Annotated in this window: 55 protein-coding genes, 2 tRNA genes and 1 riboswitch (1 of these 58 running past the window's edge); of the genes, 42 read left to right on the top strand and 15 right to left on the bottom strand. The window is 58.1% G+C overall.

Annotation, left to right across the window (positions count from 1 at the left end; translation table 11 throughout):
* The 6 genes from H9X86_RS03945 to H9X86_RS03920 form a co-directional block, all read left to right on the top strand.
* Positions 1-79, top strand: the 3' portion of a protein-coding gene (locus H9X86_RS03945; RefSeq protein WP_204900277.1) for a ribosomal L7Ae/L30e/S12e/Gadd45 family protein. The gene continues 161 nt to the left of window position 1, outside the view; 79 of the gene's 240 nt are visible here — the last part of the coding sequence; its start codon lies beyond the left edge, outside the window; it ends in the stop codon at positions 77-79.
* A 79-nt stretch (positions 80-158) separates the two neighbouring features.
* Positions 159-593: a 30S ribosomal protein S12 gene (rpsL, locus tag H9X86_RS03940; protein ID WP_087253205.1), complete on the top strand. Its 435-nt coding sequence runs from the start codon at positions 159-161 to the stop codon at positions 591-593.
* A gap of 179 nt (positions 594-772) precedes the next feature.
* Positions 773-1243, top strand: coding sequence for a 30S ribosomal protein S7 (rpsG, locus tag H9X86_RS03935; RefSeq protein ID WP_087253207.1), 471 nt, complete (start codon positions 773-775; stop codon positions 1241-1243).
* A gap of 18 nt (positions 1244-1261) precedes the next feature.
* Complete coding sequence (fusA, locus tag H9X86_RS03930) at positions 1262-3370, top strand: elongation factor G (RefSeq protein WP_204900276.1); 2109 nt, start codon at positions 1262-1264, stop codon at positions 3368-3370.
* Positions 3371-3489: 119 nt separating this feature from the next.
* Positions 3490-4695, top strand: coding sequence for an elongation factor Tu (gene tuf / locus H9X86_RS03925; RefSeq protein ID WP_087253210.1), 1206 nt, complete (start codon positions 3490-3492; stop codon positions 4693-4695).
* 309 nt (positions 4696-5004) lie between these two features.
* On the top strand, positions 5005-5823 hold the full coding sequence (locus H9X86_RS03920) for a mechanosensitive ion channel family protein (RefSeq protein WP_204900275.1): 819 nt from the start codon (positions 5005-5007) through the stop codon (positions 5821-5823).
* A 48-nt stretch (positions 5824-5871) separates the two neighbouring features.
* Here H9X86_RS03920 and H9X86_RS03915 read toward each other — a convergent pair whose 3' ends face one another.
* A complete protein-coding gene (locus H9X86_RS03915) occupies positions 5872-6375 on the bottom strand; it encodes a DUF4830 domain-containing protein (protein ID WP_204900274.1) in 504 nt (167 codons plus the stop codon).
* Positions 6376-6481: 106 nt separating this feature from the next.
* Between H9X86_RS03915 and H9X86_RS03910 the strand changes: the two genes are divergently transcribed.
* From H9X86_RS03910 to H9X86_RS03885, 6 genes are all read left to right on the top strand, one after another.
* Complete coding sequence (locus H9X86_RS03910; protein WP_204900273.1) at positions 6482-7186, top strand: pseudouridine synthase; 705 nt, start codon at positions 6482-6484, stop codon at positions 7184-7186.
* Positions 7187-7322: 136 nt separating this feature from the next.
* Entirely contained in the window at positions 7323-8414 is a 1092-nt protein-coding gene (locus tag H9X86_RS03905; RefSeq protein ID WP_204900272.1) for a PucR family transcriptional regulator, read from the top strand.
* Between the two features lie 156 nt (positions 8415-8570).
* On the top strand, positions 8571-9251 hold the full coding sequence (gene ftsE / locus H9X86_RS03900) for a cell division ATP-binding protein FtsE (protein ID WP_204900271.1): 681 nt from the start codon (positions 8571-8573) through the stop codon (positions 9249-9251).
* Positions 9248-10138, top strand: a complete 891-nt coding sequence (gene ftsX / locus H9X86_RS03895) for a permease-like cell division protein FtsX (RefSeq protein ID WP_204900270.1) — start codon at positions 9248-9250, stop codon at positions 10136-10138. Before ftsE ends, ftsX begins: the two co-directional genes overlap by 4 nt.
* Positions 10139-10179: 41 nt before the next feature.
* Entirely contained in the window at positions 10180-11445 is a 1266-nt protein-coding gene (locus H9X86_RS12710; RefSeq protein ID WP_204900269.1) for a peptidoglycan DD-metalloendopeptidase family protein, read from the top strand.
* A gap of 109 nt (positions 11446-11554) precedes the next feature.
* Complete coding sequence (locus tag H9X86_RS03885) at positions 11555-12697, top strand: S41 family peptidase (protein ID WP_204900268.1); 1143 nt, start codon at positions 11555-11557, stop codon at positions 12695-12697.
* 47 nt (positions 12698-12744) lie between these two features.
* Here the strand turns inward: H9X86_RS03885 and H9X86_RS03880 are convergent, their stop codons facing one another.
* Positions 12745-13587: a DegV family protein gene (locus H9X86_RS03880; RefSeq protein ID WP_204900267.1), complete on the bottom strand. Its 843-nt coding sequence runs from the start codon at positions 13585-13587 to the stop codon at positions 12745-12747.
* 160 nt (positions 13588-13747) lie between these two features.
* Between H9X86_RS03880 and H9X86_RS03875 the strand changes: the two genes are divergently transcribed.
* The 4 genes from H9X86_RS03875 to recD2 all read left to right on the top strand — a co-directional run bounded on the left by H9X86_RS03875 (position 13748) and on the right by recD2 (position 19030).
* Positions 13748-14419, top strand: a complete 672-nt coding sequence (locus tag H9X86_RS03875; RefSeq protein WP_204900266.1) for an immunoglobulin domain-containing protein — start codon at positions 13748-13750, stop codon at positions 14417-14419.
* 257 nt (positions 14420-14676) lie between these two features.
* Positions 14677-15339: a serine O-acetyltransferase gene (cysE, locus tag H9X86_RS03870; RefSeq protein ID WP_204900265.1), complete on the top strand. Its 663-nt coding sequence runs from the start codon at positions 14677-14679 to the stop codon at positions 15337-15339.
* 2 nt (positions 15340-15341) lie between these two features.
* Positions 15342-16790, top strand: coding sequence for a cysteine--tRNA ligase (cysS, locus tag H9X86_RS03865; RefSeq protein WP_204900264.1), 1449 nt, complete (start codon positions 15342-15344; stop codon positions 16788-16790).
* Between the two features lie 20 nt (positions 16791-16810).
* The gene (gene recD2 / locus H9X86_RS03860) at positions 16811-19030 is read left to right on the top strand and encodes an SF1B family DNA helicase RecD2 (RefSeq protein ID WP_204900263.1); all 2220 of its coding nucleotides are present in this window, start codon (positions 16811-16813) and stop codon (positions 19028-19030) included.
* Between the two features lie 38 nt (positions 19031-19068).
* On the opposite strand, the gene H9X86_RS03855 is transcribed toward recD2, so the two are convergent.
* From H9X86_RS03855 to H9X86_RS03845, 3 genes are read right to left on the bottom strand one after another with little or no spacing between them, the layout of a single operon-like run.
* Positions 19069-19914: a DUF4097 family beta strand repeat-containing protein gene (locus tag H9X86_RS03855; protein WP_204900262.1), complete on the bottom strand. Its 846-nt coding sequence runs from the start codon at positions 19912-19914 to the stop codon at positions 19069-19071.
* The gene (locus tag H9X86_RS03850; RefSeq protein ID WP_204900261.1) at positions 19911-20513 is read right to left on the bottom strand and encodes a DUF1700 domain-containing protein; all 603 of its coding nucleotides are present in this window, start codon (positions 20511-20513) and stop codon (positions 19911-19913) included. The genes H9X86_RS03855 and H9X86_RS03850 overlap by 4 nt, the downstream gene beginning before the upstream one ends.
* Positions 20506-20826, bottom strand: a complete 321-nt coding sequence (locus H9X86_RS03845) for a PadR family transcriptional regulator (protein ID WP_204900260.1) — start codon at positions 20824-20826, stop codon at positions 20506-20508. The genes H9X86_RS03850 and H9X86_RS03845 overlap by 8 nt, the downstream gene beginning before the upstream one ends.
* Positions 20827-21162: 336 nt before the next feature.
* On the opposite strand from H9X86_RS03845, the gene H9X86_RS03840 reads away from it, so the two are divergent.
* Complete coding sequence (locus H9X86_RS03840; protein ID WP_243416823.1) at positions 21163-22482, top strand: uracil-xanthine permease family protein; 1320 nt, start codon at positions 21163-21165, stop codon at positions 22480-22482.
* Positions 22483-22626: 144 nt separating this feature from the next.
* Positions 22627-23883, top strand: a complete 1257-nt coding sequence (locus tag H9X86_RS03835) for a diaminopimelate decarboxylase (protein ID WP_204900258.1) — start codon at positions 22627-22629, stop codon at positions 23881-23883.
* Between the two features lie 44 nt (positions 23884-23927).
* Here the strand turns inward: H9X86_RS03835 and H9X86_RS03830 are convergent, their stop codons facing one another.
* The 9 genes from H9X86_RS03830 to H9X86_RS03790 all read right to left on the bottom strand — a co-directional run bounded on the left by H9X86_RS03830 (position 23928) and on the right by H9X86_RS03790 (position 33417).
* Entirely contained in the window at positions 23928-24611 is a 684-nt protein-coding gene (locus tag H9X86_RS03830) for a TVP38/TMEM64 family protein (protein WP_346011432.1), read from the bottom strand.
* 81 nt (positions 24612-24692) lie between these two features.
* A complete protein-coding gene (locus tag H9X86_RS03825; protein WP_204900257.1) occupies positions 24693-27203 on the bottom strand; it encodes a heavy metal translocating P-type ATPase in 2511 nt (836 codons plus the stop codon).
* A 13-nt stretch (positions 27204-27216) separates the two neighbouring features.
* Entirely contained in the window at positions 27217-27477 is a 261-nt protein-coding gene (locus H9X86_RS03820; RefSeq protein ID WP_204900256.1) for a metal-sensing transcriptional repressor, read from the bottom strand.
* 128 nt (positions 27478-27605) lie between these two features.
* Positions 27606-27998 carry a thioesterase family protein gene (locus tag H9X86_RS03815; RefSeq protein WP_204900255.1) on the bottom strand — a complete coding sequence of 131 codons (393 nt, stop codon included), beginning with the start codon at positions 27996-27998 and terminating at the stop codon, positions 27606-27608.
* A gap of 104 nt (positions 27999-28102) precedes the next feature.
* Positions 28103-29224 carry an ABC transporter substrate-binding protein gene (locus H9X86_RS03810; RefSeq protein ID WP_204900254.1) on the bottom strand — a complete coding sequence of 374 codons (1122 nt, stop codon included), beginning with the start codon at positions 29222-29224 and terminating at the stop codon, positions 28103-28105.
* Positions 29225-29282: 58 nt separating this feature from the next.
* The gene (locus H9X86_RS03805) at positions 29283-30170 is read right to left on the bottom strand and encodes an ABC transporter permease (protein ID WP_204900253.1); all 888 of its coding nucleotides are present in this window, start codon (positions 30168-30170) and stop codon (positions 29283-29285) included.
* Positions 30167-31021, bottom strand: a complete 855-nt coding sequence (locus H9X86_RS03800) for an ABC transporter permease (RefSeq protein WP_204900252.1) — start codon at positions 31019-31021, stop codon at positions 30167-30169. The genes H9X86_RS03805 and H9X86_RS03800 overlap by 4 nt, the downstream gene beginning before the upstream one ends.
* Complete coding sequence (locus H9X86_RS03795; RefSeq protein WP_204900251.1) at positions 31011-32201, bottom strand: ABC transporter ATP-binding protein; 1191 nt, start codon at positions 32199-32201, stop codon at positions 31011-31013. Before H9X86_RS03795 ends, H9X86_RS03800 begins: the two co-directional genes overlap by 11 nt.
* A 229-nt stretch (positions 32202-32430) precedes the next feature.
* Positions 32431-33417: an RluA family pseudouridine synthase gene (locus H9X86_RS03790; RefSeq protein ID WP_204900250.1), complete on the bottom strand. Its 987-nt coding sequence runs from the start codon at positions 33415-33417 to the stop codon at positions 32431-32433.
* A gap of 150 nt (positions 33418-33567) precedes the next feature.
* On the opposite strand from H9X86_RS03790, the gene H9X86_RS03785 reads away from it, so the two are divergent.
* The 9 genes from H9X86_RS03785 (at position 33568) to H9X86_RS03745 (ending at position 40973) form a co-directional block, all read left to right on the top strand.
* Positions 33568-34071 (top strand): YceD family protein, encoded by a 504-nt coding sequence (locus H9X86_RS03785; protein ID WP_204900249.1) that lies wholly within the window; start codon positions 33568-33570, stop codon positions 34069-34071.
* 47 nt (positions 34072-34118) lie between these two features.
* Positions 34119-34298: a 50S ribosomal protein L32 gene (rpmF, locus tag H9X86_RS03780; protein WP_087228973.1), complete on the top strand. Its 180-nt coding sequence runs from the start codon at positions 34119-34121 to the stop codon at positions 34296-34298.
* A gap of 163 nt (positions 34299-34461) precedes the next feature.
* A complete protein-coding gene (gene der / locus H9X86_RS03775; protein WP_204900248.1) occupies positions 34462-35790 on the top strand; it encodes a ribosome biogenesis GTPase Der in 1329 nt (442 codons plus the stop codon).
* 3 nt (positions 35791-35793) lie between these two features.
* Positions 35794-36735 carry a glycerol-3-phosphate acyltransferase gene (locus H9X86_RS03770; RefSeq protein ID WP_243416821.1) on the top strand — a complete coding sequence of 314 codons (942 nt, stop codon included), beginning with the start codon at positions 35794-35796 and terminating at the stop codon, positions 36733-36735.
* Positions 36732-37739, top strand: a complete 1008-nt coding sequence (locus tag H9X86_RS03765) for an NAD(P)H-dependent glycerol-3-phosphate dehydrogenase (protein ID WP_204900247.1) — start codon at positions 36732-36734, stop codon at positions 37737-37739. Before H9X86_RS03770 ends, H9X86_RS03765 begins: the two co-directional genes overlap by 4 nt.
* 232 nt (positions 37740-37971) lie before the next feature.
* Complete coding sequence (locus tag H9X86_RS03760) at positions 37972-38817, top strand: hypothetical protein (protein ID WP_204900246.1); 846 nt, start codon at positions 37972-37974, stop codon at positions 38815-38817.
* A complete protein-coding gene (locus H9X86_RS03755) occupies positions 38814-39641 on the top strand; it encodes a hypothetical protein (protein WP_204900245.1) in 828 nt (275 codons plus the stop codon). The genes H9X86_RS03760 and H9X86_RS03755 overlap by 4 nt, the downstream gene beginning before the upstream one ends.
* Before the next feature lies 1 nt (position 39642).
* Positions 39643-40284, top strand: a complete 642-nt coding sequence (locus tag H9X86_RS03750; protein ID WP_204900244.1) for an ABC transporter ATP-binding protein — start codon at positions 39643-39645, stop codon at positions 40282-40284.
* Positions 40281-40973: a hypothetical protein gene (locus tag H9X86_RS03745; protein WP_204900243.1), complete on the top strand. Its 693-nt coding sequence runs from the start codon at positions 40281-40283 to the stop codon at positions 40971-40973. Before H9X86_RS03750 ends, H9X86_RS03745 begins: the two co-directional genes overlap by 4 nt.
* Before the next feature lie 70 nt (positions 40974-41043).
* Here H9X86_RS03745 and rpmB read toward each other — a convergent pair whose 3' ends face one another.
* Entirely contained in the window at positions 41044-41232 is a 189-nt protein-coding gene (gene rpmB, locus H9X86_RS03740; protein ID WP_087228945.1) for a 50S ribosomal protein L28, read from the bottom strand.
* Between the two features lie 166 nt (positions 41233-41398).
* Here rpmB and hprK point away from each other — a divergent pair, with 166 nt between their 5' ends.
* From hprK to H9X86_RS03665, 15 genes are all read left to right on the top strand, one after another.
* Positions 41399-42343 (top strand): HPr(Ser) kinase/phosphatase, encoded by a 945-nt coding sequence (gene hprK / locus H9X86_RS03735; RefSeq protein ID WP_204900242.1) that lies wholly within the window; start codon positions 41399-41401, stop codon positions 42341-42343.
* Between the two features lie 85 nt (positions 42344-42428).
* Positions 42429-42565: riboswitch (THF riboswitch) on the top strand.
* Between the two features lie 75 nt (positions 42566-42640).
* Positions 42641-43939 (top strand): bifunctional folylpolyglutamate synthase/dihydrofolate synthase, encoded by a 1299-nt coding sequence (locus H9X86_RS03730; RefSeq protein ID WP_204900241.1) that lies wholly within the window; start codon positions 42641-42643, stop codon positions 43937-43939.
* Positions 43936-44460 (top strand): folate family ECF transporter S component, encoded by a 525-nt coding sequence (locus tag H9X86_RS03725; RefSeq protein WP_204900240.1) that lies wholly within the window; start codon positions 43936-43938, stop codon positions 44458-44460. Before H9X86_RS03730 ends, H9X86_RS03725 begins: the two co-directional genes overlap by 4 nt.
* Before the next feature lie 60 nt (positions 44461-44520).
* Positions 44521-45900: an alanine/glycine:cation symporter family protein gene (locus H9X86_RS03720; RefSeq protein ID WP_204900239.1), complete on the top strand. Its 1380-nt coding sequence runs from the start codon at positions 44521-44523 to the stop codon at positions 45898-45900.
* Between the two features lie 66 nt (positions 45901-45966).
* Positions 45967-46058 (top strand) — tRNA-Ser (locus H9X86_RS03715).
* Positions 46059-46408: 350 nt separating this feature from the next.
* A complete protein-coding gene (locus tag H9X86_RS03710) occupies positions 46409-47371 on the top strand; it encodes a cell wall hydrolase (RefSeq protein ID WP_204900238.1) in 963 nt (320 codons plus the stop codon).
* Positions 47372-47504: 133 nt separating this feature from the next.
* Positions 47505-47578, top strand: a tRNA-Gln gene (locus H9X86_RS03705).
* A 211-nt stretch (positions 47579-47789) separates the two neighbouring features.
* Positions 47790-48836 carry a D-alanine--D-alanine ligase family protein gene (locus H9X86_RS03700; protein WP_204900237.1) on the top strand — a complete coding sequence of 349 codons (1047 nt, stop codon included), beginning with the start codon at positions 47790-47792 and terminating at the stop codon, positions 48834-48836.
* A 24-nt stretch (positions 48837-48860) separates the two neighbouring features.
* Positions 48861-50255 carry a UDP-N-acetylmuramoyl-tripeptide--D-alanyl-D-alanine ligase gene (locus tag H9X86_RS03695; RefSeq protein WP_204900236.1) on the top strand — a complete coding sequence of 465 codons (1395 nt, stop codon included), beginning with the start codon at positions 48861-48863 and terminating at the stop codon, positions 50253-50255.
* Positions 50256-50291: 36 nt separating this feature from the next.
* Complete coding sequence (gene abc-f, locus H9X86_RS03690; protein ID WP_204900235.1) at positions 50292-52199, top strand: ribosomal protection-like ABC-F family protein; 1908 nt, start codon at positions 50292-50294, stop codon at positions 52197-52199.
* A gap of 4 nt (positions 52200-52203) precedes the next feature.
* A complete protein-coding gene (gene prfA, locus H9X86_RS03685; protein WP_204900234.1) occupies positions 52204-53265 on the top strand; it encodes a peptide chain release factor 1 in 1062 nt (353 codons plus the stop codon).
* A 4-nt stretch (positions 53266-53269) separates the two neighbouring features.
* Positions 53270-54547 carry an L-threonylcarbamoyladenylate synthase gene (locus H9X86_RS03680; protein WP_204900233.1) on the top strand — a complete coding sequence of 426 codons (1278 nt, stop codon included), beginning with the start codon at positions 53270-53272 and terminating at the stop codon, positions 54545-54547.
* Positions 54544-55149 (top strand): dephospho-CoA kinase, encoded by a 606-nt coding sequence (gene coaE / locus H9X86_RS03675; protein ID WP_204900232.1) that lies wholly within the window; start codon positions 54544-54546, stop codon positions 55147-55149. Before H9X86_RS03680 ends, coaE begins: the two co-directional genes overlap by 4 nt.
* A 20-nt stretch (positions 55150-55169) precedes the next feature.
* Positions 55170-56573, top strand: a complete 1404-nt coding sequence (locus tag H9X86_RS03670) for an aminopeptidase (protein ID WP_204900231.1) — start codon at positions 55170-55172, stop codon at positions 56571-56573.
* Positions 56574-56855: 282 nt separating this feature from the next.
* Complete coding sequence (locus H9X86_RS03665; RefSeq protein ID WP_204900324.1) at positions 56856-57515, top strand: ClpP family protease; 660 nt, start codon at positions 56856-56858, stop codon at positions 57513-57515.
* Positions 57516-57671: the final 156 nt, after the last annotated feature.

The raw sequence follows: 57671 nt of genomic DNA, 5'->3' as shown, positions 1-57671 counted from the left end.
CCACTGGACAGACACCATGAAGGCTCTGGGACACGCCTGCGGCATCGCTGTGGGCGCCGCAGTGGCGGCGACCGTATAAGCCGTATAATTTTTTCGGTTTTAGCGAATAATCTTCGGAGAGTTCGTTAAAATATATATTCATTGAAAGGAGGAAAATCATGCCTACTTTTAACCAACTGGTGCGCAAGGGCCGTGAGAAGACTACCTACAAGTCCAACTCTCCCGCCATGCAGCATGGTCTGAACACCCTGAAGAACAAGGAGACTGACCTGCCCTCCCCTCAGAAGCGCGGTGTCTGCACTGCCGTTCGTACTTCTACTCCTAAGAAGCCGAACTCCGCTCTGCGTAAGATCGCCCGTGTGCGTCTGACCAACGGCTACGAGGTCACCGCCTACATTCCCGGTGTTGGCCACAACTTGCAGGAGCACTCCGTGGTGCTGATCCGCGGCGGCCGTGTGAAGGACCTTCCCGGTGTGCGTTACCACATCATCCGTGGCACTCTGGATACCCAGGGCGTCAATGGCCGTATGCAGGGCCGTTCCAAGTACGGTGCCAAGCGTCCCAAGGCCGGCAAGGGCGGCGCTAAGAAGTAATTCTTAACCCACCTGTGCATCCAAATTGCTGACTGCGCTGACAGCGCAAGGCAAACTGCGCCTTGCCGAGCGTTTATTCCATATATATGTGGGTAGACCTCGGACAGGCATGACACAAGCCCCGAAAGCGGGGCCTGAGTACCTATGAATTCTATTTTATTAAGAAGGAGGGAAGCAAAGTGCCCAGAAGAGGAAACGTACCCAAGCGGGAGGTTCTGCCCGATCCGCTGTATAATTCCGTCTTAGTCACTAAGCTCGTTAACAGCATCATGCTGGACGGCAAGAAGGGTGTTGCCCAGAAGGTCGTCTACGGTGCCTTTGACATCATTCAAGAGAAGACCGGCCAGGAGCCCCTGGAGGTTTTCAACGCTGCCATCGAGAACATCATGCCTTCTCTGGAGACCAAGTCCCGTCGTGTGGGCGGTTCTACCTACCAGGTGCCCATGGAAGTGCGTCCCGAGCGTCGTCAGACCCTGGGTCTGCGCTGGCTGACCACTTACTCCCGCAACCGCGGTGAGAAGACCATGAAGGAGCGTCTGGCCGGCGAGATCATGGACGCCGCCAACAACACCGGCTCCGCCGTGAAGAAGCGTGAGGACACGCACAAGATGGCCGAGGCCAACAAGGCCTTCGCTCACTACCGCTGGTAATCCGGGAGGATCAGAGATATGGCTACAAGAAAGACTTCTCTGCAAAACACCCGCAACATCGGCATCATGGCTCACATCGATGCCGGTAAGACCACCACCACCGAGCGTATCCTGTACTACACCGGCGTTAACTACAAGATCGGTGAGACCCATGATGGTACCGCCACCATGGACTGGATGGCTCAGGAGCAGGAGCGTGGTATCACCATCACCTCCGCTGCTACCACCTGTTTCTGGAGCGGTTCTGCTCAGCAGTTCCCCCAGACTCGTATCAACATCATCGACACCCCGGGCCACGTGGACTTCACCGTTGAGGTGGAGCGCTCCCTGCGCGTGCTGGACGGTTCTGTCACCGTCATGTGCGCCAAGGGCGGCGTGGAGCCCCAGTCCGAGACTGTGTGGCGCCAGGCTGACCACTACAAGGTCCCCCGCATGATCTACGTCAACAAGATGGACATCATGGGTGCCGACTTCTACAACGTGCTGCACATGATCCACGATCGTCTCAAATGCAACGCTGTGCCCATTCAGCTGCCCATCGGCGCCGAGGATACCTTCAAGGGCATCATCGACCTGGTGGAGATGAAGGCCGACGTGTACTATGATGATCTGGGCAAGGACATGCGCGTGGAGGACATCCCCGCCGACATGATGGAGCTGGCTCAGGAGTACCGCACCAAGCTGGTGGACGCCTGTGCTGACATCGACGACGAGATCATGATGATGGCTCTGGAGGAGCAGGAGATCCCCGGCGATATGATCCGCAAGGCTCTGCGCCGTGGCACCATCGACAACCTGCTGGTTCCCGTTGTGTGCGGTACCTCTTACCGCAACAAGGGCGTGCAGAAGCTGCTGGACGCCATCGTGGACTTCATGCCCTCTCCCCTGGACATCCCCGCCATCAAGGGCGTGGATCCCGAGACCGAGGAAGAGGACGAGCGTCCCGCTGACGACAACGCTCCCTTCTCCGCTCTGGCCTTTAAGATCATGACCGACCCCTATGTGGGCCGTCTGTCCTTCATCCGTGTGTACTCCGGTAAGCTCTCCACTGGTTCTACCGTGCTCAACTCCACCAAGAAGCAGAAGGAGCGCATTGGCCGCATCCTCCAGATGCACGCCAACCACCGTGAGGACATCGAGGAGGTCTTCTCCGGCGATATCGCCGCCGTGGTGGGCCTGAAGAACACCACCACCGGTGATACCCTGTGTGTGGACGACCACCCCATCATCCTGGAGTCTATGGAGTTCCCCGAGCCCGTGATCCGCGTGGCTATCGAGCCCAAGACCAAGGCTGGTCAGGAGAAGATGGGTCTGGCCCTGGCCAAGCTGGCTGAGGAGGATCCCACCTTTAAGACCTACACCGACGAAGAGACTGGTCAGACCATCATCGCCGGTATGGGTGAGCTCCACCTGGAGATCATTGTTGACCGTCTGCTGCGTGAGTACAAGGTGGAGGCCAACGTGGGCGCTCCCCAGGTTGCTTACAAGGAGACCATCAAGAAGACCACTGAGCAGGACACCAAGTATGCCCGTCAGTCCGGCGGTAAGGGCCAGTACGGCCACGTCCGCATCACTGTGGAGCCCAACGAGCCTGGCAAGGGCTATGAGTTCCTCAATGAGATCACCGGCGGTGTCATTCCCAAGGAGTATATCCCCGCTGTTGACGCCGGTATTCAGGGCGCCATGCAGGCCGGTGTTCTGGCTGGCTACCCCGTGGTTGACGTGAAGGTTCACCTGACCTTCGGTTCCTACCACGAAGTGGACTCCTCTGAAATGGCCTTTAAGATTGCCGGTTCCATGGCCTTTAAGGAGGCCTGCCGCAAGGCTGGCGCCTGCCTGCTGGAGCCCATCATGAAGGTTTCCGTCATCGTGCCCGAGGACTACATGGGCGACGTCATTGGTGACCTGAACAGCCGCCGTGGCCAGATTCTGGGCATGGAAGCTCGTCCCGGTGCCCAGCAGATCGACGCTCTGGTGCCTCTGTCCGAGATGTTTGGCTACGCCACCGACCTGCGTTCCCGCACCCAGGGCCGTGGCCAGTACTCTATGGAGCCCCACAGCTATCTGGAGATCCCCAAGAACATCGCTGAGAAGATCATTGCCCAGCGTGGTCGTAAGGACGACTAAAAATCTTAATAGCTGGGAAAAAATCTGTTGATTTTTTCCCAGCGATAGGATAAAATAGGCCCATCATGGGTCTGGATGAATGAATCCAATATTTATCATCTGTAAGGAGGAAACTCACAATGGCTAAGCAAAAGTTTGAGCGTAATAAGCCCCACGTCAACATCGGCACCATCGGCCACGTTGACCACGGTAAGACCACCCTGACCGCTGCCATCACCAAGTACCTGGCTCTGAAGGGTCAGGCCCAGTACGAGGACTATTCCAGCATCGATAAGGCTCCCGAGGAGCGCGAGCGTGGTATTACCATCAACACCGCTCACGTGGAGTACGAGACCGACGCTCGTCACTATGCCCACGTTGACTGCCCGGGCCACGCCGACTATATCAAGAACATGATCACCGGCGCTGCTCAGATGGACGGCGCTATCCTGGTTATCGCTGCTACCGACGGCCCCATGGCTCAGACTCGTGAGCACATCCTGCTGGCCCGTCAGGTGGGCGTGCCCGCCATGGTCGTGTTCCTGAACAAGTGCGACCAGGTCGACGACGAGGAGCTGCTGGAGCTGGTGGAGATGGAGGTCCGCGAGACCCTGTCCGAGTACGAGTTCCCCGGCGACGACATCCCCGTCATCAAGGGCTCCGCTCTGAACGCTCTGACCTGCGAGTCCGGCGACATCAACGATCCCGACTTCGCCTGCATCAAGGAGCTGATGGACGCTGTTGACAGCTACATCCCCACTCCCGACCGTAAGGCTGACCTGCCCTTCCTGATGCCCGTTGAGGACGTGTTCACCATCACCGGCCGTGGCACCGTTGCTACCGGTCGTGTGGAGCGTGGCCAGGTCAAGATGGGCGACAAGGTGGAGATCGTTGGTCTGTCCGAGGAGAAGAAGGACACCACCATCACCGGCATCGAGATGTTCCGCAAGCTGCTGGACTACGCTGAGGCTGGCGACAACATCGGCGCTCTGCTGCGTGGTATTGACAAGAAGGAGGTCGAGCGTGGCCAGGTTCTGTGTGCTCCCGGCTCCATTCACCCCCACACCAAGTTCGTTGGCCAGGTGTACGTCCTGTCCAAGGAGGAAGGCGGCCGTCACACCCCCTTCTTCAACAACTATCGTCCTCAGTTCTACTTCCGTACCACCGACGTGACCGGCGTCATCACTCTGCCCGAGGGCACTGAGATGTGCATGCCTGGCGATAACGTGGACATGAACGTTGAGCTGATCACCCCCATCGCCATCGAGAAGGGCCTGCGCTTCGCTATCCGTGAGGGCGGCCGTACCGTTGGCTCCGGCGTTGTTATCGACGTCATCAACGACTAATTTTTAGTTGTTCCTACAAGAGCGGCCTTCGGGCCGCTCTTTTTATATCCAAGGGAAAGGCAGGGCCATTCAAAGGGAGAATTGCACCCTGTTGCGTGCAAAGTTTGCCCGCAAAGACGGGCAAATTCACACTTGCAGGGCGAGAAGTATTTTCTCCCACGCACATGTCGCGGGAGAAAATGTATTTCAATTCTTCGTCCCCGAAGGGGACGAACTCTGCGAAGCGGATAGGAAACTTTTGAGCCTTGCCCCTTGTGTTTGGAATGTGGTACAATGACACCATTCCAAACACAGAAATGAGGAATGCGTATGTCGTGGGATAATCCCATGGAGTTACTCAATAAGCTGGGAGCTTTTCTCTTGGAAAAAGTGCTGGTCATTGTACCAGTGGTGCTCATCAGCCTGATTGTCATTAAGATCATCATGAAGCTGGTGGATCGGATGCTGGGACGTCTGCCCATGGAGGAGACGATCAAGGGTCTGATCCGAACTTCCATCAAGGTATTGCTGCTGGCAGTGGCGTGCATCGTGCTCATGAGCTGCTTGCAGATCCCTGTGACCTCCTTTGTGGCCCTGTTGTCTGTGGCAGGCTTGGCCTTGTCCTTGTCCATCCAGAATTTTTTAACCAATGTGTTTGCCGGACTTCAGCTGCTGGCATCCAAACCGTTTAAGGTGGGAGATTTTGTGGATGCGGGCAACTGCTCGGGGACGGTCTATGAGATCGGGCTTTTTTACACCAAACTCACCAGCGTTGACAATAAGCTCATCCAGCTGCCCAACAATACCATTGTAGGCTCCAATGTGGTCAACTACTCCAGCCAGACCCACCGTCGTGTGGAGATCAAGGTCACCGCCTCCTACGACGCACCTACGGAGAAGGTCAAAGGTGTGCTTTCCAAAGTGGTGGAGGATAACGCCATGATTGACCGGGAACAACCCATTATGGTGCGGGTCAATGCCTACCAGGACAGTGCCATTGAGTATATCATCCGGGTGTGGTGTGCCAATGACGACTATTGGACGGTGTACTACGATTTGATGGAGGCTATCAAGCCTGCATTTGATGCCAATGAGATTGAAATGACCTATCCCCACTTGAATGTGCATATGATGCAGGAGAAAAACTGAATGTCAAAGGGAAAATGGGTCTGTGAACATTCACAGGCCCATTTTGTCTCATACTTTGGCGGAGGCGGTAGGGGACGGAGTTGTGCTGGGGAAGTCCAGGGTGGAGACGAAGCTGCCGTCCTCCGCCTGTACGTGACCGCCCACCAGGGTATCGTCACAAACCAACAGCACAGCCTGGACGTCAGTGCGGCCTGAGGGGTGGTTGGTGATCTGGTAGACATAGCGCTGGATGTGCTTGCCGCAGTAATCTTCCAGGGCAAACCCCTGTTGACGCAGCAGGGCGAGATAGGAGTCATAGCTCTCGTCCAGAGTCTCGGGGACGAGCAGCTCCTGGGTGGATGCAGCCTGTTCCGCAACCGTCCAGCCCATCTGCTGGAGGTAGGCCACACGATTGGTGTTTTGTCCCATTTGAGAGAGGTTGGCTGAGGTGGGGACAGTGTCCTGATGGAGACTGAGGGCCAGAGCCACCACCAGAACCAGTGCGCAGCAGACTGCGCTGATACCTCCGGCCATCAGCCGGCGTCTGGGAATACGTGCAGTGACAATGAGCATAGGGATCCCTCCAATGGTAGTGGACTGATACACCCAATGGATATGTAATTCTGGGTTGAAATATGATACAATGATGAGGAGAAAACCTGAGAAAAGGAGCGCTGTCATGGAGCGATTGGATAAGCGGCTGGCTGCCACAGGCCAGTGGAGCCGGAAGGAGGCCAAGGAGCTGATTCGGGCTGGACGGGTGTCGGTGCGAGATCAAGTGTGCCGCAACCCGGAGGAAAAAGTGGAGCAGGACACACCCGTTGCGGTGGACGGAACGGCCATCGGGGCGGATGCGCCGGTGTATCTGATGCTGCACAAGCCTGCGGGCGTGGTGTCTGCCACCGAGGATGGGCGGGATAAAACCGTGCTGGATCTGCTTCCCCAACAATATCAGGGGCTAGGTCTGTTCCCGGTAGGGCGACTGGATAAGGATACGGAGGGACTTTTGCTGGTCTCCAACGACGGCCCCCTGGCCCATCGACTGCTCTCTCCACGCCACCATGTGGACAAGGTGTACTATGTGGAGGTGGACGGAAACTTGGATGGAGAAGATGTGAAGGCGGTCTCCCAAGGCATCGTTTTGAAAGACGGCTATCAGTGCATGCCTGGAAAGCTGGAACTTCTTCCAGAGAAATCTGCCGCTTATATCACCATTAGAGAAGGGAAATATCATCAAATTAAACGAATGATGGCCGCGCGAGGGAAGCCGGTGACCTATCTAAAACGCACAAAGTTTGGCCCCCTGGAATTGGATGAAAAGTTGGATAAAGGTGGATGGAGAGCACTAACCACCCAGGAAATCCAAAGCCTTTTCCGTCAATGAGACGAAAGTTCTGTCAATATCACCAAAAAAGTTGAAAAAAACTATTGAAGTCGGCGGGGCAAATAGATATAATAACAGTTGTGAAAATAAACAAGGCAGTGAGAAGAGATGTGCTGCCAGGAAAGGGGATTGCGCAATGTCCAGCCGCATTTTCCAGAGCATCGTTCTCCAGATGAAGGATTGCTCGGATCGAGCCATTGGCGTGATTGACGAGCAGGGTACCGTACTGGCGTGTAATGAGTTGGCCTATATCGGCGAGAAGTGGGGGAATATCCCGGCGCTGTTGGCCACGGAAGGGGAGAACCTGGTAGTAAGCAACGGCTTTACCTTTAAGGCCATGACCGGTTGGAACGGTCAGTTGGATTACGCCGCATTTGTGCGGGGCGAGGATGAGCAGGCTGCAACCATGTGTGCCATGGCCACCATCGCCCTCAACGGGGCCAAGACCTATTATGAGGAGAAGCACGATAAGGCCACCTTCGTGAAAAATATCCTCTCCGATAACATCCTGCTGGGTGATATCTATGTCCGGGCCAAGGAACTGCACTTTGTCTCTGAGGTACCCCGGGTGGTGGTGCTGGTGCGCCAGTTGGGTGTGCCCGATGTGTCTGCCGTGGATGTGATGACCAATCTGTACCCCGATCGTCAGACCGACTTTGTCATCACCCTCAGTGAGACTGACGTGGCCCTGGTCAAGCAGCTCAGCGAGCACAACGATGCCCGGGACGTGTACAAGATCGCCCAGAACATTCAGGAGACTCTGCTGCGGGAACTGGGCATCAAGACTGTGGTGGGTATGGGTACCATTGTGGGCCACGTGCGGGATCTGGCCCGCTCCTATAAGGAGGCCCAGGTGGCCATCGAGGTGGGCAAGGTGTTTGACACCGAGCGCTCCATCATCAACTACGAGAACCTGGGTATCGGCCGTCTGATCTATCAGCTGCCCACCACCCTGTGTGAGATGTTCCTGCAGGAGGTGTTCAAGAAGAACCCCATTGATGCACTGGATCAAGAGACTCTGTTCACCATCAATAAGTTCTTTGAAAACAACCTCAATGTGTCCGAAACCGCTCGTAAGCTCTTTGTCCACCGCAATACCCTGGTCTACCGCCTGGAGAAGATCAAAAAGCTCACCGGCCTGGATCTGCGGGAGTTTGACGATGCCATTACCTTTAAGGTGGCTCTGATGGTCAAGAAGTACCTGGTCTCCCGGGGCATCGAATCTTAAATTGTATTGATTCAAAAGAGCGCCTGGAAACAGGTGCTCTTTTCCTGTATACGGATGAGGGCATAAATTGTTGACATGGGTCAAAGAGCAGTATATAATGAAGAAAGATATGTGTAACAAATAGTTACAAAAAGTTACTGCGGAGAGGACAATTCCATGATACGATTTGTGGACGTATACAAAGAATACAACAACGGAACAAAGGCCCTTAAGGGTCTGAATCTGCGGATCGAAGACGGAGAATTTGCATTTTTAGTGGGTCCTTCTGGCTCTGGTAAATCCACCATCATCAAACTTTTGACGGGAGAGGAATTTGCCACTCGGGGCCGAGTTATGGTGAATGGTTACAATTTGAACAACATCAAACACCGGCAGATTCCCAAGATGCGCCGCACCCTGGGCGTCATCTTTCAGGACTTCCGGCTCATTGACAAGAAGACGGTGTGGGGCAATCTGGAGTTTGCCATGCGCATCATCGGCGCCACCAATCGGGAGATGAAAAAGCGCATTCCCTACGTGCTGGATCTGGTGGGTCTGAGCGACAAGGCCAATGTGCGCCCCACAGAGATGAGCGGCGGTGAGCAGCAGCGGGTGGCCATTGCCCGGGCACTGGTGAACAATCCCCAGATGATCATTGCCGACGAGCCCACAGGAAACCTGGATCCCCAGCGCTCCCTAGAGATCATGACCCTGCTGGAGCGCATCAATGCCATGGGCACCACCATGCTGGTGGTGACCCACGAGCGTGATCTGGTCAATCATTTTTCTAAGCGTGTGGTGGCCATCCAGAACGGAGAACTCATCAGCGACGAACAGGGAGGCTACTATAAACTATGAAGAGACGGCGCTTGAACATTGGGTATTTTACCAGCGAGGCTTTCCACAGCATTTTCTCCCACGGGCTGATGTCTTTTGCCGCTGTGTGTATGATTGTGGCGTGTTTGATCATCATGGGCTCCTTTGCATTGCTGGCAGCCAATGCTGACAAGATGATGGGGCAGTTGGAGGATGAAAACGTCTTTTACGCCTACATAGATGAGAACTATACCGACGAACAGGTGGCTGCGCTGGAGACGGAAGTCAAGGGCCTGGACAACGTGGCCTCGGTGGAGTTTGTGAGCCGAGAGCAGGCCAAGGAGGAATATCTGTCCGGACAGACGGGCGAGCTGTACATCAACATGCCGGACGAGGTGTTCCGGGACCGTCTGGTCATCCACGTCTATGATTTGGAGCAATTCACCAAAACGGTGGAACAGGTGACAAATCTGGAGGGTGTGGTCAACCACAGTGCCGATGAGAAGCTCACCGATGCTTTCATCACCATCCGGAATGTGGCCACGGCAGTGGCGGGCGTACTGATTGCCATTCTGGCGGCGGTTTCCCTGTTTATCATAGCCAACACCGTGCGACTGGCAGCCTTTGCTCGTCGAGAAGAAATCGCCATCATGAAGATGTGTGGTGCCAGTGACGGATTCATTCGGTGGCCCTTTGTCATTGAGGGAATTATGTTGGGACTGTTTGGAGCGGTACTGGCCTTCTTCCTTCAGTGGGGGATTTACACGGGTATCTATAAAGCTGTGATGTCCAGCAGTGCCTCCACCATTGTCATTCCCGTGACCTTCCAGTCCATTTGGTATTGGGTGCTGGGTATTTTCGCTCTGGCGGGTGCCCTCATCGGTATGTGTGGTTCCGGCTTTGCCATTCGTCGGTTCCTGCGTGTGTAAAAAGGAGAGACATGATGAAAAAAACAGGAGTCAGAATTTGTGTGCTGTTGTTGGCAACCGTCATGTTGCTGTCGGTGCTGATGCCTGCCATGACCAGTTTGGCCGGGGCTGTGACTGCCAACGAGATCCAGGGGATGAAGGACGACCTGGAGGACGTCAAGGATCAGAAGTCTGATCTGGAGGCCAAGCTGGAGGAGCTTCAGGACGACAAGGATGCCACCGAGGAGAAGGTGGCTCTGCTCCAGGATCAGATTTTGCTCACGGAGCAGCAGATCTATGAAAGCCAGAAACTGCTGGACAGCTATGACCAGCAGATTGAGGATAAAAAGACCGAGATCAGCCAGCTGGAAGAGCAGGAAGCCCAGCAGTATGATGAGTTTTATGCTCAGACCCGCTGGATGGAGGAGAACGGCGGCACTTCTGTGATCTCCGTGCTGTTCCAGGCCTCCAGCTTCTCTGAGTTGCTGGACACTCTGATGTTGGTCACCGATATCATGAACTACAATGACCGCATCATCACCCAGCTGGAGGAGACTCAGGCCCAACTGGCCCAGGCTCGGGATGAGCTCCAGTCCGCCCGTGATGGACAGGCTGCCACCCAGGCTCAGCTGGAGAATGCCAAGGCGGATCTGTCCAGCCAGAAGGCGGACGCCGATCGTTATTATCAGGAACTGCTGGCCAGCGAAGACAGCTACAACAGCAAGGTGGCCCAGCTGATCTCCGACGAGGAGAAAATCCAGGCAGACCTGAAAGAGGCTCAGAAGAAGTATGAGGAGCAGTTGGCTGCGGCTGCGGCAGAAGCCCAGAAGCCCAAGCCCACCACACCTCCCAGCACTGGCGGCAGCACTGGTGGTAGTACCAACAACAACCCTGTGGTGGACCCCTCCGGTGGCTGGTACTGGCCCCTGCCCGGTTACTATCGAATCTCCTCCTGGTTTGGCGGGCGGTATCACCCCATCACCGGTAAGTGGCAGCAGCACACCGGCACGGACATTCCCGCCAGTGGCGGCACACCCATCCACTGCGCCAAGGAGGGCGTGGTGACCACTGTGGTGCCCGAGAGTGCAGGCAGCAGCTACGGCAACTACTGCATCGTGTACCACGGAAATGGTTATGCGACCTTGTATGCCCATATGCAGAGCACACCCAGCGTCAGCGTGGGACAGACCGTGTCCGCCGGCCAGGTGCTGGGCTATGTGGGTTCCACCGGAAGGTCCACCGGCAACCACCTGCATTTTGAGCTGCGCATCAACGGAAACCGTGCCGATGCTCTGGATCTCTATCCCAGTCTGAGCTTCACTGCTTGATTCAAATACATGCTTTATGGGGGCGCAGATGTGTTCTGCGTCCCCAGTTTCTTTTTTGGAAATGCAGGGTATCCTTCCTGCATAAGCATAGACCCAAGGAGGTAATCGCATGGAGGAAGAACAGAAAAGACGTCCCCGCCTACCCGGCTGGGCGAAAATACTCATCGCTGTGGCTCTCACTTTACTGGTGACGGTGGGAGGCACTCTGTTGCTGCTGGGGCGCAGCGGCCTCACCCTGATGCAGGGCTATTTGCTGGCCAAGTTTGCCTTTGTGGAGACGGACGCGGATTTGAACAAAGCGGTGGATCAGGCTTTGGCGGGTATGGTGGAAGGGCTGGGAGATCGCTGGTCCTACTACCTGGACCCAGAGAGCTATCAGTCCACGTTGGAGAATCGGGCCAACAACTATGTGGGCGTGGGCGTGACCATCAACTATGAGCGAGAGGAAGGACTTCTGGTTTTGGAGGTGGTGGAGGGCGGCCCCGCCCACAAGGCCGGTGTGGTAGCCGGGGATGTCATCACCCATGTGGATGGGACATCGGTAGCCGGTGAGGCACGGTATCAGGCCTCAGATCTGATTGCCGGGGAAGAGGGCAGCCAGGTGCAGCTGACCCTTCTGGGGGAAGACGGCACCAGCCGCACGGTAACCTGTACCCGACAGACGCTGAAAAGTGAATCAGCCAGCAGCAAGCTGCTGGACGACGGAGTGGGCTACGTGCGCCTGGACAACTTCTATTCCGGTTCCGCTGACTCTCTGCGTGAGCAGGTGGAGCGCATGATGGAGCAGGGGGCTACCAGCCTGGTGCTGGACGTGCGCAGCAATCCCGGCGGCTATATCACCGAGCTCATCGACATTCTGGACTACATGCTCCCCCAAGGGCCTGTGTTTGTGGAACGGCCTCGGTGGGGCAGTGAGACTGTGTATGAGTCTGACGAGGCATGTGTGGACCTGCCCATGGTGGTGCTGGTGGATGCCAACAGCTACTCGGCTGCCGAGCTCTTTGCCGCCCAGCTGCGGGAGAGTGCCCAGGTTCCCATCGTGGGAGAGGTGACCTCCGGTAAGGGGTACGCCCAGCTCACCTTCCCGCTGCTGAACGGCGGCGGCCTGGGGCTGTCTGTGTCGGCCTACTGCACCGGCAGCGGTCATTCCCTCATCGGGGAGGGGATCACCCCGGATGTGGAACTGGCACTGGACACCACAGACGGGACAGACAACCAGCTGCAAGCGGCGTTGGATCTGCTGAAGAAATAAAAAATGGCCATCGGCGTACTTGCCGATGGCCATTTTTTCGTTGATCCTTATGCGTTGCGCAGGAAAATGATACCCAGGGTGTTGGGGCCGCAGTGGCTGGAGATGGTACAGCCTGCGGTGGCCTCGTAGATATCCTGGAAGCCGTAGCCCACCAGGGCGGCCCGGACGGACTCCACCACAGCCTGGTCACAGCGGGTGTGGACCAGGAACACCCGGTCATGGTTGATGTCAGTACGGTCTGCCACCCGCTCCTTGACGTAATCCAGAAGCACCTTATCCCAGTTGCCCCGGTACTTCTTGGCCACCCCCATCTTGCCGTCTGCCACTTGGATGCAGGGTTTGAGCTTAAGCAGGTTGGCGCCCAGGGCCACCACAGCAGAGCAGCGGCCGCCCTTGGCCAGGTAGTCCAGCTTGTCCACCACAAAGGTGGTGTCCACCCGGTGGGTGAGGCTCTCCAGATAGGACACGATATCCCCAGCCTTCTCGCCCCGGGCAGCGGCCAGAGCGGCCTCCAGCACCACAAAGCCGTGGCCGCAGGAGAGGTTGCGGGAGTCCACCACAAACACGTTGTCAAATTCGCCAGCGGCAATGACAGCATTTTGGTGGCAGGAAGAGAAGTCCTGACTGATGTTGATGTGGATGACCGCCTCATGCTGGGCAGACAGGGCAGAGAAGATCTCGGTGTAGTCGGCGATGTTGATGGCGGCGGTGGTGGGGAGATTGCCGCCGGCGGCCACGTGGTCGAAAATCTGCCCGGGAACAATGTCTACCCCGTCCCGGCGCACCTGGCCGTCCAGATTGATGTAGAGGGGGATGACTGTGATCTGATATTTCTCCAACAGGGCCTGGGGCAAATCGCAGGTGCTGTCAGAGGTAATTTTGATTGACATAGAGAGTCCTCCGTCATCATAGATATAGTTCTTGGAATGCTTCAAATATTTTAACATTTTTTCCTGAGAAAATCAATGCTGGTTTTTGGAAGTGAGTGGTGAAATGGGGCCGGTGGGACGATTGATATGGCGAGAAGAGGGGGGGCGGGGGAGCACGGAATTGGCCTATTACGGTGGGCTGCCTGTGCTTACCGCCACGGTGTATGCGCCGCCTAAGATGGGGAGGTGGCGCAAGGCTCGACGGATGCGAAAAACGGTCCAGGCCTTTGCCCGGGCAGGGGTACGGCAGGTGATCTGGGCGGAGAACTGTCCCTGGCAGAGCAGGGAGGTGGGCTTTACCCCTGTGGAGGTTGAGGAGTTGTACCAGGCCCAGGCAGACCGTCTGGCTCTGGCCGGGTTGGAGGAGTTGGGGGTGCCCCCAGGGGAGGGACGGGTGGCTCTGGTGGGGTCACGGCTGAGCATACCCCTTCAGCGGGCAGCCCAGCGGCTGTGCCCTCAGGTGAAGGGGCTGCTTCTCCAGGTGCCGGGGCAGGGAGAGGACTACGCCCGGTGGCTTTACGGACAATACGGCCTTCCTATGGCTCCGGCTGGGGCTGGGGCGGATGTGACGGTGGCCTTTTCACCCGGCGGGCCCCGATGGGGACGAAGCCTGGAGGTGTACGGAAGATGTGAGCTGGACGGCCTGCGTCTGTCTGCCCCGCAGCTGGAGCTGCCCCCGGACATAGAGCAGCCCCTGTTGGCGGTGTTGTGGGAGCGTGGAGCGCTCACCGGGGCGGATCTGACGGTGGCGGCGTGGCAGAGCGGACTTGACACCCCACCCAGGCCGTGGTAATATACTGGGGTAAGTGAATATCGCTGGGAACGCATTTGAGTAGCACAGGTGAAATCCATCAGAGAGGCACTGTCACCGGCTGAAAGCAGGGCTGGGAGGAATCTTGTGTGAAGTGCAAGCGGGAGCGAGGGGGATGCAGATGCCCTCCGGCTGGGCCACGTGACGGCCCTTGAGTGACAAACGAGAGTGGAACCGCGAGTATATCGCCTCTCATACCATGTGGGTATGAGAGGCGTTTTCTGTTATCGGGATGCGCCATGAGAGGAGGAATCGCTGTGACCCGATTGGGAGAGACGTTACGGGCCTACCAGGCCAGAGACCCGGCGGCCAGAAGCAGGCTGGAGATTTTTTTGCTCTATCCCGGTGTGCACGCCGTGCTGTATCACCGCCTGGCCCATTTTCTCTATGTACACCATTTGAAATTCCTGGCTCGGTTTGTGTCTCAGTGGAGCCGGTTCTGGACGGGCATTGAGATCCACCCCGGGGCCAAGCTGGGCCGCCGCCTGGTCATCGACCACGGCATGGGCATTGTCATCGGCGAGACTGCCGAGGTGGGAGACGACTGCTTGATCTATCACGGGGTCACCCTGGGCGGCACCGGCAAGGACTGCGGGAAACGCCACCCCACCATTGGCAACAATGTCATGATCTCCTGCGGGGCCAAAGTCCTCGGCCCCTTCCGGGTGGGAGACGGCTCCCGCATTGCCGCCAACGCCGTGGTGCTCACCGAGATCCCTGACCACGCCACCGCCGTGGGTGTTCCTGCCCAGGTGGTGCGGGTGCGTGGCCAGAAGGTGAATTTTGCCGACGAGGTGGATCAGACCAGCGTCAACAACCCCACCCTGGAAAAGTTGGGGGTCTTGGCAGCCCGTGTGGAGCTGCTGGAAAAACAGGTAAACCAGATGAAAAAGGAGAATTAACTATGTATCTATACAATTCCGCCACCCGCAAGAAGGATGAATTTCAGACCCATACCCCAGGCCGTGTGGAGATGTACACCTGCGGCCCTACCGTGTACCATTTTGCCCACATCGGCAACCTGCGCTCCTATATCATGGAGGACGTGCTGGAGAAGTACCTGCGCTGGGAGGGGTACGATGTCAACCGTGTGATGAACATCACCGACGTGGGGCACCTGGCCTCCGATGCGGACACCGGCGAGGATAAGATGCTCAAGGGTGCCAAGCGGGAGCACAAGACGGTGATGGAGATCGCTCAGTTCTACACCGATGCCTTCTTTGAGGACTGCCGCAAGCTGAACATCAAGACCCCCGACGTGGTGCAGCCTGCCACCGGCCTCATTGACGAGTTCATCCACATGGTGGAGACCCTGATGGAAAAGGGCTATGCCTATTTTGCCGGGGGCAACGTGTATTTTGATACCTCCAAGCTGGAGCACTACCACGTCTTCCACGACCACGACGAGGAGGATCTGGCCGTGGGCGTCCGGGAGGGCGTGGAAGAGGACGTGAACAAGCGCAACAAAAATGACTTTGTGCTGTGGTTTACCAAGTCCAAGTTCGAGGACCAGGCCCTGAAATGGGACTCCCCCTGGGGCGTTGGCTACCCTGGCTGGCACATTGAGTGCTCCGGTATCTCTGCCAAGTACAACGGCGAGTACCTGGACCTGCACTGCGGCGGCGTGGACAACGCCTTCCCCCACCATACCAACGAGATCGCCCAGTCTGAGGCCTACTTCGGCCATCCCTGGTGCAAGCAGTGGTTCCACGTGGCCCACCTGAACACCAACTCCGGCAAGATGTCCAAGAGCAAGGGAGAATTTCTCACCGTCTCCCTGCTGGAGGAAAAGGGGTATGACCCTCTGGCCTACCGCTTCTTCTGCCTGCAAAGCCACTACCGCAAGGGCCTGGTGTTCTCCTGGGACAACCTGGACAACGCCGCCACCGCCTATCAGAAGCTGGTGAAGAAGATTGCCGCCCTGAAGCCCGAGGACGGTGAGGTGGATGCCGCCGTGGTGGAGGAGTATCGCACCAAGTTCAAAAACCAGGTGGGCAACGATTTGAACACCTCCATGGCGGTGACCTGCCTGTATGACGCTTTGAAGGCCAAGACCAACGATGCCACCCGTCTGGCCATTTTGAACGACTTTGACCAGGTGCTCTCCCTGTCCCTGCTGGACAAGGCCAATGAGCTGCGGAAAGCCCAGCAAGCCCAGGCCAAGCAGGCCGCAGCAGGTGAGTTTACCATCCAGGGCGAGGGCGACCCCGCCGTTGACGCCCTGGTCAAAGCCCGGGCGGAGGCCAAGAAAGCCAAGAACTTTGCCGAGGCCGACCGCATCCGGGATGAGCTGAAGGCCCAGGGCATTGAGGTCACCGATATGCCCAACGGGGCCAGCTGGAGACGAATTTGAAGCAAGAGGAGGGGCGGGGCGTGAGTCAGACCCAACAAGAATCTCATAACCACCTGGAGGGCACCGTTTCCGCCATTCTCTTCCGCAACGAGGAAAACGGCTACACCGTGCTGCGCCTGGACAGTCCAGACCGGGGTGAGGTTACCGCAGTGGGGTGTATGCCCGGGGTGGCCCCTGGAGAGACGCTGGAGCTGGAGGGCAGCTGGGGCCGCCATGCCAGCTACGGGGAACAGTTCAAGGCTGAGGCCATCTACCGGCGCATGCCGGTGGGGGAGAAGGCCATCTATGAATACCTGGCCTCAGGGGCGGTGAAGGGCATCCGCATGGGGCTGGCCCGTCAGATCGTGGACAAATTCGGGGCGGATGCCCTGGAGATCATTGAGCACGCTCCGGAGGAGCTGGCCCAGATTCGAGGGGTGAGCCTCAAGCGGGCCCGCACCATCAGTGAGGGGTTCCGGGCCCAGATGGGAATGCGCAACCTGGCGGAATTTCTCACCCAGCACCAGCTGCCTCTGGCCGCTGCCATGCCCCTTTACCAGCGGTTTGGAGATCTGGCGGTGGAGATGGTGAGCAACAACCCCTATCTTCTGGCCGACCGTGGGCTGGACATCCCCTTTTCCAAGGTGGATGCTCTGGCCATTGAATTGGGGGTGGCGGGAGATGACCCCCAGCGGGTGGAGACCGCCCTCCTCTTTGAGTTGGAGCACAACGCCGACAATGGCCATGTCTTTCTCCCCCAGGGCAAGCTGCTGGACGCCACTGCGGCCCTCATTGGGGTGGAGGGAGAGTGCCTGGAAGTTGGGCTGGAATCCCTCATCCAGCGTGGCGAGGTGGTGCGGGAGAGCATTGCCGGAGTCACAGCCTGCTATCTGGCAGGGCTGTACGGAGCGGAGAACTATGTGGCCATGCGCCTGAGCGAGATGTGCACCATGGAGCTTACCCCGCCCCATAACCTGGATCGGCTGCTGGAGGACATCCAGCGCAGACAGGGTATCACCTACGCCCAGCAGCAGCGGGACGCTGTGGAGCTGGCCGCTCGCCGCCAGGTGATGCTCCTCACTGGCGGCCCGGGCACGGGCAAGACCACCTCCCTGCGGGGGGTGCTGGCCCTCTTTGACCACCTGGGGCTGGAGACCGCCCTGGCCGCTCCCACCGGGCGGGCCGCCAAGCGCATGAGTGAGACCTGTGGTCAGGAGGCCTACACCATCCACCGCCTGCTGGAGACCAAGATGGATCCCTACACCGGACAGCTGGCCTTTACCAAGAACCAGGACGACCCCCTGGGGGTGGATGCCGTCATCGTGGACGAGACCTCTATGGTGGATATCTCCCTGATGGCGGCGCTGCTGGCCGCTCTGCGAGGGGACTGCCGCCTGGTGCTGGTGGGAGACCCGGACCAGCTGCCCTCGGTGGGGCCGGGCAACGTATTGGATCACCTGCTGCGCAGCCATGTGGTGCCGGGGGTGTCTCTCACCGAGATTTTCCGTCAGGCCCAGGAGAGCGCCATTGTCATGAACGCCCACGGGGTCAACCAGGGAGTTATGCCCGACCTTTCCAACCATAGCCGGGACTTCTTCTGCATGAAGCGGGGGGATGCCGTGCGCACCGTGGATACCATTGTGGAACTGTGCCAGCGGCGACTGCCCCAGAACATGGGCATTGCCCCCAGCCAGATTCAGGTGCTGTCCCCCACACGCCGCCGGGAGGCGGGCACCGCCGCCCTCAACCGGGCTTTGCAGGAGGCCCTCAACCCCGCCCAGGAGGGGAAGGGGGAGCGGGCTTTCGGCCCCTATATCTTCCGGGAGGGAGATCGGGTGATGCAGGTGAAGAACAACTACGATCTCTTTTGGGAGAACCCGGAGACAGGGGAGAAGGATCTGGGGGTGTTCAACGGGGACATCGGGGAAATTCTTCAAGTAGATGCCGGGGGCGTCACCGTTTCCTTTGATGGCCGCCTGGTGGCCTATCCCCCGGAGCTGCTGGGGGAGCTGGAGCCAGCCTATGCGGTCACAGTACATAAGTCCCAGGGCAGCGAGTATCGGGCGGTGATTTTGGCCCTCCAGGATGTGCCCTCCACGTTGTTGGCCCGAGGCGTATTGTACACCGCCATCACTCGGGCCAAAGAGCTGTTTATTTTGGTGGGCAGCCCGGAGCTTCTGGAGAAGATGGTGGCCAACGACCGCCAGACCCGGCGGTATTCCGCCCTGCGCACCCGTCTTATCCAGGGAACAGAAGCATGATTGAGGCCCCACGGCTATTGCCGTGGGGCCTTGTTTGTTTATTGGATGGTGCAGGTGATGTCACCGCTGACGGTGGTGAGGTTGCAGGAGCCGCCAGAGAAATTAGATGGGACGTCCACATCCCCGCTGACGGTTTGGGTGGAGAAGGTCTTGCCCGTGCACAGGGAGGCGGATATATCCCCGCTGACGGTGTTGATAACCAGTGATTGGGCATCACAGCCGTTCAGACGCACATCTCCGCTGACGTTTTCTACACGGCAGGAGTTAGCAACTACGACTTGGGAAAGACGCACATCTGCGCTGGTGGATTGGATTTGTAGGGTCTGGGGTGTCCATCCTGTGATGTCTACATCCCCACTGATCGTCTCCATGGTGGCTTCCCCAGAAACGGCGGAAGCGCATTGAAGAGTGCCGCTGGTGGTGGAGATGGTTGCATCTACGAAGGAAAAGTCTTGGGGCAGTGATACGTTTCCAGTGACCGTTTTCAACTTCAAAGTTCCATAGGTCTGTTGGGGGAGGTACACCACCAGCTCCTCGGGCTCTAGATCAATGCCCACATGGTGATACCAAGCGGTGTCGTCCTGCTCTGTAATGGTCAAGGTGCCTTGCTCCACAGAGATGGAGTAAGAGAGGTTAGGACTCTCCGGGCAGTCTACCCGGCAGGTGTCGCCGTGGGAGGAGACAAAACGGACATCGCAGTCGGACACATCCACGGAAATGTGGGTGAAGGACTCGGATACGGTGTGGTTGACCACCTGGGTTTCCTGGGTATTGAAACGGGTCAAGTCAAATTTCATGGCAACCAGAGCACCCAGGCAGAGGACAAAGCCCATGGCGATGGCCAGCAGAGATACCCAAATGAGAATGGTGCGGATGGGTTTCATAGGGTGTCCTCCTTTCGCACAAAACGGAACTTTACAGCTAATAGAGCCTGTTTGCTTAGCTGGAGAATCCAGGAAGATATCTTTGTGAAGGCGAAGAACAATAGCACGGACAGACCGGCGCACATCAGCCCCGCACCGATGAGAAAAATCCGGGGCAACACGTCACCGGAAGGAACGTAGAGAAACGAGCCAAAGATACCAGCCACGGCACATAGCACGAGAGAGAGGTCCACGGCGTATAGAGAGATGATGCAGGCCCAGAGCGTAGCATAACAGGCCAAAATCACCAGGACCCCGGCAAACAGAAGAGGCACCCACATCGGAGACCCCAGCACCAACAACACAATTTCCCATGCTTTCAGTGGCCGTTTGGGCTTTACTTTGGCATGGACCAGCTTGGGAAGCGGTGTCTCGGAGAGAATTTGGGTCACGATGTTATGTACAGAGCCCACATCGGCCACGGCCTCAGGCTCTGTCATGCCTTCTTCCATCCGGTCGTCAATGATTTCCGAGTAAAAGTCCAGCCAATGCTGCACGTCTGCCTCAGGCAACCCAGTTAAACCCGCACGAAGGGCAGCGAGAAATTCCTTCTTATTCATGCTCCTCTCCCTCTCTTGCTATAAAGTGATAGATAGATACGATTTCTTCCCACTCAGCCTTGAAATCCTCGATGCGCTGAAGCCCTGTGGGGGTGATGTGGTAATACTTGCGCAGCCTTCCATTGTGCTCCGCCGTGCGTACCGTGAGCAGCTGGGAACTTTCCAGGCGGCGAAGAATGGGGTACAGGGTGGACTCAGAGATCTCCACATAGGGCTTCATATCTTTGATGATCTGATAGCCGTAGGAATCTTCGTTTTTGATGGCCGCCAGTACACATACGTCCAGCAACCCTCGCTTTAACTGAATATCCATGAGATACCTCCCTTCACACAATACTATGCCACACATAGTATTGTGTGTCAAGAGAGAAGTGGAGGAAACCGTGAAAATTGGGAATTATTGAATCTTGCCATTTTTCCTCCAATCTGCTATGATACAAAGTCGAGACAGAAAGGAGGGGAATGGTATGCAGGCACAGATGATGGCGTTTATGTGCTGGGCGTATCATTTTCATCTTCCCATATGAGGCAATTACCCTTTGTTTGGGTGATTGCCTTTTCTTCTGTGAATCACAAGAGAAAAGGAGAGAATCACGTGAACAACAACCAAGCTCCCATCCAAGATGCCCGCACCTTGGGTTGGCCCAAAATGCTCATTTTGGGCCTGCAGCATATGTTCGCCATGTTCGGTGCTACTGTGCTGGTGCCCATGCTGGTGAGCAACTCCTATGGACTGCCCCTGTCCATTCAGACCACCCTGTTTTTCGCCGGTATCGGCACTCTGTTCTTCCACCTGTGTACCAAACTGAAGGTGCCCGCCTTCCTGGGCTCCTCCTTCGCCTTCCTGGGCGGTTTCCAGGCGGTGAGCGAGCTGACTGCCGGCAAGTATGCCGACATGGCCGCCGCTGAGAAGCTCCAGTACGCCCTGGGCGGCGTGGTGGTGGCCGGCCTGCTGTATGTGGTACTGGCCGCCATCATCAAGCTGGTGGGTGTGCAGAAGGTCATGCGCTTCCTGCCCCCTGTGGTTACCGGCCCCATCATCATCCTCATCGGTCTGAACCTGGCCCCCTCTGCGGTGTCCAACGCCTCCACCTGCTGGTGGCTGGCCATTGTGGCCATGGCTATCATCGTGGTGTCCAACATCTGGGGTAAGGGCATGATTAAGATCATCCCCATCCTCCTGGGTGTGGTGGGTTCCTACATCGTGGCTGTGATCGCCAACGCCTTTGGTGCCACCGCTCTGGATGCCGCTGGCAATGTGATCCCCCTCATCGACTACTCCGGTGTGGCCGCCTCCAAGGTGGTGGGCCTCCAGCCCTTTGTCATCGCCAAGTTTGACCTGACCTCTATCTTCGTCATGGCCCCCATCGCCATCGCTGCCATGATGGAGCACATCGGCGACATGTCCGCCATTTCTGCCACCGTGGGCAAGAACTTCATCTCGGATCCCGGTCTGCACCGCACCCTCATCGGTGACGGTATCGCCACCTCTCTCTCCGGCCTGTTCGGCGGCCCCGCCAACACCACCTACGGTGAGAACACCGGCGTGCTGGTGCTCTCCCGGGTCCACGATCCCCGTGTGGTGCGCCTGGCTGCCATCTACGCCGTGGTGCTGTCCTTCAGCCCCGCCTTTGCCGCTGTGGTCAACTCCATCCCCACCGCCATCATCGGCGGCGTGTCCTTCATCCTCTACGGTATGATCTCCGCCATCGGCGTGCGTAACGTGGTGGAGAACCGGGTGGACTTCACCAACTCCCGCAACCTCATCATTGCCGCTGTCATTCTGGTGTGTGGTCTGGGCTTTACCGGCGGTGTGACCTTCGCCATCGGTGAGGTGCACATCACCCTCACCAATCTGGCTCTGGCCGCCATTGCGGGCATTGCCCTCAATGCCATCCTCCCCGGCAAGGATTACACCTTCGGTGCCGACGTCACCGAGGGCCGTGCCGGCGACTTTGGCCGTTACTAAGCCCTGTCAAAATCCCCTGCCACGTTTGAAATGTGGCAGGGGATTTTTCATTGACAAGACTCTATCCTTTTAGTATGATAAAGCGTATGAGATCTGCGGTCTCGTTCAAAGGGGAGCGTGCGCCGCATAAAAGGAGAGAAGACCATGAAAAAGCCGTTCCTCACCCTGGCCCAGGCCAAGGAAATTCGTGAGACCTACCCCACCCCGTTCCACATCTATGACCAGGCGGGGATTGAAGAAAACGCCCAGAAGCTGTACCGGGCCTTTTCCTGGAATCCCGGCTTTAAGGAATACTTTGCCGTGAAGGCAACCCCCACCCCCGGCATTTTGAAGCTGCTCCACGCCCAGGGGTGCGGCGTGGACTGCTCCTCCCTCACCGAGCTGATGATGGCTGAGCGCTGCGGGTTTGCGGGGCATGAGATCATGTTCTCCTCCAACGAGACCCCAGCTGAGGAGTTCCGCTATGCCCACAAGCTGGGTGCCATCATCAATCTGGACGATCTGACCCATGTGGACTTCCTCTACGACACCTTGGGCTGTGTTCCTGAGACCATTTCCTGCCGCTACAATCCCGGCGGTACCTTCACCCTGGGGGAGAGCAAGGAGGGATTCCAGGTCATGGACAAGCCCGGGGATGCCAAGTACGGTATGACGAAGGAACAGATGAAAGAGGCTTTCACCCGCCTCCGTGAGATGGGAGCCAAGAACTTTGGCATCCACGCCTTCCTGGCCTCCAACACCCTGTCCAACGACTACTATCCCGCCCTGGCCCGGGTACTCTTTGAGCTGGCGGTGGAGCTGCAACAGGAGACTGGCTGCCACATCACTTTCCTCAACCTGTCCGGCGGCGTGGGCGTGCCCTACCGCCCCGAGCAGCCCGCCAATGACATTGCCGTCATTGGTGAGGGGGTGCGGCGTGCCTATGAGGAGATCTTGGTGCCTGCGGGCATGGGGGACATCTCCCTGTGCACCGAGCTGGGCCGCTTCATGCTGGCCCCCTACGGCCACCTGGTCACCACGGCAGTGCACGAAAAGCACATCTACAAGGAGTACATTGGGGTGGACGCCTGTGCTGCCAACCTGATGCGCCCAGCCATCTACGGGGCCTATCACCACATCACGGTGCTGGGCAAGGAGGACGCCCCCTGCGACCATGTCTACGACGTGGTAGGCTCCCTGTGCGAAAACAGCGACAAGTTTGCCATTGACCGCAATTTGCCCCAGATCGACAAGGGCGACATCCTGGTCATCCACGACACCGGGGCCCACGGCTTTGCCATGGGGTATCAGTACAACGGCAAGCTGCGCTCGGCGGAATTGCTTCTCAAGCCCGATGGCTCGGTGGAGCTGATGCGCCGGGCGGAGACCCCCGACGACTACTTTGCAACCCTGATTTGGTGAGAAAAACTTCCCGTCCGGCAATTCAACCGCCGGACGGGAAGTTTTTAGTCTTTTTTCATACGCTGGAGAATGGCTGCCTCCACCTTGTCCCCATACCGCATGGCAAGGAGGAACACCGACAACCCCGCAATCCCCATGAGAGCCATGGCCCAGGGGGGGATGGTAAGGGCAGAGCTGCCTACGGCGCAGGCCACCAGCAGGCCCCAGGGCCGGGCTACCAGGCAGAGGATAAGAAAGCGTTTCCAGCTCAAATCGGTGAGTCCTGCCAGAATACACAGCAGATCGTCGGGAAAGAAGGGGAAGAGAAAGGCCAGAAAGAGAAAGGTGTCCCGCTTGCGTTCAATGACTTCCAGGTACTTTCCGGACACCTTTTCCCCCACGAACTGGTGGACGAACTTCTGGCCCAGCACCCGGGCCAGGAGAAACACCATCACCGAACCCAGCACCACAGCACCCCAGGTGAGAAGAAAGGCGGGGAGAAACCCGAACATCACAGAGCCCACCAGGGCGGTAATGTTGCTGGGGATGGGGGCGATGATCACAGACACCAGCTGAATGGCAAAGTACATCAGGTGAGACCAGGGGGAAAAGCTGGCAATGTAGGCCTCCATGGCCTCCTTGGAGTGGAGGGTCTGGAAAAAGCCGGTGGTATACAGGGCGTAGAGACAGCCCCCCAGCAACGCCATGGTGAAAAGCCACAACAGGGCTTGTTTCAAGCGTGGATTCACGTCGCTACCTCCTTGGTGAAGATAGGAACAGTGTATCAGAATGTCGAAGAAATGGAAAGGTGAGAAGGGATTATACTTTTATTAAGAAATGGATAAGACCTGGTATCCGGCCCCTTCCACGGCAGCCTTGAGGGTATCGGGGGATACCTGGCCAGTGACGACGGCGGTGCCGCTTTCCAGATCTACCTGGGCGGATACCCCAGGAATGGCGTTCAAGGCCTGGGTGACGTGGTTGACGCAGTGGGGGCACATCATGCCCTGGATGTGGATGGTTTGAGTCATGGTATTGTCTTCTCCTTTCAATTCACAGCATGTGTGGTTGCATACGATGGGGGCATTGGACTTGGTGGGGCGGAAGCGGCGCAGCCGCAGAGCGTTGCTCACCACACACACCGAGCTTAGGCTCATGGCTGCCGAGGCCAGCATGGGGGAGAGCTGGAGGTGGAACAGGGGATAGAACACTCCGGCGGCCACAGGAATGCAGATGGCGTTGTACAGGAAGGCCCAGAACAGATTTTCTTTGATGTTGCGCAGGGTGGAGCGGGACAGACGCACGGCGGTGACCGCATCCAGCAGATCGCTTTTCATCAGTACCAGGTCGGCGGAATCCAAGGCGATGTCCGAGCCTGCCCCAATGGCAATGCCCACCTCTGCCCGGGCCAGAGCGGGGGCATCGTTGATGCCGTCTCCCACCATGGCCACCTGGTGTCCCTGGGCCTGGAGAGCCGCCACATGTCCCTCCTTTTCGGTGGGCAGCACCTGGGCAATGACGTTTTCTATGCCCAGCTCCGAGGCAATGGCCTGGGCTACCACCGGGTGGTCGCCGGTGAGCATCACCACCTCCAGCCCCAGCTTGCGCAGTTCGGCCACCGCCTGGGCGCTGGTGGGCTTCACGGTGTCTGCCACCCCGATCACCCCTAGCAGAGTAGAGCTCTGGGCGAAGTACAGGGGGGTGTGGCCCTTTTCCGTAAGGGCTTGGGTGCGGGAGGACACAGGGGATAGGTCTACCCCGGCTTCCTCCATCATGGCACTATTGCCAGCCAGGAAGGGGAGACCCTGGAGAGTTCCCGTGACTCCCTTGCCGTGGACAGCTTGGAAGTCCACCACCTCCTGGAGCGTCAGGTTTTGCGCCTGGGCATGGGCCACAATGGCCTGGCCCAGAGGGTGCTGAGAGGGGTGCTCCAGGCTGGCGGCAATGGTCAGCAGCTGCTCCTGGGTAAGCCGCCCCAAGGGGAATACCTCTGTGACCTGGGGCTTGCCCTGGGTGAGGGTGCCGGTTTTGTCCAGCACCACACAGGTCACTTTGCCCAGCTGCTCCAGGGCCTGGGCGGACTTGATGAGAATGCCGTTTTGGGCCCCCACTCCCGTACCCACCATGATGGCCACAGGGGTGGCCAGACCTAAGGCGCAGGGGCAGGAAATCACCAGCACAGCCACGGCGGAGGTGAGGGCTTGTTCCACCGGATGGCCGCTCAAGAGCCAAAGCAGGGCGGTGAGCAGGGCAATGCCCATGACCGCGGGGACGAAGATGCCCGCCACACGGTCCGCCAGCCGGGAGATGGGGGCTTTGGAGGAGGCGGCCTCTTCCACCAGAGCGATCATCTGAGACAGGGTGGTGTCCTGGCCCACCTGGGTGGCCCGGACAGTGAGCATGCCTGCGCCATTGAGACAGCCGGACATCACCCGGTCGCCTTCTCCCTTGTCCACAGGAATGGACTCCCCGGTGAGGGGGGACTCGTCCACGCTGGACACGCCCTGCACCACCACCCCGTCCACGGGAAGGGAAGAGCCGGGACGGATAAGGAGCAGATCCCCCACCTGTACCTCCTGGGTGGGGATGGTCACCTCCTGGCCGTCTCGCAGCACAGTGGCAGTTTTGGGGCTTAAATCCATGAGCCGGGCAATGGCCTGGCCCGTCTTGCCTTTGGAGCGGGCCTCCAGGTACTTACCCAGAGTGATGAGGGTGACGATCATGGCCGCTGACTCAAAGTACAGATCCATGGCGTACCGCTCCACCAGGGCGGTGTTCCCGTGGCCCAGCCCCCAGCCGATGGCGTACAGAGCCACCACGCCGTATAGAACAGCGGCGGAGCTGCCTACGGCAATGAGAGAGTCCATGTTGGGGGAACGGTTCCAAAGGGAGCGGAAGCCGTTGACAAAATAGCTGCGGTTGATGATGAGAGGGGGCAGGGTGAGCAAAAAGAGGGTGAGAGCGTACACCATGGCATTTTTCGTGCCGTGGAAGACGTGGGGGATGGGCCAGCCCATCATATGCCCCATGGACAGATAGAACAGGGGGAGGAGAAAGACCAGGGAGGAGACAAAGCGCACCTTCAGATGCTTTTGCGCATCTCCCTGGGGAGTGGGTGCAGGGGCAGCTTTCTCCCCCATTACCGTGGCCCCATATCCGGCCTTGGACACCGCCTGACAGATTTGTTCCGGGGTGAGAGGGTTCTGGTAGGTCACCGACATGGAGTTGCCCAGCAGGTTGACCTGTACATCTTCCACCCCTTCCAGTCCCTTCACTGCCTTTTCCACATGGGCGGAACAGGCGGCACAGGTCATGCCGGTGACGGAAAAGCGTTGCTTCATGGCGAGACCTCCGTTACAGTAGCTTGCCCAGGGCGGCCACCAGTTCATCCACCTTTTCTGCCCGCTCCTGGGGGGTGTCCGCCTGCTCCACGCAGTGCTTGAGGTGGGCGGTGAGTACCTCCTTGTTGGCCCGTCGCACCAGGGCATCCACGGCTAAAAGCTGCTGGGAGATATCCATACAGTATCGGTTTTCCTCAATCATGGTTAAAATCCCGTCGATTTGGCCCCGGGCAGTTTTCAACAGTCGTGTGACAGTTTTGGCATCGGCCATCATGACACATTCCTCCTTATTTTTTCAATAACACCCCCCTGGGGGGTAGAGTTATCCTAGCATAAAAGTAGGAGAAAGTCAAGAAAAAACGGCGCTGCAAAAAGGGAACCCTTTTGCAGCGCCGACTGATCTCAGCCCTCCAACTTGCTCTGGGCCTTGGCCAGGAACTTCTCAGGCTTAATGATGAACCGCTCATGGGTGCCGGAGCCGATCTCGCCCCGCTCATCATAGGCGTGTACTTCGAAGGTGATCTTCTTGCCCTCCACGGCGGTGACTACGCTCTCTGCCCACACCTTCATTCCCACGGGGGTGGCGGCAGAGTGGGCCACATTGAGGTGGGTGCCCACAGAACCTTCCTCCTCACTGAGGTGTGGGAGCAGGGAGGTATAGGCGGCGTTTTCCATCAGGGCAATCATATAGGGGGTGGCGAACACAGGCACCAGGCCGGAGCCGATGGACATGGCGGTGTTCTCCTGGGTGACAACAGTTTCAGCACGGCCCTTCAGGCCAACTTCAATGGACATGGGGGGTTCCTCCTTTGTAGTGTCTGGACACAGTGTAACCGATTTTCATTTCCTTGGCAAGAGAAAAGAGCGGCGCCCGCAGGCGCCGCTCCAATCAGGCCGAATTAAAGTCCCAGCTGAATCCAGAGGTCGTTGTACAGAGTGCGGGTGGCCTCGGGGAGCACCACGTAGTTCTCACACTTTTTAAGAACTTCAGTGGAGGGAGCCATAATGTTGTACAGCTCCATGTCCAGCTCCTCGCCGTAGGTCTCCTTGTAGTACTCGGGGTACTTCTCCAGGGCCTCGGTATTGGGAGAGGCGTACCAGATGTAGTCCATGTTGGCCAGAGAAGCCTCGGTGGAGGCCAGGAAGTTGATCCACTCCTCGGCTTCGGACACGTTCTGGGCGCTCTTCAGGATGCACCAGGCATCCACGAACCAGTTGGCGCCCTCCTCGGGCAGCACATAGGCCAGGTCGGGGTTGTTCTCGTACATGGTCAGGTAGTCACCAGCGTAGTAGGTGGCAATGGCGGCGTTGCCCTGCTCCATCTTGTTGAACACCTCGTCCATGACCTTACCCTGGAAGATACCACGCTTGGTGGCGTCGGCAATGAGGTCGTAAGCCTGACGAATCTCGTCCTCATTGGTGGTGTTCACGGAGTAGCCCAGGTAAATGAGGGCGTTGCCGAAGGCGTCACGGGAGTTGTTGATGAGCAGCACGTTGCCCTTGTTGGCATCGTCGTACATGGAAGACCAGCTGGTGATCTCGCCGTCCACCATGGTCTTGTTGTAGATGATACCCAGGGTGCCCCAGGTGTAGGGGACAGTGTACTTGTTCTCCGGGTCAAAGGCCAGACCCTTGAACTCGTCGCCGATCTTCTCATAGTTGGGAATGTTGTCGTAGTTCAGCTCCTGGAGCATGTTCTCTTCAATGAGCTGGGAAATCATATAGTCGGAGGGGCAGATGACATCGTAGGTGGCACCGCCGGTTTTCAGCAGGGAGTACAGAGACTCGTTGCTCTCAGCAGTCTGGTAGTTGACATCGATGCCGGTCTTCTTCTCAAATTCGGCAATCAGGTTCTCGTCGATATACTCGCCCCAGTTACACACGTTGAGCACTCGCTTACCGTCTGCAGAGTTATTGTTGCCGGAAGTGCCGCTGTCGTCCATGCGCTCCACCGTACAGGCAGTGAGACAGAATGCGGCGGCCATGGTGCAGGCCAGGGTCAAAGCAGTGAGTTTTTTCAATTGATCATTCCTCCAAACAATAATATATATGCTCATGCCCCATGGGGCAGTGAGTCCCTCAATAAACCCGCTTGGCAGCGGCTTTTTCCGCCCGGACCTCCCGGACGTTGACGATGATGAGCAGCGCCAGCACCACCGCAAAGAGGATGGTGGACACGGCGTTGATCTCCGGTGTCACACCCTTTTTGGTCATGGAGTAGATCTGCATGGCCAGAGTGGAGGTGGCGCTGCCGGCGGTGAAGTAGGAGATGACGAAGTCATCCACACTCATGGTAAAGGCAATGAGTGCGCCGGAGACGATGCCAGGCATGATCTCGGGCAGAATCACCTTAAAGAAGGCTTGCCACCAGGTGCAGCCCAGATCCTGGGCGGCATCCACCAGGTTTTTGTCCATTTGCCGCAGCTTGGGCGCTACGGAGAGGATCACATAGGGAATGTTGAAGGTGATGTGGGCAATGAGCAGGGTGCCAAAGCCCAGAGACAGCTGGGGGAAGGTGATGCGGTAGGTGGAACCAAAGAGGTTGACCAGGAAGCGGTAGTTGGAGGCAAAGTAGTTCCACCCACTCAGCACCGCTACAAAGAACAGACACATGGCCACGCCGGTGACGATGTCAGCGTTCATCATGGGGATGTTGTTGACGGTGAGCAGAGGCTCCCGGAACTTCCGGCGCATGGAGTACAGTCCAATGGCGCTGAAGGTACCTACCACCGTGGCAATGATGGTGGCCAGGACAGACACCAACAGGGTGTTGTATACGCTCTTGATAATCAGTTGGTTTTGGAACAGCTTGGCATACCAGCGCAGAGAAAAGCCCTTCCAAATGACGCTGGAGTCTGCGGCGTTAAAGGAGTAGAAGATCAGCAGCAGAATGGGGGCGTAGAGGAAGAAGAAAATGAGGCCGATAAAGATGCGGTTGCCCAGGCTGTTTTTCTTATTCAAACTCATAACATCACCGCCTGTTCTTCGCCATCACCAAAGCGATTCATGATCCACATACAGGCCACTACAATGACCATCATCACCAGAGCGATGGCAGAGCCCAGGTGAGGGTTGTAAGCACCACCCAGGAACTGCTGCTCGATGAGGTCGCCCAGCAGCATCTGGATGCCGCCGCCCAACAGACGGGAGATGGCGAAGGTGGACACCGAGGGGACAAACACCATGGTCACCCCGGAGAGAATGCCAGGCAGGGACAGGGGGAGGATCACCTTGCGGAACACCGTGGCGGTGTCAGCGCCCAGATCCTGGGCGGCTTCCAGCAGGGTGTTGTCCATCTTAATGAGGGTGGAGTAAATAGGTAGTACCATGAAGGGCAGGTAGTTGTACACCATGCCCACCACCACGGCCCCCTGGGTACCGATCATCTTGAAGTAATGAATATCGGTGCCAAAGACGTTGTTGATGAGATCAAACAGGCCGATGGCGGCAAAAAACTGATTGATGAGACCGTTGTTCTCCATGATGGACATCATGGAGTAAGTGCGCAGCAGGAAGTTGACCCACATGGGCAGCATAATCAGCAGCATGGCCACCCGCTGGAAGCCCTTGCCCTCTTTGGCCATGGCGTAGGACAGGGGATAGCCGATGAGCAGGCATACCAGGGTGGCAATGATGGCCAACTTAAAGGAGCGGGTGAAAATGACTGTAAACAAGCCCATCCGGGTGAAGTTATCCCCGGTGATGGAGAAGTCGGCGGTGGTGAAGGCGTAGATCACCACCATGATGATGGGGGCCACCACAAACAGAGCCATCCAGCCCACATAGGGGATGGCCAGGAGGGAACGCTTATTCTTCATGCCCGTTCTCCTCCTCCTCGGGCTCATAGTCCGCATCACCGATCTCCTCGTACTCCTCAGAGTAGGAGGAGTAGTCACCGAACATACCGGAATACTCGCTCTTTTTCATCACGTGGATGGCGTCGGGATCCAGGTGAATGCCGATGACAGAACCCACGGGATGGAAGTCGGTAGTCTGGATCAGCCACTTAAAGCCATAGAAGTCCACAATGGTGTCGTAATGGACACCTTTGAAGGTGACAGAGGTGACGGTGCCCTTGAGTTGGCCCTGGTTTTCCGCCACGATGTCCACGTCCTCGGGGCGAATGACCACGTCCACAGGCTCGTCCTTGTCAAAGCCCTTGTCCAAGCAGGGGAACTTCCGGTTGAAGATTTCCACCACCTCGTCGGCCCGCATAATGCCGTCAAGGATGTTGGACTCGCCGATAAAGTCGGCCACAAAGGCGTTTTTAGGCTCGTTGTAAATGTCCTCAGGAGTGCCGATCTGCTGGATGCGTCCGCCGTCCATGACCACCACGGTGTCGCTCATGGCCAGGGCTTCCTCCTGGTCGTGGGTGACGTAGATAAAGGTGATGCCCATCTCCTGCTGGATGCGCTTCAACTCGTTTTGCATGTCCTTGCGCAGGCGCATGTCCAAAGCACCCAGAGGCTCATCCAACAGCAGCACCTTGGGCTGGTTGACAAGGGCACGGGCAATGGCAACACGCTGCTGCTGACCACCGGAGAGGGCGGAGATGGAGCGCTTTTCAAAGCCCTTGAGGTTGACGATCTCCAGCATCTCCATGACTCGCTCATGGATCTCCTTTTCCGGGATCTTCACCTTCTTGGCGGTGGACTTGCCATTCACCACATTGGTGACAGTTTTGCCCAGACGCAGGCCAAAAGCCACATTTTCATACACATTCAGGTGGGGGAACAGGGCGTATTTCTGAAATACGGTGTTCACCTCCCGCTTGTGGGGCGGGACATGATTAATCCTCACGCCGTCAAACAAAACGTCCCCGGAGGTAGGCGAAAGAAACCCGCCGATGATTCGAAGCGTGGTCGTCTTGCCGCACCCACTGGGACCCAGCAGCGTGAGGAACTCTTTATCGTTGATATACAGGTTGATGTGGTCCAGCACCACGCCATCGTCGTAGGCCATGACGCAGTCTTTCAGGCGGATCAATTCCTTGGACATTTGTCCTCCCTCATTTCTATGGTTGTTTTCTAAAATGTCAGCTCCCTCGATTTTTGTCCCGGCTAGTGCCCTCCAGCGGACAGCCCAAATGAGCCCGGGGTTTCACGGATAGCGAGTAAAACTATATTATGTCGATGGGGAAATGTCAATCATTTTTTTGAAAAATTTTTTCGGTCTCCAGGAAAGGGAAAAGGCCGCCCGTTGGGCGGCCTGAATGAAAGAATACAGCTCAATTCTGGGGGCACCACTGGGCGGCGAATTTGGGAAAATACTGGGGGACAAAGTCGATGTCCTGCACCGTCCATTCCATCCCGTTTAAGTGGGCCAGGCATCCGGCGTCGGTGGTGAAGTCAAAGCGCAGCTTGTAGGAATACAGAGCCTGGTAGCTGCGGCCAAACTGCCGGTTGTCCCGTTCCCGGCCGTATTTGCCATCCCCCAGCAGGGGGTGGCCGGCGGCGGCAAACTGGGCCCGGATCTGGTGGGTGCGCCCGGTGATGAGATCGCACTCCACCAGGGACAGCCCGCCCTCACAGGCCAGGGTATTATATAAGGTAAGGGCGGTCTTGCCGCCGGGAATGGGGTGGTCGTACACCTTCACCTGGGCTTTGTTCTCGTCTTTGAGAATGAAGCCCTTCAGCTCCCCCTTCCGGGGCCGCATTTCGCCCCGAATCACACACAGGTACAGCTTGGTCAGTTCCCGGTCTTTGATCTTCTGGTTCATGATGCGCAGGGACTCGGCGGTCTTGGCGGCGATGACGATGCCGCCGGTGTTGCGGTCAATGCGGTTGCACAGGGCGGGGGCGAAGGAGTTCTCCCAGTAGGGAGACCACTCCTTCTTTTGATAGAGGTAGGCCTGGATGTGGGTGAGCAGGGTGTTCACCCGCTCCTGCTCGTCCGGGTGTACCACCATACCGGGTCTCTTGTTCAAAAGGAGAATGTGCTCATCCTCATAGACGATGTCCAGTTGAGGCTTGAACACGGAGAGAAAGGCGTTTTCCCGATTGGGGGTTTGAAAAAACTCGTCGTTGATATATAATTGCAAGGTGTCCCCCACCGCCAGGCGTACATCCCGCTTGGAGCCCTTGCCGTTGAGCTTCACCCGCTTGAGGCGGATGTACTTCTGAGCCAGCGGGGCGGGGAGGAGGGGGACGGTTTTGGCCAGCCAACGATCCAAACGCTGCCCTGCGTCATTTTTTCCTATGGTAAATTCCTTCAACCGAGATCACTCCTGGATGGTTCAAAATGATTGCCTCCAGTGTACCATGATTTTGGGTGAAAAAAAAGAGCGAAAAAATTGCAGAAACCATTTGACAAGTGGGAGTGTCTTGAGTATAATACCATTTGTGTCGTTATGCGAGGTGTACCGATGAAACTGGATTTGAAGCGAATCGCCCGAGAGCCGGGCAGTACCCTCCCCTTTGCCTTCCAGATGGACTTGAGCCAGCTGGAGTGGAATGGGGAACACCCTGTATCCCAGCCTGTCACTGTGGAAGGCAGCGTGCGGAATATGGCGGGGGTCCTTTTGCTCCAGGCCAACATGGTCACCACCCTGTCCCTCATTTGCGACCGCTGCGCCCAACCCTTCACCAAGGAGAAGTCGGTGGACTTTGAGTCCATGCTGGCTGCGGAATTGGAAGACGAGGAAAATGATGATATCATTTTGCTGGATGGGGATATGCAGCTGGATCTGGAGGAACTGCTGGGTGATGTGTTCCTCCTGAATATGGACACAAAGAATCTCTGCTCTCAAGACTGCAAGGGGCTGTGTCCGGGCTGCGGTGCAGACCTGAACCATGAGCCGTGCCGTTGCAAGAAAGAGATCGATCCCCGTCTGTCCAAGCTGGCCCAGTTGTTGGGTCAGGATGGATGATGTGTAAACATATGTCTGCGGACATTGACCGATAAGGAGGTGTCAAAATGGCCGTCCCTAAGAGTAAAGTATCCAAGCAGCGCAGAAACAAGCGTCGCAGCTCCGTGTGGAAGCTGGAGACTCCCGGTGTCAACACCTGCCCCAAGTGCGGTGCTGTCCGCCTGCCTCACCGCGTCTGCAAGAACTGCATGACCTACAATGGTCGTGAGGTTACTGTCAGCGAGTGATCGCCCGTGATGAAAAAGAGGCTGTTGCAAAGTGCGCTTTGCGACAGCCTCTTTTACGCACTTTTCAGAAAGCCTAGACTGAATTGCCCAATTTTGTCAAGAACTGCTTTTCATGTACTGAGAAGTTTGATATACTAAATTCTGTATGTAAGGAGGGATTTTCATGGCAAGACCTTTGGTGGCCATTGTGGGCCGCCCCAACGTGGGCAAGTCCATGCTGTTCAACAAGCTGACGGGCAAGCGCCTGTCCATTGTGGAGGACACGCCCGGCGTCACCCGTGACCGCCTCTATGCCCAGGCTGAGTGGTTGGGCCGTACCTTCGACCTGGTGGACACCGGTGGTATTGAGCCGGGCACCGACAACGAGATCCTGGCCTTCATGCGCCTCCAGGCGGAGATCGCCATTGAGGCCGCTACCGTGATCATCTTTGTCTGTGACATCCGCACCGGTATGACCGCCGCCGACCAGGAAGTGGCTGGGATGCTCCAGCGCTCCAAGAAGCCGGTGATCCTGGCGGTGAATAAGATGGACTCCACCGGACCCACCAACCCGGACATCTATGAGTTCTATAACCTGGGTCTGGGAGACCCCTATCCCATTTCCGCCGTCCACGGCCACGGTACCGGCGATCTGCTGGACGCCTGCCTGGCCTACTTCCCCCCCGAGGAGGAGGAAGAGGAGGAGGACGATGTGGTAAAGGTGGCCATCATCGGCAAGCCCAACGTGGGCAAGTCCTCTCTGACCAACCGTATTCTGGGTCAGGAGCGTGTGATCGTGTCCAACGTGGCAGGTACCACCCGGGACGCTGTGGACAGCTACTTTGAAAATGAGACGGGGAAATACCTCATCATCGATACCGCCGGTATGCGGAAAAAGTCCAAGGTGGACGACCGCATCGAGAAGTTCTCCGTGCTCCGGGCTACCATGGCCATTGAGCGCAGTGATGTGTGCCTCATCATGATCGATGCCCAGGAGGGCGTCACCGAGCAGGATACCAAGGTGGCCGGCCTGGCCCACGAGGCTGGGAAAGCCTGCATCATCGTGGTCAACAAGTGGGATGCCATCGAAAAGGACGGCAAGACCATGAAGCACATGGAGGACGAGGTGCGCCGGGATCTGTCCTACATGACCTACGCCCCCATTATCTTCATTTCCGCCATGACCGGCCAGCGTGTGGATAAGCTCTTCCAGCTCATTCAGAACGTGGTCAATCAGGCCGCCATGCGCATTCCCACCGGCGTGCTCAACTCGGTGCTGGCAGATGCCCAGACCAGAGTGCAGCCTCCCACGGATAAGGGACGTCGTCTGAAAATCTATTATATGACCCAGATCGGAGTCAAACCCCCTCATTTTGTCATTTTCTGCAACGATGCAAAGCTGTTCCATTTTTCCTATCAGCGGTATATTGAAAACCAAATTCGTGCCACCTTCGGACTGGTGGGCACTCCGGTGCGCATCACCATCCGGCAGAAGGGTGATAAGGAGGAGTAATCCATGCCAGAATATTTGATGGAATCCGTTGGGGGCTGGCTGGCCCTGGCGGGGGTGGGCATTGCGGTGCTGGCCTACTTTTTGGGCTGCTTCAACGGGGCTGTGGTGGTGTCTCGATACATCCTGCGGGACGACGTGCGCAACCACGGCAGCGGCAATGCCGGTCTGACCAACTTTTACCGTACCTTCGGTGGTCCCCTGACTCTGGTGGTCATCCTCTCAGATGCGGTAAAGGCTGTGGTGGCGGTGCTCTTTGCCATGTGGATTGCCGGCTCCATCTCTCCGGAGCTGGTAACACTGGGAAAGTACTGGGCGGGATTGTTCTGCCTGCTGGGGCATATGTTCCCCATCACCTTCCAGTTTCGAGGCGGTAAGGGGATCCTGTCCGGCGGCGCCATTGCGCTGATGATCGACTGGCGAGTGGCCCTGGTGGTGTGGGGTGGATTTCTCATCCTGGCCATTGCCACCAGATATGTATCCCTGGGCTCCTGCTGGGCCGGGGCATCCTTCCCCTTTGCCACCTGGTATGTCTATCAGAATGAGCTTCTCACCGTTCTGTCTGTGATGATCGGCGGTCTGATCCTGTGGAAACATCGGGGCAATATCGTGCGCCTGGCCAACGGCACCGAGTCCAAGTTCACCCGTCATAAAAAACAGGAGCCTTCCCCCGAGACTGAGGAAGGGGAGGAGCTGCAGCCCATAGAGCAGGCAGAGGAAGAAGAGGAGGTCTCCCAGGAAGAGCAGTCTTCTCAGACTCAGCAGGAGTCTGCTGCCCAGGACGAGGAAACCTCCACACAAGAGGAGGACTCTGAGGAAAAATCCCGCCAGACTGAGGAGAATATCCCCCAGGAGGCGGAGGAAGAGCCTGCCACAGAGGAGGAAACTTCCACAGCTGAAGAGACTGCTGAGGAAGCGGACAAGAAGGGGCAGGAGGAACAGGCATGAACATCACAGTGGTGGGCAGCGGTGGCTGGGGCACGGCTCTGGCTCTGGTGCTGCTGAAAAACGGGCACCAAGTGTCTATGTGGTGCCGCAGGGAAGATAAATGCCGCCAGATGCAGGAGAGCCGGGAGAACCCGGTGCTTCCCGGGATCAAGCTGCCCCAGGAGCTGGCGCTGACCTGTGACCTTAACGTCCTGGCCAACAGCCAGGTGGTGGTGCTGGCCACCCCTTCCTTTGCTGTGCGCAGCACCTCCCGGAAAATTGCCCCCTATCTAAAGGAAGGCACGGTGCTGGTGAGCGTGGCCAAGGGCATCGAGAAGGATTCCTGCCTGCTGCTCCATCAAGTCATTGAGGAGGAGATCCCCGGCTGTCCTGTGGTGGTGCTCTCCGGCCCGTCCCACGCCGAAGAAGTGGCCCGTGGGGTGCCCACCGGGGTGGTGGTGGCCTCTGAATCCAAGGAGGCAGCCATGCTGGCCCAGGATCTGTTTATGAATGAGCAGATGCGGCTGTACACCTCTCCGGACATTCTAGGGGTGGAAATTGGGGCTGCCCTGAAAAATGTGGTGGCGCTTTGTACGGGGTGTTGTATGGGCATGGGCTATGGAGATAACACCAAGGCCCTCATCATGACCCGGGCTCTCACCGAAATGGCCCGGCTGGGTGTGGTCATGGGAGCCCACAAGGAGACCTTTGCCGGCCTGTCCGGTCTGGGCGACCTCATCGTCACCTGTACTTCGGTTCACTCCCGTAACTGCCGGGCGGGCATCGCCATCGGCAAGGGGATGCCTGTGGAGGAGGCCGTGGGAGGCAAGGACGGTACCGTGGTGGAGGGCTACTACGCCGCCGCCTCGGCCCGACAGCTGGCCCAAAAGATGGGCGTGGAAATGCCCATTGCAGAGGGCGCCTATCAGGTGCTTTATGAGGGCAAGGACCCCCATGTGATCCTGGCTCAGCTCATGGTGCGGGAACGCCGCTCTGAGCTGGAGCTGGAAGAGATTTGGCTGTAACCGCGAGAAATTGCATCGATACAACGTGCGGAGGGACGCAAAGGTCCCTCCGCACTTCTTTTTTAAGAGCGAATTAAGAAAAATGGTAAAAGTGTGTAAATGTTACGAAAGAATTACCACCAGTTATTGACAAAACGACGAACAAAAAATAGGATAAATGTATAAAACATCCAATACAATCTGCGGATGAGAAAGAGTTTTGGTCAGAATGACAAGAAGGAGGGGGAGGTATATGCTTGTTCGTCACACACGGTCCCAGATCGCCTTTCTGCTGCGGCAGAAGGAGGCGGTGTTGACCTTCTGTGTGCTGCTGTTGCTGGTCCTGGCCAACTTTGTGGACAACTGCCAGGAATACCGGGGATTTGATGTAATGGCCCTGGCCCATACCACCAAGATGGGACTGCTGAGTTGGAACCGCATGACGTATAAGGCGGATTTAACCATGATTTTTATCCAACTCTATCCCCTGCTGGTGGTGTGTCCGGCGGGATTTATCCTGGCTAAGGAGCGGGCAACCCAGGAGCATATGCTCATGATCACCCGCATGGGCAGTGGGGTGTACTACTTCAGCAAGCTCCTCTCCGCCTTTGTGGTGACGGCGGTGGTGTTTACTCTGCCGTTTTTGGTGGAGATTGTTCTCCATGCAATCGCCTTTTCCACCAAACCCATGGGAGATTTGACAAACTGGGACTATTATAGTGAAGAGTACATAGAACTGGTGCGCGGTTATATGTTTTCGGATCTGTTTATCCACACCCCCTACGGATATGCCGTGGTGAAGGTGTTGCTGTTTGGCCTGTTCTCCGGGCTGATGGGGGTCTTCAGTGTGGCGGTGTCTGCGCTGTACCGGGTGAAATTCCGCATCACTGTATTTCTTCCCACCTTTCTCCTCCTCAATCTCAGTGTGTACGCCAAGGTCATTTTTGGGGAGATGGAGAAATCCATTGCCTGGTATAACTTTGTGATGCTCCACGAGGAAGCGGTGAAAAATATGACGGTGTTCCTAGTGACGCTGGCGTTGGTAATCATCGTGAGCGTAAGTGGCACTTTCTGGGCTGCCAGGAGGGATCAGCTATGAAGCTGCGGAGATATGGCCCATATGTGGTCATCGGTGTGGCGTGCGGCGTGCTGTTGAGTTTTTCGCGCATCAACCCTTACGGCGGACAGATCACGCTGCCAGAGCTGGTGTTCCAGCTTTCAGGTTCCCGGGGAGAGTTTGCCATGGGGCTTCATTACAGCGCTATGGTGGATTTCGGATTCCTGTTGCTCCCCATGTTTCTTTATCAGTTCTACGGAGGTATCCAGTTGTACCGCCAGTTCTGCGTGGCCAGTGTGTATGTGTTTTCCAGAACCACCAACCGGGTGAAGTGGTATTTCACCGAGCTGTGGGGACTGTGTAAGGGGCTTTTGGTGCTCCAGGTGTTTCTCCAGAGCGCCATCTTGTTGGTGGCTGTCCTGCGCTGGGACGTGGTGTGGACCACGGAGGGGTGGATTCTGCTGGGCGTCCATGTGCTTCTCTTTACCCTGTGGACCTTCGCCATGGCCATAGGGGTGAATCTGCTGGCATTGGTCTGGGGGAGCAGCACCGGATTTTTGGTGGTGTTTGCCCTCCAGTCTGCCATGCTGGCGGCTCTGTGCATGGGGCAGGGGGTGGAACCTCCCTCCCCCCTTTTGGATTGGCTGATGTTGTTGGACCCCGTGACCCGGCTGGTGCTGGGATGGCAGAGTGGTGGAATCTTTGGCTTGGAGGGTGTTCTGCCCGCAGCATACGGCCATGTGCTCAACTTGTCCGGCTCTCTGCTTCTGGTGGCGATGATGACGGCAGCTGTGGTGGTGTTGGGGCTGGTAGTGATTCAGAAAAAGGACATTCTGGTGTCCAACCTTGAAACGGGAGGGGTATAGGATGATTTTGACGGCGGAACACATCTCAAAGACCATTCGAGGCCGGGAGATTCTCAGTGATGTGAGCCTGGAGCTGCACAGCGGCCAGGTCTACGGCTTTGTGGGGCGCAACGGCTCGGGCAAGACCATGCTGTTTCGGGCTCTCTCCGGTCTCATGGGCCTCACCTCCGGCACGGTGCGGTGGGGAGACCAGGTGCTGAAACGGGACTTTGCAGTGCTGCCAAACCTGGGCATCGTGCTGGAGCACGTGGGACTCTACCCCAACCTGACCGGGCTGGAAAATCTGCGCTACCTGGCCAATATCCAAAAAAAGTGCACCCAGGCGGACCTGCGGGGGGTGCTGGAGCGGGTGGGGCTGGACCCCGACGATAAACGCACCTACGGGAAATACTCCCTGGGCATGAAGCAGCGTCTGGCCATTGCCCAGGCCATCATGGAAAAACCCGATGTGCTCATGCTGGACGAGCCCACCAATGCTCTGGACAGAGAGGCGGTGGCCCAGGTACGAGAGATCATCACCCAGGAAAAGGAACGGGGCGCTCTGGTGCTCCTGGCCAGCCACAACTATGAGGATATCCGCCTGCTCTCCGATAAGGTGTACCGACTGGCCAGTGGAAGGCTGAGAGAGGAGGGTGTGGGATGAAGATGCGGTGGGTGTTGCTGCCCATGGCAGCTCTGACGGTGGCGGCTGTTCTATATGGCGGATATACCAGGACCACCCTCACGGATTACACGTCTGGAGAGAACTGGAAGGATAATTTTACAATCGCATCTCTCCACAGCGGGAAAGGCGTGGAACGCTGTGAGGTCATGAGAGAATATTTACCTTTGGCCCCCAATATTCTGCGGGTGGAGGTGTTGGGCGACCTGGAAGTTCTACCTGGAGAGGCACAGCAAAAGGTCAAGGTGAAGCAGGTTTACGCTGGGGAAGACTTACAGGTGGGACAGGAGTTCTACCTATATGAAAGAGGGTGGAGCATCTCGTTTGTGGAGCCATATTCCATCGAGCGTGGATTTGTCAATGTAATGGATGTGGGCCGAGAGTACCTGGTGTTTGTGAGCAAAGAAATCGACACTTTGGATTCTTCGTTGCCGGTTTATCAGAGCTGCAGTGGAGTTGAGTCATCGACAGGGGAGTGGGTGCGATTTTCTTTGTCTCCGGTGTTCTGTTATGACCACATAGACAATGCGGTGGCGATCCCATCGGGAATCGGTGGAACGGCTCTGCCCTATGCCCAGGTCAAGGACAACGAATTTTTTGGGACCACCCCCGAAGTGGTGGAAGCCTGGGAGCAGCTGAAAGCGGAGATGCTCCAGAAATATCCCCGCTGACCCATTTCCCATACAACGACGAAAGCCCTGTACCATGCGGTACAGGGCTTTGAGTCATGGGTGTATGGAATTACACAGCACGGGTGACCTTGCCGGAACGGAGGCAGCGGGTGCACACATAGACGTGCTTGGGGGTGCCGTCCACCACAGCCTTCACGCGCTTGACGTTGGGCTTCCAGGGACGGTTGGAGCGGCGGTGGGAGTGAGAAACCTGGATGCCGAAGTTCACGCCCTTACCACAAAACTCACATTTGGCCATATCTACAAACCTCCTCGCTGGTTGGAATTGCATTCATACGATAACTACGATATCTTACCAGAAACTTTAGAGAAAATCAAGGGGCATTTTTGAAAAAGAAGTATTTTTTTCGATGGGGCTTTGTGATAGAATAAAATCACAAAATACAAGGAAAGGGCGTGAAACCATGGGGAAAGGGCCTACCATTGGTTTGGGCACCATCATTGACCAATTTCATCTGGAGGTATTGTACGGCCCGGCAGGCTACCGGGATCGCCAGATCGCCATTCAGGATGTGAACCGTCCTGGGTTGCAGATGACGGGATATTTTGACTACTTTGACCGGGAACGGATGCAGCTGCTGGGCCTGGTGGAGTGGTCTTATTTGCAGGAACTGACCAGTGCGGAGCGTACCGAGCGGTTTGACCAGCTGTTTTCCTATCACACCCCGGCAGTGATCATCGCCCGGGGGCTGGAGCCATATCCTGAGTGCGTAGAGTCTGCCAAGAAGTACGACCAGGTTCTGCTGCGCACCAAGGAGAACACCGCTGATATCATGAGTAACATGATTGCCTTTTTGCGGGTAGCCCTGTCTCCCACCATCACCCGCCACGGCGTGCTGGTGGAGGTGTACGGCGAAGGCGTACTGCTCACCGGCGAGTCCGGCGTGGGCAAAAGTGAGACCGCCATTGAGCTGGTCAAGCGTGGACACCGCCTCATTGCCGACGACGCTGTGGAGATCCGTCGGGGTTTCAATAACAGCTTGGTGGGCACCGCTCCCGAGCTAATCCGCCACTACATCGAGCTCAGAGGCATCGGCGTGGTGGATGTACGCCGCCTGTTCGGTATGTCAGCAGTCAAATTTGAAACCAGCATTGATATGCTGGTGAAGCTGGAAAACTGGCAGGACGGGGCCATGTATGACCGCCTGGGAGCGGATGAGTTCTTCACTGAGGTGATGGGTGTAGAGCTGCCTACCCTCACCATTCCCGTCAAGCCCGGGCGGAATCTGGCAGTCATCCTGGAGGTGGCGGCCATGAACAACCGTAACAAGAAGATGGGACATAATGCGGCGCTGGAATTTACCAGACAGATCGACGCACACATTGACAGCCAGGTTTCCGACCGATGAAACATAGCCTCCCGCCCCTTGGGGCGGGAGGCCGTTTTTTAGTCTTGCAATTTTTCATCGATAGGAGTACACTGACAGACATCCAGGCAGAGTAGGTGCGCACGTGTGGTTCTCCGCACAGGAGACAGTGCCGGCGGGACGGGGAGTTGTCCGCCGGACGAATAGCACGAGGGGGAGATGCTTCCTCCGAGGCTTGCAGTGTGCCCACCGCATCCCGCTGCCGCATAGCGGAGCTATTGTCCCTCCTTTGTGCGGCGTTCCCGTTTTTCGGGCTGCCGATGCAAAGGAGGTATTTTTATGGACAAAACAATGCCCCTGCAAAATGGGGCGCAGGCGGTGGAGTACATCCACTCCTTTTCCTGGCTGGGAAGCCGGCCGGGGCTTTCCCGTACCAGAGCGTTGCTCTCGGCGATGGGAAACCCGGAACAGCAGCTGCATTTTATCCACATTGTGGGCACCAACGGCAAGGGTTCTACGGCCGCCATGCTGGCCAGTGTGCTCACAGCGGCGGGCTACCGTACAGGGTTGTACACCTCTCCCTACATCCACCACTTTGAAGAACGGATGACGGTGGACGGGGAGGAGATCACTGGCGGGGAGCTGGCAGAGATCACCCAATGGGTGGGCACGATGGCCGACCGGATGGAGGAGCACCCCACGGAGTTTGAACTGGTGACCTGTGTGGCCCTGGAGTTTTACCGCCGCCGGGGCTGTGACATTGTGGTGCTGGAGGCGGGCATGGGGGGAAGACTGGACTCCACCAATGTGATCCCTGCCCCTGAAGCGGTGGTCATCACCAACATCGGCCTGGATCACACCGCCCAGCTGGGCAATACGGTGGAGGCCATTGCCGCTGAAAAGGCCGCCGTCATCAAGGACGGCTGCCCTGTTATCCTCTATGAGCAGACCGAGGGTGTGACCCGGGTGGTAAAGCAGGTCTGTGAGACCCAGGGGGCCACCCTTACCATCGCCCGGGCAGACAGGGTGGAGCTGGAGCGGGAGAGCCCCGAAGGCCAGTGGTGGAAGTGGAAGGGAGAGTCCCTCTTCGTGCCCATGCTGGGGGACAATCAACGCCACAATGGGGCCGTGGTGCTCCACACTCTGGAGGCCATTGCCCCCAAGTACCCGGTGCCTGCTCAGGCCCATCGGGAAGGACTGGCCCGGGTGCGCTGGCCGGGCCGCTTTGAGGTGCTCAGCCGCAACCCCTGGTTCGTGGTGGACGGGGGGCACAACCCCCAGTGCGCCGCCACGGTGGCGGAGAACTTGACCCGCTATTTCCCGGGAAAAGCCCCGGTGCTGCTTATGGGAGTGCTGGAGGACAAGGACCGGGCCGGGCTGTGTGAGCTGGTGGCCCCTTTGGCCCAGGCCTTTGTCACCATCACGCCCCCCAGCCCTCGGGCACTGGCCGCTGAAACTCTGGCCCAGGAACTGACGGCCTACGGAAAGCCGGCCTATGCTGCCGCCTCCATCCCCCAGGGGGTGGAGCGGGCCATGGAACTGGCTGGTGAGGATGGCTTGGTATGTGCCCTGGGTTCCCTGTATTCTGTGGGAGAGATTCGAACCTACATTTTGTCGAAAGAGGAAGATAAAAGATGAAAAAGAAAATTTCTGTTCTGATATTGGCTCAAGTGGCCATGCTGCTGGCCATGGAAGTGATTTTGTCCCGTTTTTTCTTCATCGCCACTCCGGTGACCAAGTTTAGTTTTGCCTTTGTGCCGCTGGCGGTGTGCGGTGCGCTCTTCGGCCCTGTGTACGGCGGCATTATGGGGGCTTTGGCGGACCTGTTGGGCGCCACCCTCTTTCCCATCGGCCCCTACTTCCCTGGCTATACCTTAAATAATGCCCTCCACGGTGTGGCTTTGGGCATGGCCCTGAAGGAGGGCCGGAGAACATGGTGGCAGCTGGCCCTGGCCCTGGTGTTTAACCATGTGGTGGTGGGCATTTTCCTGTCTGCTCTGTGGGGCCATATTCTCACCGGAAGCCCCTATTGGGCGGTGGTGGCTGCCCGGACCTTCCAAGCCGTGGTGATGGCCCCGGTGCAGTTCATCGTCATTCGCCTGATGATGCGCCCTGTGGAGAAGTATTCCGCGTTTGCCCAACGGTATCGTCTCATCTGAGGCTCTATTTCATAATGTATGCCATGTCCGCATACCTTCTCATGAAGGAGGTGTGCGGGCATGGCTTTTTTTGCCCAGGTGGGCACGATGCTCTGGAGCGGACCGCTGTTGGTGGGGTTTCTGGTGGTGGGGCTGTACTATTCCCTGCGTACAGGCTTCTTTCAGATTTTTGGGCTGCCCATGTGGTTCAAACACACGGTGGGCGCACTGTGGAGGAGACAGAAGCAGACACGGGAGGGAGTGACCCAGCTGCAAGCCCTGTCCACCGCTCTGGCAGCCACCATCGGTACAGGGTCGGTGGCGGGAGTGGCAGCTGCCATTTTCTTCGGCGGGCCGGGCACGGTGTTCTGGATGTGGATGTCCGCCCTGCTGGGGATGATGACCGGGTGCGCAGAGAAGATCCTGGCCATCCTGTACCGGGAGAAGGATGAAAAGGGTCAGTGGCGGGGCGGGCCGATGACCTATATTCAACAGGGGCTGAAGCTGCGGTGGCTGGGGTGCGTGTACGCTCTACTATGTGTGGCGGAGACCCTGGTGGGGGGGAACCTGGCCCAGGCCAATTCCATTGCCACCGCTTTGGAGCGGGCGGTGGGAGTCCCGCCCAAGGTGGTGGGGGTGGTGCTGGCAGTGGTGGTGTCGGTGGTTCTACTGGGCGGCATCCGCCGGGTGTCCCGACTCAGCCAGCTGCTGGTGCCGGTGATGGCGGGGGTTTTTCTGGTGGGCGGCGTGGGAGTCATCGCCGTCAACGCCCACAAGCTGCCCCTGGTGATGGAACAGATTATAAGCTATGCCTTTGCACCCAAAGCTGTGGTAGGGGGCTATTCCATGGGTCTTGCCCTGCGTTACGGTGTGGCCCGGGGGGTGTTTAGCAACGAGGCCGGGGTGGGAATGTCCGCCATGGCCCACGCCTGCGCCCAGGTGGAGCACCCAGGCAAGCAGGGGATGTGGGGCATCTTCGAGGTGTTCTTTGCCACCCTGGTCATTTGCACGGTGACATCCCTGGTCATCCTTACGTCTGGGGTGTATGACCCGCTGGCGGCCCAGGAGATGATAGCCGCCGGGGAGATTCCCCGGGAAATGCTGGGCAGCAATCTGGCCTGTGCCAGCTTTGCCACATTGTGGGGGAAAGCGGGGGAGTGGATGGTGACGGTGAGTTTGACCCTGTTTGCCTTCACCTCCCTGGTGGGAGCTGGGTACTACGGGCGGCGAGGTGTGGAGACCCTCACCCGATCTCGCTTTGTGCTGGGGGCGTACCATGTGGTATTCCCTGTGTGCGTGGTGGCGGGCGCTGTGGGAGACCTGGCTGCGGTATGGGAACTGGTGGATCTATGTAACGGCCTGTTGGCCATTCCCAACCTGGCGGCTCTGCTGCTCCTCTCGCCGGTGGTGCTTCGCACCCTGCGGGATTGGCTGGAGAAAAATAAAATGAAAAAGAATTGAAAAAGGTGTTGACATTGGCGGAGAATCTGGTATAATGACCTTCGTTGACTCGACAAGAGACCACATGGAGTGGTATCGAAGAGGTCATAACGAGCACGATTGGAAATCGTGTGACGGCCAAAAACCGTCCGAGGGTTCGAATCCCTCCCACTCCGCCAAAAATCCCGAACGCATTTGCGTTCGGGATTTTTACTTTTTCCCTATTCACTCTTCCCTTTGCACTGACACCTTTCTTATCCCCGGCAGCAGCAACGATTTCTTCGGTGCTGCTGCCTTTTTTGTTGCGCCCAGAGCGGCTTTTGTCGAAAAAAACCAATCGTTGTTTTTTTGTGTGCAAAACGCACAAAAACGGGAAAAACTGGTGGAAATTTGGGTAGCACGCTTGCAAAGGGTTGATATGAGTCGAGATGTTTGGTCAAAATGACGGAGAAAAAGGGTTGCAAAAGGGTTGAGAATGGGTTACAATACGGTTACAATTTGACAACAAATTGAAACAAGGAGCGATTGAATGAAAGTGAAAGTGACCAGCTTAATGCTGGCAACACTCATGGCTTGCACATTGATCCAGCCCACTCAAGCAGTCCAGCCCCTGGAAGCTGTGCCTGTGGTTCAGCAGGTAGGCGGTGTGGATGAGCTGTTGCAAGTTGTCTCTGCTGAGGCCACAGCTGCACGACAGGCCGCAGAGAATATCCAGCACCCCCAGGGCATCGGCCTGTATCTGGACAGCGTTGCGCTGTTGGAGGTACAGCGTGAGATGCGCAATGGTGTCTGCTACGTCGCCGTGGACTCCTTCCTGGCAGCGGCCCAGCCTCAGGCTGTGGTGACCCAGGTGGACGGCGGTATTTCTGTCTCCGCTTCCACCACCACCCAGACTCAGGAGGGCAGCGTGGAGGAGACTTTGGAGATGACGGTGTATCAGGGAGCCGCCTATGTGGTGGCCAACGACCGCTATCTTTACCTGCCCCAGGGTGTGGCGGACCTGGATGGCCACCTGGCCATTCCCGTGGACACCATGGCTAAGATCCTGAATCTGAATGTGGTTCGGGATGAGCAAACCGGGTATATCCGCCTGTACACCCAACAGGGTCAGGCGTATCTCACTGCCGGTAGTGCATACTACAACAGCGAAGATTTCTATTGGCTCTCCCGGATCATTTACGCCGAGAGCGGCAACCAACCCCTGGAGGGGAAGATCGCAGTGGGCAACGTGGTGATGAACCGTGTGGCCAGCTACAAGTTCCCCAATACTGTCACCGGGGTTATCTTCCAAAAGAACCAGTTCAGCCCCGCTGCCAGCGGATCCGTTTACCGGGATCCCAACTGGGACAGCCAGGTGGCAGCCAAACTGGTGCTGGACGGAGCGGTGGTGCTGGATAACGCTCTGTTCTTCAACCGGGCAGGCCTGGACTGCTATGCCTCCCGGAATCGAGCCTATGTGGCCACCATTGGTGCCCACGCCTTTTATGCCTAATGAGTGTTGCGTGCCCCCCAGAAATTGGGGGGCACAAATTTTTCGGAGAAAATGAAAAAAGGGGGTTGACTTTTGACGGAAACCTGTTATACTAACAAAGGCTCAAGCGAGCGACACAAAAACAACCAAACATAGCGGATTAGTGTAATGGTAGCACACCAGACTCTGACTCTGTTTGTGAGGGTTCGAATCCTTCATCCGCTGCCAAATGGACATGACCCAGGTCATGTCCATTTTCTTTTTCCTTCCGGAAAACCCACCTCTTGCCTGGGGAAAGGCAAAGTGATATAATAATTTGATAACATATGTGCCCAGGGGATAAACTTCCCCTGAGGGGCATACCTATGGACTGAGAAGAGAGAATACCACGGTGGTATTCGTTTCCTATGGCAAATTCCACCCATAAAGGAGAATGGTCATGAAGATTGTTGTATTGGCAGGGGGCCTGAGCCCCGAGCGGAATGTCTCGCTGTCCAGCGGCTGCAAAGTGTGTGCTGCGCTGCGGGAGCGGGGGCATCGTGTGGCCTTTGTGGATATGTTTCTGGGCACCCACGCCCCGGTGGACACCCTGTTTGACGCCCCCCTGGATGAGGAACTGACCCGGGTGGGCCGGGTGGCGCCTGATCTGGAGCAGGTGAAGGCCTCCCGCCCGGAGGGCGGGGCCAGTCAGTTCGGCCCCGGAGTGCTGGAGCTGTGCGCCCAGGCGGATGTGGTGTTTCTGGCCCTCCACGGGGCTTGCGGCGAGGACGGCCGGGTGCAGGCTGCCCTGGATCTCATGGGCATTCCCTATACCGGCTCCAACTACCTGGGCTCCGCCATCGCCATGGATAAGGACCTGACCAAGCGCATCGTGGCCCCTCTGGGTGTACAGACTCCCAAGTGGGAGCGGGTGGACTACACCGCCGTGGATATTCCCGGCCTGGTGGAGCGGCTGGAGGTGCCCTGTGTGGTGAAGCCCGTGGACTACGGCTCCTCCATCGGCGTGTCCATTCCCCGCACCAAGGAGGAACTGAAGGCTGCCTTGGAAGAGGGCCTGGCTCTGGGCGGCCGCTGCGTCATTGAGCAGTTTGTGTCCGGTCGGGAAATTCAGGTGGGGATTTTGGAGGGAAAGGCTCTGCCCTCCATTGAGATCATCCCCAAAGAAGGGTTCTATGACTACGAGAACAAGTACCAGCCCGGTGCAGCCGATGAGATCTGTCCCGCTCAGATTCCCCAGCAGTGGGAGCAGAAGCTGGCAGAGGCAGCCTTGAAGGTGTTCCACGGGGTGGGTCTGGCGGTGTACTCCCGGGCGGACTTCATTGTCACCCCCGACGGTACCCCCTGGTTTTTGGAGATCAACACCCTGCCTGGTATGACCCCCACCAGCCTGCTGCCCCAGGAGGCTGCTGTGGTGGGCATCGACTATGGCAGTCTGTGTGAGCGCATCATTGAGGCATCCCTGGAAGCCCGCAAGGCGGGACGTTGATGGGATACTGAAGGAGATGAAGAGATGGAAGCATTGACATTGGCCCAGGTTCTGGAGGCGGTGGGAGGAACCCTCATTGGCCCCCAGGCCGATTTGCACCAGACGGTGACGGAGGTCAGCACAGATAGCCGCAATGTGCCCCAGGGCTGTCTGTTCCTGCCCCTGGAAGGAGAGCGGTTTGACGGCCACTCCTTCATCAACAGCGCCCTGGAGCAGGGAGCGGCGGGGTGCCTCACCGCCCGGGAGCGGGAGAGCTATCTACCCGGAAAGTTCTACATCAAGGTGCGCTCCACCCGGCGGGCTTTGCGGGATCTGGCCCGTTACTACAAGGAGCTGTTCCCCATCCCCTTCGTGGCGGTGACCGGCTCGGTGGGCAAGACCACCACCAAGGACATGGTGGCGGCAGTGCTGAGCACCAAGTACAAGGTGCTGAAAACCGAGGGGAACTTCAATAACGACATCGGACTGCCTCTGACCTTGCTGCGCTTGGACGGCAGCTATGAGATCTGTGTGTTGGAGATGGGCATGGACCACGCCGGGGAGATCGACTACCTCAGCGAGCTGGTGGAACCGGACGTGGCCCTCATCACCAACGTGGGGGATTCTCACATTGAGAATCTGGGCAGCCGTGAGGCCATTTTCGCCGCCAAGTGTGAGATTTTCAACCACCTCAAGGTGGGTGGTACCGCCATCCTCAACGGAGACGATGCCATGCTGGCCACGCTGAAAGGAAAGCTGCCCCAGACCACCCTTATGGTGGGCAACGGGGAGGGGCTGGACTATACGGCCTATGACGTGGAAAGCGACGGTGTGGGGCACATCTCCTGTCAGGTGAAGACCCCCCACGGGAAGTTCCAGGCGGACATCCCCGCCCTGGGCGCCCACATGGTCTATCCCACCCTGATGGCCACGGCGGTGGGTGAGCTGTTTGGTATGGAGGCCGACCAGATCACCCGGGGCATCCGGGCATTTCTCCCCACCAAAATGCGGATGAATGTGGTCACCTGTCCCGGTGATGTGGTGATTTTGAACGACGCCTACAACGCCAACCCTCAGTCCATGCGGGCGGCTGCGGCAGTGCTGGGCGATGCCCGGGACCGCCGCCGTGTGGCCGTAGTGGGCGACATGAAGGAGCTGGGTCAGAACAGTGCCATGTTCCACCAGGCGGTGGGCGGCTACTTTGCCCAGGCCGGGGTGGAGCGGCTCATTGCCATTGGCGATCTGGCCAAGTACATGGCTCAGGGTGCGGTGCAGGCCGGCATGAGCCAGGAGCAGGTCTCCTATTTCCCCGACTTGGAGCAGGCCAAGGAGGCGCTGAGCCGGGAAATCCGGGCAGGGGTGACCATTTTGGTCAAGGCCTCCCGGTCTATGGCATTTGAGAAGATCGTAGAATATTTGACCGCCCAGACCCAGAAATAAGACTGGCTGAAGGGGCCGGTGGACGAGGAGAACGGAATGATTGACATACAGTTGACCGGCCTGGTCAAAGAATTTGAAGTGGGCAGAAAAATCCTGGACGGCTTCTCCCTCCAGGTAGATACCGGGGAGCGAGTGGGCCTTTTGGGCCGCAACGGCGCAGGCAAGACCACCATCTTCCGCATCATCACCGGCGAGGTGGAGGCGGACGAGGGCACTGTCACCATTGCCTCCGGCAAGCGGGTGGGGCTGATCTCTCAGATCCCGGTCTACCCCGAGGGGTACACCGTGGAGGATGTGTTGGACACGGCCTTTGAGCGGCTCCACGCCATGGAGCGGGAGCTGGGAGAGCTGGCCCAGCAGATGGGAGACCACCCCACCCAGAGTGTGATGGAGCGATACGACAAGCTCACTGCCGCCTTTGAGGCGGGGGGTGGCTATCACACCAAGACCCAGCTGAACAAGGTGTGCAACGGCCTGTCCATTGACCAGGATATGCGGGGTCGGCCCTTTTCCGCCCTGTCCGGCGGAGAGAAGACCCGCATCAACCTGGCCCGCCTCATTTTGGAGGACACCGACATTCTGCTGCTGGACGAGCCCACCAACCACCTGGATCTCAACGCCACGGAGTGGCTGGAGGAGTACCTGGAGCACTTTGCCGGCACGGTGCTGGCCATCTCCCACGACCGCTGGTTTTTGGACAAGGTGGTGCGCCGGGTGGTGGAGCTCCAGGAGGGCAAGGCGGAGCTGTATGCGGGCAACTACTCCTTCTATGTGGAGGAGAAGGAGCGGCGGTATCAGGAGCGGCTGCGCCAGTACGAAAAGGAGCAGGCCAAGATCGCCCAACTGGAGCAGGCCGCCCAGCAGATGCGCCTGTGGGCCTTCCAGGGCAACGACAAGCAGTATAAGCGTGCCATCAACATGGAAAAGCGTATTGAGCGCATGAACACCACCGCCAAGCCCACCCGGGAGAAGAAGATGACCACCCGGTTTGGGGAGCGGGAGTTTCACGGGGATGAGGCCATTGTGGTCACAGGGCTTTCCAAACGCTTTGGGGAGCGCACTTTGTTTTCCAATCTGAACCTGGAGGTGGCAGGTGGGGAGCGCATCGCCCTTCTGGGTGACAACGGCACGGGGAAATCCACCTTCCTGAAAATCCTCATGGAGGAGGAGTACCCCGACCAGGGCAGCATCTATTTAGGCCCCTCCATCCGGGTGGGGTATCTGCCCCAAATTATCCACTTTGACCACCCGGAGCGCAACCTGGTGGACACCATGCTGTATGCCCAGAACTGCACCACCCAGGAGGCGAGAGACCGGCTGGCCTCCTTCCGGTTCCGGGGGGACGACGTGTTCAAGCCTGTGTCCGCCCTGTCCGGCGGTGAGCAGTCCCGGCTGCGGCTGTGTATGCTCATGGACAGTAAGATCAATCTGCTGGTGCTGGATGAGCCCACCAACCACCTGGACATTGACTCCCGGGAGTGGATGGAGGAGGCGGTGTCGGAGTACGGGGGCAACCTGCTCTTTGTCTCCCACGACCGCTATTTTATCGAGAAGTTTGCTACCCGCATCTGGATGTTGGAGGACGGTGGAATTTTGGACTTCCGGGGCACCTACGGGGAGTTCCGGGCCTGGAGAGAGCGTCAGGCCCAGCTCAAGCAGGCCTCCAAGGCTCCGGCGGTGCCGGACAAGCCCAAGGCAGAGGAGAAGCCCCGCCGTTCCGGCGGCACCAAGGAGCTGGAAAAGCAGGTGCGAGCGGCGGAGCGGGCGGTGGAAAAGGCGGAGATTCGTCTGGACGAGCTGTCCGTGGAACTGGAGGCCGCTGCCAGCGATTATTTGAAGGCCCAGGAGCTGTATGAGGAGCGCAGCCGTCTGGAGGACGAGCTGGCCCACCTGTATACCCAGTGGGAGACCTTGGCTGCCCAGCTGGAAGAGGCCAAGGGGTGAGAATATGACGGATAAACTCAGAGGCATTGAGCTGCGCTACGGGGAGATCGAGGCCCGTCTGGCAGCCAACGAGACCTATAACGACCCGGATCTGGTGTCCCGGCTCAACAAAGAGCAGCGGGAGCTGGAGCCTCTGGTCACTGCCTACCGCAGTTGGTGTAAGGCGGGGGAGGATCTGAAGGGGGCAGAGGAACTGCTCTCCGACCCGGAGTTCAAGGACCTGGCCCAGGAGGAGCTGACTGCGGCCAAGGAGGAGCTGGAGCGGCTGGAGCTGCGCATCCGGGAGCTGCTGCTGCCCCGAGACCCCAACGACGATAAAAACGTGATTTTGGAGATCCGGGCCGGAGTGGGCGGGGAAGAGTCCGCCCTCTTTGCCCACTCCCTCACCCGCATGTACACCATGTATGCGGAAAAGCGGGGATGGCGGGTGGAGGTCAACAGCGCCAGCGAGACGGAATTGGGAGGCGTAAAAGATATCTCCCTGACCATCTCGGGGGATGGGGCCTACTCCCGGCTGAAATTTGAAAGCGGCGTGCACCGGGTGCAGCGGGTACCGGAGACGGAATCCGGAGGCCGGGTGCACACCTCCACCGCCACCGTGGCGGTGCTGCCGGAAATGGAGCAGGTGGATGTGCAGTTAAACCCTGCCGACGTGGAGATGCAGGTCTACCGGGCTTCCGGGGCTGGTGGACAGCACGTGAACAAGACATCCTCGGCGGTGCGCCTTATACACAGACCCACTGGGATCGTGGTGGAGTGCCAGCAGGAGCGCAGCCAGTTCCAGAACCGGGAGAAGGCCATGCGCATTTTGGCCTCCATGCTCTACGATCAGGAGCAGCAGCGCATCTCCGCCGAATACGGAGACCAGCGGCGCAGCCAGGTGGGCTCGGGCATGCGCAACGAGCGCATCCGCACCTATAATTTTCCCCAGGGGCGGCTCACGGAGCACCGCATTGGGCTGACCATTTACAAGCTGGATGCTGTGATGGACGGGGATCTGGACGAGATCATCGACGGCCTCATCACCGCAGACCGGGCCCAGCGGCTGAAAGAAGGAGAGGGCTAGAGCCATGTATACCCATGTGATTTTTGATTTGGACGGGACGCTGCTGAACACCATCGACGACCTGGCCAACGCCGGCAACTGGGTGTGTGCCCAGCGGGGCTGGCCCACCCACTCGGTGGAGGCCTACAAGACCAAGGTGGGCAACGGTATCCCCAAGCTGGTGGAGCGATTTGCGCCCCAGGGCACGTCTCAGCAGGAGCTGGACCAGGCCCTGGCACAGTTTATGGACTACTACGGCCAACACAAAGAGGACATGACCGCCCCCTACTGGGGAATGGCCCAAGTGTTGGACGCTTTGAAGCAAGCTGGGGTGGGTATTGGCGTGCTCACCAACAAGGCCCACGCTCTGGCGGGAGCGGTGGTGGAGCGGTACTATCCGGGGGTGTTTCCCTTCATCCAGGGGGCGCTGCCCCATGAGCCCACCAAGCCAGACCCCACCCTGCTCTATGCCCTTATGGAGCAGATGGGGGCCAAGAGAGAGACAACCCTTTTTGTAGGGGACAGTAACGTGGATATCCAGACGGGGAACAACGGCTCGCTGGACACCTGCGGGGTGCTGTGGGGCTTCCGCAGCCGTGCCGAGCTGGAGGCAGAAGGGGCCACCTACCTGGTTCAGCGGCCCGGACAGCTCCTCTCCCTGGTGCTGGGCAGGCCCGAGACCCAGACCCTGCCCCCTCATGAGGTGGAGCGGGCTGCCCGGCTGCTCTCTCAGGGTGAGCTGGTGGCAGTACCCACCGAGACGGTGTACGGTCTGGCCTCGGATGCGTACCTGGAGGAATCGGTGCGGGCCAACTACGAGGCCAAGGACCGCCCGGAGGAGAAGCCGTTGAATGTGCTGGTGGACGGCATGGACATGGTGGAAGGGGTGTGCCGGGACATTCCGACCGAGGCCTACACTCTGGCCCGGGCATTCTGGCCGGGGCCTCTGACCATGATTTTGTGGGGAAAGGGCAGTTTGCCCGCCGTTGTCCCCGCTGGAGGCGCCACCCAAGGGGTGCGCTGCCCTGACCACCCGGACACGCTGGGGGTCATCAAGGCTTTGGGCCACCCGCTGGCCTGCCCCTCGGCCAACATCTCCGGCTACCCCAGCCCCAAAGATGCAACCCAGGTGCTGGAGCAGCTGGACGGGCGCATTGGGGCGGTGCTGGACGGCGGGCCTTGTTCCGTGGGGGTCGAGTCCACCATTGTGGACCTGACCGTGCGGCCTTTCCGCATTCTCCGCCAGGGCGGACTGAGCCGGGAGGCCATTGAGCAGGCACTGGGCTGCCAGGTGACGGGATGAGCTTCACCATTGTGGGTCTTACCGGTCCGACGGGAGCGGGGAAGACCACGGTACTCCATGTGCTGGAGGAGATGGGGGCGGCGGTGCTGGACTGCGACGCCATCTACCATGACTTGACCCGATCCAGCCAGCCCATGCGGCAGGAGCTGGAGCAGCGGTTTGGCTCTGACATCTACGATTTGCAGGGGACACTCCAGCGCAAAGTGCTGGGGGCCAAGGTGTTCGGGGACCCCCAGGCCTTGGAGGAGCTCAATGCCATCACCCATCGCTACATCCACCTGGAGATTCAACATCGGCTGAACCAGGCCCGAGAGGCAGGCAAAGAGGTGGCGGTGGTGGATGCCATTGCCCTGATTGAAAGCGGCTTGGCAGACATCTGCCAGGTGACGGTGGCGGTGGTGGCTCAGCCGGAGACCCGGATCGGCCGCATCATGGCCCGGGACGGCATTGACGAGGGATATGCCCGAAAACGGGTGGAGGCCCAGAAGCCGGTGTCCTTTTTTGAGAGCCACTGTCAGTATACTTTACATAATGATGGAGACGACCCGGGGCAGCTCAAAGCAGAGGCCACGGCGTTGTTTGACCACATATTTCACAGATGAACATATAGGAGGTAATACCCATGGAAGAAAAAAGCAAGGGTAAGCTGCTCCGGGAGCAGCTGCTCAACCAGAAGAAGAACGGTTGGGACAAGGTGGACGAGGCCACCGAGCGGGCCATTTTTGACTACTGCGAGGGCTACAAGGTGTATCTGGATCGAGGCAAGACCGAGCGCACCTGTGTGGACTACACCGTGGAGCTCATTGAGGCTGCCGGCTTTGTGCCCCTGGAGCGGGGCATGGAGCTGCATCCCGGCATGAAGGTGTACCGGGTCAACCGGGGCCGTGGCATCAACCTGGCTGTCATCGGCTCTGCCCCCCTGGATCAGGGCGTGTCCATTGTGGCCGCTCACATTGATGCTCCCCGCCTGGACCTGAAGCCCACCCCCCTCTATGAGGACAGCGAGATCGCCTTCCTCAAGACCCACTACTATGGCGGCATCCGCAAGTATCAGTGGGTGACCATCCCCCTGGAGCTGCGGGGCGTGGTGGTGCTCAAGGACGGCTCTGTGGTGAACGTGTCCGTGGGCGGCAACCCCGGCGATCCCCGGTTCACCATCAACGACCTGCTGCCCCACCTGGGCGCTGACCAGTCCAAGAAGCCCCTGGGCGAGGCCATTCCCGCCGAGAGCCTGAACCTGGTGGTGGGCAGCCGTCCCCTGAAGGACGACGAGGGCGACGGCCGGGTGAAGCTGGCTGTGATGCAGATCCTCAATGAGAAGTACGGCATTACCGAGGCCGACTTCATCTCCGCTGAGATCGAGGCCGTCCCCGCCTTCAACGCCACCGATATCGGCTTTGACCGCACTCTGCTGGGCGCTTACGGCCACGACGACCGTGTGTGTGCCTACGCCGGTCTGAAGGCCATGCTGGACCTGGAGGGCACTCCCTGCCGTACCGCCGTGTGTGTGCTGGCTGACAAGGAGGAGATCGGCTCCGAGGGCGTGTCCGGCATGCAGTCCGCCTTCTTTGACACCTTTGTGGAGGACCTGTGCGACAGCCAGAATGTGCCTCTGCGGGCCTGCTATGAGAAGTCCTTCTGCCTGTCCTCCGATGTCACTGCCGCCTTTGACCCCAACTTCGCTGAGGTCTATGAGCGCAACAATTCCGCCTTCGTCAACTACGGCGTGGGGCTGAGCAAGTACACCGGTGCCCGTGGCAAGGGGGGCTGCTCCGACGCTGGCGCTGAGGCTGTGGGCTATGTCCGCCGCCTGCTGGATGACCGCAACGTGCTCTGGCAGATGGCTGAGCTGGGCAAGACCGACCAGGGCGGCGGCGGCACTGTGGCCTGCTACATGGCCAACCGCAACATTGACACCCTGGATGCCGGTGTGCCTGTGCTGTCCATGCACTCTCCCTTTGAGACTGTGTCCAAGCTGGACTGCTACATGACTTACGCAGCCTGCCGCGCTGTCTACGAAGGCTAAAGTTACTTGAAAAAGACACAAGTCTTTTTCAAGTAGGAGTTGCAGCCTGCTGCGCGCAAGATTTTGCCCACCAAGGGTGGGTAAAACTCACACTCGCAGGCTGAGAGGAGTTTTTCCCGATGCGCATGTCCCCGGGAAAAACGGATTCTGATGTTTCGCACCTGCGGGTGCGAACTCTGCGAGGCTTTTGTAGAAGTATAAAACACCCCCTTCCCGGAAAGACTATCCGGGAAGGGGGTGTTTTGTTTGAAAAAAGAGGACGGGGAAGGGCAGGCCCAGCCCATGGAGGGCCAGCAACAGCAGCTCACCGAGCTGGGCGCTTCCACGGTGAAGACAGGGGCTGGCACCATCCAAACCCTCACCATTATCGGACAGATCGAGGGGCACCAGGAGGCCCCGGAGGGGGCCAAAACCACCAAGTATGAGCACGTACTGCCCCTGCTCACGGCGGTGGAGGAGAGCGACGAGGTGGATGGTCTGCTCATTTTGCTCAACACCATGGGGGGCGACATCGAGGCGGGGCTGGCCATTGCGGAGATGATTGCCGGTATGTCCAAGCCCACGGTGTCCCTGGTGCTGGGGGGTGGGCACTCCATCGGAGTGCCCCTGGCGGTGTCAGCCAAGGAGTCCTTCATTGTGCCCTCCGGGGCCATGACCATCCACCCGGTGCGGCTCAACGGCATGGTCATTGGGGTCAGCCAGACCTTCCACTACTTTCAGCGGGTGCAGGAGCGCATTTTGGACTTCGTGACCCACAACAGTTCCATCACCCGGGATCGTCTGGAAAAGCTGATGCTCAATACCCAGGAGATGGCTGCCGACATGGGCAGCATCGTCTACGGACAGCAGGCGGTGGAGTTGGGGCTCATTGACCACCTGGGTGGGCTGTCCGATGCCATGGCCTGCCTGCGCAAGAGAATCAAAAAGTATAAGAAGAAGTAAAAAATCGCTCTGGAGCAATTCCAGAGCGATTCAGACTGTGGAAAAAAGTAAAAGTCATGCAAGAAGTCTTGACCATCTTGCATGGAGAAAAGCCCTCGGCAGAGTTTTCCCGCCCCCAGGCGGGAAAATAAATTGAAATCCTGTTTTTTCCGGGGA

Source organism: Pseudoflavonifractor capillosus, assembly GCF_016902575.1.
In the GTDB taxonomy this organism is placed as follows: domain Bacteria; phylum Bacillota; class Clostridia; order Oscillospirales; family Oscillospiraceae; genus Enterenecus; species Enterenecus capillosus_A.
The sequence above is the reverse complement of the archived record's forward strand: the minus strand, read 5'-3'. Positions and strand labels throughout refer to the sequence as shown.

Bases quoted from the DNA above. Each gene is read 5' to 3' on its own strand.
- rpsL (WP_087253205.1), top strand. From the start codon at position 159: ATGCCTACTTTTAACCAACTGGTGCGCAAGGGCCGTGAGAAGACTACC.
- fusA (WP_204900276.1), top strand. From the start codon at position 1,262: ATGGCTACAAGAAAGACTTCTCTGCAAAACACCCGCAACATCGGCATC.
- tuf (WP_087253210.1), top strand. From the start codon at position 3,490: ATGGCTAAGCAAAAGTTTGAGCGTAATAAGCCCCACGTCAACATCGGC.
- H9X86_RS03920 (WP_204900275.1), top strand. From the start codon at position 5,005: ATGTCGTGGGATAATCCCATGGAGTTACTCAATAAGCTGGGAGCTTTT.
- H9X86_RS03915 (WP_204900274.1), bottom strand. From the start codon at position 6,375: ATGCTCATTGTCACTGCACGTATTCCCAGACGCCGGCTGATGGCCGGA.
- H9X86_RS03910 (WP_204900273.1), top strand. From the start codon at position 6,482: ATGGAGCGATTGGATAAGCGGCTGGCTGCCACAGGCCAGTGGAGCCGG.
- H9X86_RS03905 (WP_204900272.1), top strand. From the start codon at position 7,323: ATGTCCAGCCGCATTTTCCAGAGCATCGTTCTCCAGATGAAGGATTGC.
- ftsE (WP_204900271.1), top strand. From the start codon at position 8,571: ATGATACGATTTGTGGACGTATACAAAGAATACAACAACGGAACAAAG.
- ftsX (WP_204900270.1), top strand. From the start codon at position 9,248: ATGAAGAGACGGCGCTTGAACATTGGGTATTTTACCAGCGAGGCTTTC.
- H9X86_RS03885 (WP_204900268.1), top strand. From the start codon at position 11,555: ATGGAGGAAGAACAGAAAAGACGTCCCCGCCTACCCGGCTGGGCGAAA.
- H9X86_RS03880 (WP_204900267.1), bottom strand. From the start codon at position 13,587: ATGTCAATCAAAATTACCTCTGACAGCACCTGCGATTTGCCCCAGGCC.
- cysE (WP_204900265.1), top strand. From the start codon at position 14,677: ATGAGAGGAGGAATCGCTGTGACCCGATTGGGAGAGACGTTACGGGCC.
- cysS (WP_204900264.1), top strand. From the start codon at position 15,342: ATGTATCTATACAATTCCGCCACCCGCAAGAAGGATGAATTTCAGACC.
- H9X86_RS03855 (WP_204900262.1), bottom strand. From the start codon at position 19,914: ATGAAACCCATCCGCACCATTCTCATTTGGGTATCTCTGCTGGCCATC.
- H9X86_RS03850 (WP_204900261.1), bottom strand. From the start codon at position 20,513: ATGAATAAGAAGGAATTTCTCGCTGCCCTTCGTGCGGGTTTAACTGGG.
- H9X86_RS03845 (WP_204900260.1), bottom strand. From the start codon at position 20,826: ATGGATATTCAGTTAAAGCGAGGGTTGCTGGACGTATGTGTACTGGCG.
- H9X86_RS03840 (WP_243416823.1), top strand. From the start codon at position 21,163: ATGCTCATTTTGGGCCTGCAGCATATGTTCGCCATGTTCGGTGCTACT.
- H9X86_RS03835 (WP_204900258.1), top strand. From the start codon at position 22,627: ATGAAAAAGCCGTTCCTCACCCTGGCCCAGGCCAAGGAAATTCGTGAG.
- H9X86_RS03825 (WP_204900257.1), bottom strand. From the start codon at position 27,203: ATGAAGCAACGCTTTTCCGTCACCGGCATGACCTGTGCCGCCTGTTCC.
- H9X86_RS03820 (WP_204900256.1), bottom strand. From the start codon at position 27,477: ATGATGGCCGATGCCAAAACTGTCACACGACTGTTGAAAACTGCCCGG.
- H9X86_RS03815 (WP_204900255.1), bottom strand. From the start codon at position 27,998: ATGTCCATTGAAGTTGGCCTGAAGGGCCGTGCTGAAACTGTTGTCACC.
- H9X86_RS03805 (WP_204900253.1), bottom strand. From the start codon at position 30,170: ATGAGTTTGAATAAGAAAAACAGCCTGGGCAACCGCATCTTTATCGGC.
- H9X86_RS03800 (WP_204900252.1), bottom strand. From the start codon at position 31,021: ATGAAGAATAAGCGTTCCCTCCTGGCCATCCCCTATGTGGGCTGGATG.
- H9X86_RS03795 (WP_204900251.1), bottom strand. From the start codon at position 32,201: ATGTCCAAGGAATTGATCCGCCTGAAAGACTGCGTCATGGCCTACGAC.
- H9X86_RS03785 (WP_204900249.1), top strand. From the start codon at position 33,568: ATGAAACTGGATTTGAAGCGAATCGCCCGAGAGCCGGGCAGTACCCTC.
- rpmF (WP_087228973.1), top strand. From the start codon at position 34,119: ATGGCCGTCCCTAAGAGTAAAGTATCCAAGCAGCGCAGAAACAAGCGT.
- der (WP_204900248.1), top strand. From the start codon at position 34,462: ATGGCAAGACCTTTGGTGGCCATTGTGGGCCGCCCCAACGTGGGCAAG.
- H9X86_RS03770 (WP_243416821.1), top strand. From the start codon at position 35,794: ATGCCAGAATATTTGATGGAATCCGTTGGGGGCTGGCTGGCCCTGGCG.
- H9X86_RS03765 (WP_204900247.1), top strand. From the start codon at position 36,732: ATGAACATCACAGTGGTGGGCAGCGGTGGCTGGGGCACGGCTCTGGCT.
- H9X86_RS03760 (WP_204900246.1), top strand. From the start codon at position 37,972: ATGCTTGTTCGTCACACACGGTCCCAGATCGCCTTTCTGCTGCGGCAG.
- H9X86_RS03755 (WP_204900245.1), top strand. From the start codon at position 38,814: ATGAAGCTGCGGAGATATGGCCCATATGTGGTCATCGGTGTGGCGTGC.
- H9X86_RS03750 (WP_204900244.1), top strand. From the start codon at position 39,643: ATGATTTTGACGGCGGAACACATCTCAAAGACCATTCGAGGCCGGGAG.
- H9X86_RS03745 (WP_204900243.1), top strand. From the start codon at position 40,281: ATGAAGATGCGGTGGGTGTTGCTGCCCATGGCAGCTCTGACGGTGGCG.
- rpmB (WP_087228945.1), bottom strand. From the start codon at position 41,232: ATGGCCAAATGTGAGTTTTGTGGTAAGGGCGTGAACTTCGGCATCCAG.
- hprK (WP_204900242.1), top strand. From the start codon at position 41,399: ATGGGGAAAGGGCCTACCATTGGTTTGGGCACCATCATTGACCAATTT.
- H9X86_RS03730 (WP_204900241.1), top strand. From the start codon at position 42,641: ATGGACAAAACAATGCCCCTGCAAAATGGGGCGCAGGCGGTGGAGTAC.
- H9X86_RS03725 (WP_204900240.1), top strand. From the start codon at position 43,936: ATGAAAAAGAAAATTTCTGTTCTGATATTGGCTCAAGTGGCCATGCTG.
- H9X86_RS03720 (WP_204900239.1), top strand. From the start codon at position 44,521: ATGGCTTTTTTTGCCCAGGTGGGCACGATGCTCTGGAGCGGACCGCTG.
- H9X86_RS03710 (WP_204900238.1), top strand. From the start codon at position 46,409: ATGAAAGTGAAAGTGACCAGCTTAATGCTGGCAACACTCATGGCTTGC.
- H9X86_RS03700 (WP_204900237.1), top strand. From the start codon at position 47,790: ATGAAGATTGTTGTATTGGCAGGGGGCCTGAGCCCCGAGCGGAATGTC.
- H9X86_RS03695 (WP_204900236.1), top strand. From the start codon at position 48,861: ATGGAAGCATTGACATTGGCCCAGGTTCTGGAGGCGGTGGGAGGAACC.
- abc-f (WP_204900235.1), top strand. From the start codon at position 50,292: ATGATTGACATACAGTTGACCGGCCTGGTCAAAGAATTTGAAGTGGGC.
- prfA (WP_204900234.1), top strand. From the start codon at position 52,204: ATGACGGATAAACTCAGAGGCATTGAGCTGCGCTACGGGGAGATCGAG.
- H9X86_RS03680 (WP_204900233.1), top strand. From the start codon at position 53,270: ATGTATACCCATGTGATTTTTGATTTGGACGGGACGCTGCTGAACACC.
- coaE (WP_204900232.1), top strand. From the start codon at position 54,544: ATGAGCTTCACCATTGTGGGTCTTACCGGTCCGACGGGAGCGGGGAAG.
- H9X86_RS03670 (WP_204900231.1), top strand. From the start codon at position 55,170: ATGGAAGAAAAAAGCAAGGGTAAGCTGCTCCGGGAGCAGCTGCTCAAC.
- H9X86_RS03665 (WP_204900324.1), top strand. From the start codon at position 56,856: ATGGAGGGCCAGCAACAGCAGCTCACCGAGCTGGGCGCTTCCACGGTG.